This is a genomic window from Nocardioides stalactiti (assembly GCF_014180715.1).
In the GTDB taxonomy this organism is placed as follows: domain Bacteria; phylum Actinomycetota; class Actinomycetes; order Propionibacteriales; family Nocardioidaceae; genus Nocardioides; species Nocardioides stalactiti.
The window spans coordinates 1-56,386 of record NZ_JACEFC010000012.1; the positions used below are offsets into that span (position 1 = coordinate 1).

The window sequence follows — 56,386 nt, forward strand, 5'->3', positions numbered from 1 at the left end:
GCGGGGGCCACCCTCGATCCGGGTGTCGCTGCCCAGCGGGTAGCGCACCCGGTCGCTCTCGTCGGCGTAGCCGAAGCGGACCCGCACCTTGGCGTGGTCGCCGGCGACGACGGTGATCGGGATGCCGTAGGGCCCCTCGCCGTAGGACGGCCCGAAGTCGGGGTGGAGCGCGCCGGCACCGTCCATGTTGCTCAGCCAGTTCGCGCTGTAGGGGTGGAGCGGCAGCGAGGAGATGTCGGCGTTCCACCAGTTGTCCGCCGGGAACACCCGGCAGCCCGAGACGGGCGCGGCCGCCGGCGCCTCGACGGCGGTCCGCTCCTCCGGCGGTGCCGCGGACGAGCCGGCGTCCGTCGTGGCGCATGCTGCGAGGGCCAGCGCCACGGCGACAGCGCCGGCGCGGATCACCTCGGTCCGCCGGGATAGATGCCGCGGGTCTCGCCGCGCAGGTACTTCTTCGGGAACCAGTCCGCGACGTAGACGCGCGGCAGCGCCTTGGCGATCGCCAGGGTCACGTAGACGACCGTGTTGACCGCGACGAAGCCCGCCAGCACGAGGAACCAGGTCTGGTGCAGGGTCTCCTCGGGCAGCAGCAGGCCCCAGGCAGTGGCCAAGTGTGGTTCCATCTCAGCTCCCCACCGGAAGGGGCGGCTCGTGCTGGTCAGCGTAGTGCCAGGTCGCCGTCCGGGCGCCGGTGATGTCGGCGACACCCTTCACGTAGACGATCGCGAGGAACATCGCGTAGCAGAGCTCGGGCAGCACCAGTGCCGCCACCAGCCGCGCCGTCCAGCCACCCTTCCAGACGGTGATGACCCGCTCGGCGGCGAAGACCGCGCCGACCCCGAGCCAGAACGGGAAGACGACGACGTCGCGCACCGAGATCGCCGTGATGACGATGAGTGCGAGGTACGACGACAGCGCCACCACGCCGTAGCCGAGACCGAGCTGCTGGATCCAGTAGCGCCAGGTCTGCGTCCGCAGGCCGTAGGCCCCGAGGTTCTCGACCGCGCCGCGCTGCCAGCGCAACCGCTGCACCCAGAGTGCGCGCCACGTCGTCATGATCTCGGTGACCACCGTGCAGTCTGCCGGCGAGACCACGATCCCGCCGAGCGACTTCAGGGCGATGGTGATCTCGTTGTCCTCGGTCAGCGCCATCGTGTCGAAGTACTGCCCGGGGACGCCCGGGATGAGCCTGCCGCGCTCGGCCGCGACGGTGCGGAGTGCCCGTGGCCGGAACACCGACGCGGTGCCGGTGAGCACGAACACCATGCCGCGGCGGCGGCGCAGGTCACGGGCGTAGCGGGTGTACTCGTTGCGCTGGAAGATCCCGAGCAGACCGCCGCCCGGCTCCCCGTAGAACAGGCCGCCGACGGCCATCAGCGCGCGGTCGGCCGCCATCCGGCGCGCCGCGCTCTCCAGGAAGCCCGGACCGAGCGTCGTGTCGGCGTCCATGACCATCACCAGGTCGTTGTCGCCGTGGCTCGGCAGGATCACGGCCAGGGCCTGGTTGAGGCCGCCGGCCTTCTTGTCCCGGTTGCCCACGGTCTCGAACACCTCGACGCCCGCGGCGCGCGCGACGTCGACGGTCGCGTCGGTGCAGTTGTCGGCCACGACGACGATCCGGTCGGGCGGGTGGGACTGCTCACGCAGCGACGTCAGGGTCGCAGCCAGGCAGTCCTCCTCGTTGTGGGCCGGGATCAGGACCGTGATGGTGATCGGCCCGGCGAACACACCGCGCGTCTCGGCCATCACGATCTTGGGCACCAACGGGGTCCTGTTGCCGCTGTCGCTGCGGCGCGACGTCGTCGTCACCCGTCGCTCCAGCGACTGCACGGCCCAGGCGCAGAAGACCGCCAGGCCCACCGCGGAGACGACCGTGACGACCGACGGCGCGTTCACGTCGTACAGGACACGCCACGCGCCGAACGCCACGGTGGACGCCGGTTCGTCGATCACCTGGCGCGGCGACTGGGCGACCCAGACTGCGAGCAGGGTCGCCGCTGACCACGAGCCGCCCAGGATCAGCAGACCCGCGGCACGTTGAAACCTCCCCATCTGTAACTCCCTCCTCGGGCAGGGTAGGGCGCAACTCCTGAATTCGTCTTGCAAACAGAATTTCTATGTCCGAACGGTCAGTGGACGATGTGATACCCGAATCGTCAGCCACCCGGAGGACCAGGAACCTAGACTCGAACAGGGCCCCCGGGTGTTCTCTGGGGCCTGCGGCGGAACGAGGGGATATGAGCCACGAGCGCGACGACCGCCGGTCGTCGTCGGAGACGGAGCACGAGCGCCGCTTCCGGCTGGTGATCGAGGCTGCCCCGAACGCGATGGTCATGGTCGACCACTCGGGCTCGGTGGTCCTCGTCAACTCGCAGGCCGAGTCCCTGTTCGGCTACGACCGCGACGCGCTGCTCGCGATGAAGGTCGAGGACCTGCTCCCCGAGCGCTACCGCGATGTCCACCACGGCTACCGGGGCGCGTTCTTCGCTGACCCGGCACGCCGTGACATGGGCGCCGGGCGAGAGCTCTACGGACTGCGCAGCGACGGCACCGAGGTCCCCATCGAGATCGGCCTCAACCCGATCCGGATCGACGGCGACGACTTCGTCCTCGCCTCCATCATCGACGTGACCGCCCGCCTCGAGGCGCTCGCGATCGAGAAGGAGGCGCTGCGGGAGCACGAGCGCCGGCTGCGCCTGGTGATCGAGGCTGCGCCCAACGCGATGGTGATGGTCGACCACTCCGGCACGGTGGTCCTGGTGAACTCCCAGGCCGAGAACCTGTTCGGCTACGACCGCGACGCGCTGCTCGCGATGAAGGTCGAGGACCTGCTCCCCCAGCGGATCCGCGGCGGCCACGTCGGCTACCGCGACGCGTTCTTCGCCGCGCCCGCCCGCCGCGACATGGGCGTCGGCCGGGAGCTCTACGGACTGCGCAGCGACGGCACCGAGGTCCCCATCGAGATCGGCCTCAACCCGATCAACATCGACGGGGAGGACTTCGTCCTCGCCTCCATCATCGACGTCAGCGCACGTCTGGAGGCGCTGGCCGTCGAGCAGGAGGCGATGCGCGAGCACGAGCGACGGTTGACGCTGGTCATCGAGGCTGCGCCCAACGCGATGGTCATGGTCGACCGGACCGGCTCGGTCGTCCTGGTGAACTCCCAGGCCGAGAACCTCTTCGGTCACGACCGCGACACGCTGCTGGCGATGAAGGTCGAGGACCTGCTCCCCGAGCGGATCCGCGGCGGCCACGTCGGCAACCGCGACGCGTTCTTCGCCGACCCCGCCCGCCGCGACATGGGCGTCGGCCGTGACCTCTTCGGCCTGCGCAGCGACGGCACCGAGGTCCCGATCGAGATCGGCCTCAACCCGATCAAGATCGACGGGGAGCCCTACGTCCTCGCCTCCATCATCGACATCCGGGGCCGGGTGGACGCGCAGGCCGCCGAGCAGGACGAGCTGCGACGCTCGATGCTCGACAGCATCCCGTTCAGCATCCTGGCGACCGACTCGACCGGCCGCATCGTCAGTGCCAACGCCGCCGCCGAGCGGATGCTCGGCTACACCGGCGCCGAGCTGATCGGCGCGTCGCTCGGCAAGATCGACACCGAGCCGCGCGCCGACGGCGCCGACTGGGACAGCGTGCTCAGCGCGGCCGTCGGCGCGGAGCGTGAGCTCACCTACCGCCGCAAGGACGGGACCGTGGTGCCCGTCAGCGAGGCGATCACCCCGCTGCACGGCAATGAGCCCGACGCCGCACCCGCCGGCTACCTCGCGGTCGCCTACGACATCTCCGAGCGGCTCCAGGCGCAGGCGGAGGTCCAGTTCCTCGAGAACCACGACCCACTCACCAAGATCCCCACCCGGTCCCGGCTGATGCGGCACCTCGGCGACGCCATCGAGGCGGCCGAGCAGGACGGCACTGAGGTCGCCGTCCTCGTCGTGGACCTCGACCACCTCAAGCGAATCAACGACTCCCTCGGCCACCACGCCGGCGACGAGCTGCTGGTCCGCATCGCTGACCGGCTCAACACCTGGATCCGCAGCACCGACATGGTCGCCCGGCTCGGGGGCGACGAGTTCGCGATCGTCATGTCGAGCCTCCAGAACGCCGACGCGATCACCCCCCGCGTCGAGGCGCTCCTCGAGGACCTGCTCACGACCGTCGCCGTCGGCGGGCACGAGCTCGCCGTCACCGTCAGCATCGGCGGTGCGATCTACCCGCCGGGCGACCAGGATCCCGGCGAGCTGCTCAAGCGCGCCGACCTGGCGATGGAGCACGCGAAGGCAGCGGGCCGCAACAACTTCCAGTGGTTCCGCGACGACATGCTCGACCCGGCCGACGACGGCCTCACCCTCGTGTCTGCGTTGCGCCAGGCCCTGCGCGACGGGGGGCTGTCCGTCGCCTACCAGTCCCAGGTCGACCTGCGGTCCGGCCGTGTCGTCGGCATCGAAGCGCTCGCCCGGTGGCACCACCCCGATCTCGGCGAGGTCTCCCCGGGCCGTTTCATCCCCGTCGCCGAGGATGGCGGCATGATCGTCCAGCTCGGCGGATGGGTGCTGCGCAAGGCGTGTCGCGACGTCGCCCAGATCCAGAAGGTGCTCGGCCGCCCGCTGCGGGTCGCCGTCAACGTGTCCCCCCACCAGTTCCGCAGCGCGGGCTGGCTGGGCGAGATCGTGGGCGCCCTCAACGACTCCGGCCTCGACCCCGCCCAGCTCGAGCTGGAGATCACCGAGAGCCTCCTCATGGACGACCGGCTCGGTGCCATGGACATGCTGCACGCGATCCGCAGCCTCGGCGTCACCATCGCGGTCGACGACTTCGGCACCGGCTACTCGAGCCTCGCCTACCTGAGCCGGCTCCCGATCGACAAGATCAAGATCGACCGCTCCTTCGTGCAGGAGCTCGACACCGACGACCACGCCCCGGTCATCGACGCGATCATCATGATGGCCCACGCCCTCGGCATGACCGTGATCGCCGAAGGCGTCGAGACCGCCAAGCACGAGGGATACCTCCGCCAGCGCGGCTGCGACGAGGTGCAGGGCTTCTTCTACAGCCGCGGCGTGCCGCCGGAGGACGTCGTCCGGACCGTCCAGACGATCGGCGTCTTCTAGCTCCGATCGGCCGGGGTGTCTCCGGCGACGCTGCCGGCTAGGAGTAAGCGGATGCGACCCGCGACGGGCCGCTGGCGAGCGCGGCGTCGAAGATCGCGAACCGCTGCTGCGGGTCCTGGGGGTTCGCGCCCATCACGGCGCGGTCGGCACGGCTGGGACGGAGCACCCTGACCGTGACCCCGTCTCGTCTCAGCGCGCGGACCTCGCCGTCGAGCTGACGGTCGGCCACCCGGCGCAGCGCCGCGCCCACCACGGCGGCCGGGGTGCGCGGAGGTGCGTCCTCTCCCGCCATCGGGGCGAGGACGACGACCTCGGACACCCCTGCGTCGACCAGGAGGTCGGCGTTGGTCGTCGAGTGGGCGCCGCCGTCGATGTAGCTGCGGCCACCGATCGTGACCGGAGGGAACCCGCCGGGCACCGTGCACGACGCGCGCACCGCGTCGACGACCGGGGGCCGCGGCGCCCCGGGCGCCCCGAAGCAGACGCGGCGGCCGGTGTCGTAGTCGAGTGCGACCGCGCGGAAGTCGGGGTGGTCGACCCAGGAGCGCCCGCCCACCAGCGCGGCGAGCGGGGCGAGGAAGGCGTCCAGCGAACCGGTGCCGGCGGGGAGCAGCCCCGAGAGCGCGGCGAGGGGCGTGATCCGGTCCCGGCCCACGGCGCGGGTGAGCAGCCTCGGCGACGCCGGCCGCGGCAGCGATCGTCGTACGACGACCCGCTCGCGACGGGGCGTGCGGGTGCGCAGCGGATGGCTGTCGGGCAGAGCCCGCCGGTACCACGCGACGAGGTCATCGGTGCCGATCCCGCTCGCCAGCAGGCCGCCCAGGTACGAGCCCTGCGACGTGCCCAGCAGGATGTCAGCGGTGCGGGGGGTCCCACCCCGTCGCCTCCTCGACGGCGGCCAGGGTCGCTGACGACCAGGCCAGGCCGGTCACCCCGCCTGCGCCGATCACCAGGGCTCGCCCCGCTCTGCGCGTCATGCGGCGAGGATAGGGCGCGCACCCCGGCGGTCGGTGCTGTCGGTCAGCCCTCGGCCCGGATCATCTCCGCGGCCTTCTCCCCCACCAGGACCGCCGGCGCGTGGGTGTTGCCGTGCGGGATGGTCGGGAACACCGACGCGTCCGCGACCCGCAGGCCGGCGACGCCGTGCACCCGCAGCTCGGGGTCGACCACGCCGTCGGCCTCGCTGCCGATCCGGGCGGTGCACGACGGGTGGTAGGTGTGGATGACGTTGCGACGGATCTCGGCCTCGGCGTCGGCGCGCGTCCGTGCTGCGGGACCCGGGTGGAGCTCCTTGGTCGTGACCCGACCGAGCCCGCCCGAGTCGGCGATCGCTCGGACCATCTCGATCCCGTTGACCATCGCGTCCATGTCCGCCGTCTCGGCGAAGTAGTTGAACGTGGCGCGCACCTGCGCCTTCGGGTCGCTGCTGCGCAGCCGGACGCTGCCCTTGCTCTGCGAGCCGACCAGCGACAGGCCCAGCGCGTAGGCGGGCTTGTCGTGGGTCTGGAAACCGTTGTCCCAGAAGTACGCCGGTCCGGAGATGAGCTGCATGTCCGGAGCCGCGAGCCCCGGCCGGGTGTGGAAGAAGCCACCGACCTCGCCGACGTTCGACGTGAGCAGCCCGCGGCGGCCACCGAGGTACTTCACGAGCTGGACCGGGGACTCCGCCTCGGCGAGGGTGCCCGCCGCTGTCGTCTCGTAGTTGGCGACGTAGAGCGGGTGGTCCATCAGGTTCTGGCCGACGTTGGGGTTGTCGACGACCACGTCGATCCCGTGCTCGCGCAGGTGGTCGGCCGGACCGATGCCGGCCAGCATGAGCAGCTGGGGGGTGTTGAACGCGCCGGCGGAGAGGACGACCTCGCGCTCGGCCCGGTGGAACGTGCGCCGACCGCCCTGCTCGACCTCGATGCCGACCGCGCGACCGTCGCGGACCCGGACGCCGAGCACGTGGGCGCCGGCGAGGATCGTGAAGTTGGCGCGCTTGGCAGCAGGCCGGACGTAACCGTCGGCGGTCGTCCAGCGCTCGCCCTTCCGGTGGGTCACCTGGTAGTAGCCGACGCCCTCCTGGGACGCGCCGTTGAAGTCGGGGTTGCGCGCCAGCCCGGTCGCGACCATGCCCTCGAGGAGCGCCTCGTCGAGCGGGTTGGGGTTGCGCGGATCCTCGATGTGGAGCGGACCGTCGGCGCCGTGGAAGGTGCTCGCGCCGCGGGAGTTGCACTCGGAACGCTTGAACAGAGGGAGCACCTCGTCGTACGACCACCCGGTCGCACCGTCCTTGGCCCAGCCGTCGTAGTCCTCGGCGTTGCCGCGGATGTAGATCATCGCGTTCATGGCACTGCAACCGCCGACGAGCTTGGCGCGCGGGTGGTAGATGATCCGGCCGTCGAGGTGCGGCTCGGGCTCGGTATGGACGGCCCAGTCGATCTTCGTCTTGAACTGGCTGGCGAACGCGGCCGGGATGCGCACGTTGAGCGGCTTGCGCCGGGCGCCGGCCTCGACGAGGAGCACCTTCCGGTTTGGATCCTCGGACAACCGCCCGGCCAGAACTGCTCCGGCCGATCCCGCGCCCACCACGATGTAGTCGAAGTTCGCCATGCGCCGATCATGCTCCTCCTCGGTGCCCTCCGCATTGATTCGCCGGTCCAGCGTTGACCCCGGGGGTTGTGTCCCGGTACAACGGCGCTCGTGGAGGAGGTACCTGACGCCGAGCTGATCGCGTGGCTGCGGACCTACATGGAGACCCCGGACGGCCAGGTGGTGCTGCGCGACCTCCCCCCGCGCGTCGACGCGCGGATCCTCGGCCAGATCCCCGAGCTCGGCAGCGACCCGACGCTGGTCCGCGACCTGAGCCTCAGCACGATCGGTCAGTGGGAGGCGTTCCTCGACAACCTCGAGGGTCACCGGCCGTTCGCCCTGCCGCCCCGCGCCGCCGACCTGGCCCGGTCGCTGGCTCGCCGGGGCATGGACCTCGCCGTGCTCCTCAAGATCTATCGGACCGCGCACAAGACCGTCCTGGACATCTTCGGCGAGATCACCGAGACCATCGCCGCCGACGGCCCGCCGCCCGACCAGGTCCTCAAGTTCCTCTGGACCCGCGCCGTCGAGTGGCTCGACGACTCCGTCGAGCAGCTCATCATCACCTTCGCCGACGAGCACCGGCACCTGGTCGAGGGCGCGCTCCTCCAGCGGGCCGAGCGGATCCGGGAGATCCTGGCCGGGGGCGACGACGCGGACGGCGCCTCGCGCGACCTGGCGCACCCCCTGGCGCAGTGGCAGACGGCGCTGGTCCTCTGGGACCCCGTGGCCGACCGCGCGGCCGCCCAGCCCCTCAACGACCTGGCGGTCCAGGCCGCGCGCCTGCTCGGCGGCCCCCGGCCGCTCACCCTCGCGTCGTCCAGCCGCGACCTGTGGTGCTGGGTGGCGACGCCCACCCAGCCGGACGTGTCCGTCCTCGCCGGACTGGCGGCGACCCTCACCGACCACCGGGTACATCTCGCCGTCGGCGTGCCGCAGACAGGGCTCGCCGGCTTCCGCACGAGCCACGCGGAGGCGTTCGCCGCGCAGCGGCTGTGCCTCGGCGCAGCGCGCGTCCCGGCCGTCGTCGACTACCCGGATGTCGAGCTGCTCTGCCTCCTCGCCGACGACCACGACCTCCTCCACCGGATGGTTGCTCGCGAGGTCGGCGCCCTCATCGGCGCCGACAAGAACCTCGGCCTGATCCGCGACACCGCGCTGACGTTCCTCACCCAGCGTCAGAACGTCGAGGCCACCGCGGAGCTCCTCTTCGTCCACAAGAACACGGTCCGCTACCGGCTCGCCCGCGCCGAAGAGCTCCTCGGCCACCCGCTCACCGCGCACCCCACCAAGGTGGAGGTCGCGCTTCGCTACGTCGCGCTGTTCGGCCCGCCTCCGGGCTAGTCGTTACGGGTAGTAGATGAACGCCTTGCCGGCCTCGCCCATCGCCGTGGTCAGCTGCGGGCAGCCGACGATCCCGAAGTCGTTGCCGCCCGCGTTGGACGTCGGCGTGTGGCTGAGGTCCACCGACAGGCCGCACTGCGAGTCGTTGTCGAGGTCGTTGGTGAAGTTCTGGGTGAGGATCTGGTCGATGGACCAGGTCGTCCCCAGGCGGAAGTGGAACGCGCGGCCGCCCATGTTGTTGAACGTGTTGGGCCCGGTGGGGTCCCCGACCAGGATCCGCTCCTGGTCGATCGCAACGTCCCAGCCGAAGTCCCCGGTGGGGCCGGGGGTCAGGGGCTCGATCTGCACCTGCGGCCACGGCCCACTGGTGGCCCGGGTGAACACGTAGGCAGCACCGGCCAGGGGCTGCCAGTCGCTGTCGTCGGGTGCCCCGACGACCACGCGCGCCCCGCTGATGTCGACCGAGGTGCCGAACTTGTCACCCGCCGCACCGCCGGTCGGCGTCAGCATGGTCTTGAACGGCCAGTTGGTGCCGGAGCGCACCCAGACGTAGGCGGCACCGATGCCGGCGTTGTCACCGGGCGAGCCCACGACGAGGGAGGTGCCCTCCAGGGCCACCGACGTGCCGTAGCCGTCGGTGGGCACGGTCCCGGTCGGTGCCATCGTCGCCTGCTGCGCCCACGTCGTGCCGCTGCGCAGGAACGTGTAGCTCCGGCCGGCGGTCGACGCGTCGCCGGGGGCACCGACGGCGGCGTAGGCACCGTTGATCGCCACCGAGTGACCGAAGTTCTCGTGGGCCGGGCCCCCTGCCGCTGGGACGATCCGTGCCTGGCGGGTCCACTCGGTGCCCGAGCCCGCTCGGAAGAACACGTAGGCCGCCCCATTGCCCTCGTTCGGAGCGCCGACGACCACGTAGGCGCCGTTCATCGACACCGACGAGCCGAAGCCCGCACCCGGGGTGGGGGTATCAGCCTCGAAGCGGGCCTGGAAGTGCCACATGATGTCGCCGTTGCTGCGGAACAGGTACGCCGCGCCGGCGCCGTTGTTCGACCCCGGAGCCCCGACCACGGCCCAGGTTCCCGTGTTGTCGTAGGCGACGGAGTAGCCGAACTTCTCGTCCACCTGGGCGGACGGAACCTGGAGCCGGTCCTGCTGGCTCCACGTGCCGTTGCCAGCGCGGAAGAGGATGCCGGCCGCACCGATGTTCGGCTCGCCGAAGAACCCCGGAGCGGACGGCGCACCGTACACGCCGTAGTTGCCGGAGATCGCGAGCGCCGAGACGACGTCGGGGACGTCGACGGGAGCCTTCGCCGTCCACAGGCCGGTGGAGGCTCGGGTGAACGGAACGATCGTGCTGCTGTTCCTGCCGACGAGGGCATTGGTTCCCGACACGTCGACCGCGGTGGCGAAGACGTCGGTCGTCGACCCGGTGATGGTGTCCTTGCGGGGCCAGGCGGTGCCGGACCGCTGGAACGAGGAGACGCTCCCGGTCCGGCCGTCGACGTGGTCCCACGTGGGCTGCGTGACCGCCGCCCAGGTGCCGTCGAGCGCGACGTCGAAGCCGAACCGGCTCGATGCTTGCACCTCCTCCGGGAACAGTTCCGCCTGACGGTTCAGGGCGTTGCCGCTGCGCAGGTACGTGAACGCCCGACCGGCACCGCTGTTGGCCTCGGGCGCGCCGATGGCGACGTAGTTGCCGTCGACGTCGATGCTCGCGCCGAAGTCGGCACCGGCGGTGAGGTCGTTCGGGGAGACCCGCGTCTTCCACTGCCAGTCGCTGCCGCTCCGGACGAACATGTCGACGACGCCGTTGTCGACTCCCGGCGAACCGATCACCGCGACGGCGCCGTCGAGGCTCACCGTCGATCCGAAGCGGTCCCCCGCGTTGGAGTCGGGAGCAGCGAAGATGCCGATCCGCTGCCACTGGCCGCTGGCGTACTGCCATGCCTCGACCCTGCCCGAGTCGGCTCCTGCCAAGTTGGCGCCGGGCACGCCGATGAGCAGGTGGTTGCCGGCGATGGCAACCGACTCGCCGTACCGGTCGTTGGCACCCAACGAGAACAGGTTGAAGTTGCGGCGCAGCTTCCAGTCGGTGCCGGTGCGCTGGAACGCCAGCACCTCGCCGCTGTTCCCACCACCGGACACGGTCGCGTCGGGAAGGCCGACGACGGCCCAGTTGCCGCTGATGGCGACCGAGTAGCCCATCTCGTAGTGGCCGGAGTCCATGTGGCCGCCGTTGTTGAGGCGGAACTCGCGGTTGTCGGTCACGGTCGCGACCGCCGCGCGGAGCGCGGCGGGCATCGCGTCGCCGGTGGGCACCAGGCGCGGTGGCGGTGCTGCTGAGGCCGAGCCACTGGACGCCGTCGTGACCGACAACGTAGCGAGCGCGAGGACCAGCGCCACGAGTGCGCTGAGGACAAGACGGAAGGGAGCGATCCTGTTCACTTCGAAACCCCATATCGAAGGAGGAGCAGTGGGAGCAGCGCCCCGGAACGCCCTTCCACCCTGGCACGGCAAGGCGCGTCCGTCTCCAGCAATCGGGTTAAATCATCCGATCGGCTATCCGCTCCGTCCGACCCGCCGGAGACCGTCCTGACGCGGCCACCAGAAGCGGTCACCGAGCAGGACAGCCAGCGCGGGGACGAGCAGTGTCCGGACCACGAGCGTGTCCAGGAGCACCCCGACACAGACGATCGTCCCCAGCTGGGCGAGCACGACGAGCGGGAGGACGCCGAGCACGGCGAACACGGCGGCCAGGAGGATGCCGGCGCTCGTGATGACGCCTCCGGTCGACGCCAGGGCGCGCAGCATCCCCTCGCGCGTCCCGTGCTCGGTCGCCTCCTCGCGTGCCCGGGTCACCAGGAAGATGCTGTAGTCCACCCCGAGCGCCACCAGGAAGAGGAACGCCAGGAGCGGGGCGCCCACGTCCAGGCCCTCGAACCCGAGCACGCCGGTGAAGATCCACCACGAGGCACCCATCGCAGCGGCGTACGACGCGACGACGGCGAGCACCAGCACGATGGCCGCGACCGCGGCGCGGAGCAGCAGGACCAGCGCCGCCAGCACGAGGACGAGGATCAGGGGCATCACGACCCACCGGTCCCGAGCCGCGCCGGCGGCCTCGTCCACGGCCTCGGCCTCGGCCCCGCCGACGTGGGTGTCGGCGACGTCGGCCAGCGCGTCGCGCAGGTCCTCGACGGTGGCGCGGGCTGCCGCGGACCCCGAACCGCCCTCCAGCACGACCTGGAGCTCGGTGACCCCGTCGCCCTCGCTCCCCGGCCGCACCGACACGACACCGGGCACCGACCGGACGGTGTCGACCACCGTCGCGACCTCGTCGCTGCGGGTCACGACGCTCGTCGGGTCGGAGGTGCCTGCGGGGAACGACTCGGCGATCCGCTCGGCCGCAGCGATCGCCTCGGGCTTGTCGAGGAACTGGTCCGCCCGGTCGAGCCCGAGGTCGACGGCCAGGAGGCCGGACGCGCCGAGCACGAGCACCGCGAGGACGCCGGCGACCACCTGGCTGGGCCGACGGGCGACCTGGTCCCCGATCCTGCGCCAGAGCGACGCGTCCACGGTGGCCACGGGCTCGCCCGCGCGGGGCACTCGCGGCCAGAAGACCCACCGACCGAACAGGCTCAGCGCTGCGGGCAGCACGACAAGGCCGAAGAAGACGGCGGTCACGATGCCGACCGCCGCTGCGACGCCGAGCCCGCGGGTGGTCGGGACGACCGAGAGCAGCAAGGTGAGCACACCCACGACCACGGTGGCGGCGCTGAACAGCACCGGTTCCGCCGTACGACGGAGCGCGACGCCGAGGGCCTCGCGACGGTCCTCGTGCCGCGCCAGCTCGTCGCGGTAGCGCGACATCAGGAGCAGTGCGTAGTTGGTGCCGGCGCCGAAGACGAGGACCGAGAGGATCCCGACCGTCGACTCGTCCCACGCGATCTCGACGCCGGCCGCGCTCAGCGCGGCGAGCACCTGGGTCGCGAGCACCGCGGCCAGCCGGTCCGCGACTCCCACGACGACGAGCGGGATGATCCACAGCACCGGGCTCCGGTAGGTGAGGATGAGCAGGACGGCCACCACCAGCGCCGTGACGGTCAGCAGGCGCAGGTTCGCGCCGTCGAAGACGGCCGCCAGGTCGGCCTCGATGCCGGCCGGACCGGTCACCTGGGCCGTGACGCCGTCCGGCACCTCGGCGGCGAGCCGGTCCCGCAGGTCGTCGACGGCGTCCGCGTTGGCGGTGGCGGAAGCGGCCTCGATCGGGACGACCGCGAGGGCGGCGGTCCCGTCCTCGGACAGCATCGGCGGCGCGACGCCCACCCGCGGCAGTCCGTCGACGTCGAGCCGACCCGACTCCACCGCGAAGACCACGATCGCGACGTTGCCGGCGTCGTCCGGAAGGTCCTCGGCGAGCTCGGCCGCTGCCGTGCTGTCGTAGCCCCTGGGCATCGAGTCGGTCGCGAGCCGGTCGCGCTCCCCCTCCCCCACCGCGCCGATGAGGAGTGCGGCGACCAGCAGCGGCAGGAGCGCCAGGAGCAGTCCGGCACGGACGGAGGCGGTGATGACGGGCGCGGGGCGGGGCATTCTCTTCTCCTCGGACCACGGGACGGACTAGGATTGATTTAGCGTACTGATTGCTAAGTAGGTGAACAACTTTGGTCGAGGCGACCCGCCCGGGATGGCACGAGAGCCCTTCCCTCACCGCGCTCCGGGAGGCCCTCGAGGCCGCGGCCCTCATGCGCGGCACGATCGCCCGCTCCGCGGGTCTGTCCGAGTCCGAGCTGCGCACCCTCGAGCACCTGGTCCGGACGCCGCTCGGGCCGGCCGACCTGGCCCGTCGCCTCGGGGTCTCGACAGCCGCGGTCACCGGGATCCTCGACCGTCTCGAAGGACGCGACCACCTCGAGCGCGCGCCCCATCCCGACGACCGGCGCCGGACCGCGTTGACCGTCACCGACAGCGGCCGCCAGGAGATCCGCGGCCACCTGGCGCCGATGTTCCTCGCGCTCCAGCAGCTCGACGACGCGTTCGACCCCGCCGAGCGCGAGGTCGTCGCCCGCTACCTGCGCGACGTGACCGCAGCGTTCGACAGGATCGCCCAGGGAGCAACGGGCACCGACGACGCTCCTACTCCTTGACGCGCCGGGTCTCGTAGGCCCACATGGCGACCTCGACACGGTTGCGGGCGCCGAGCTTGTTCATCAGTGCGGCGACGTGGGTCTTCACCGTGCTGAGGGTGATGTGCAGCTCCGCGGCGATCTCGGCGTTGGTGCGGCCGCGGGCAACGGTGAGCAGCACCTCCTCCTCGCGCTCGGTGAGAGGCTCGATCGGCTGGGCCGGCGGGGTGGCTCGCTCCGCGCTGGCGAGCGTGGTGAGCAGCCGGCGGGTGATGCTGGGTGAGATGAGCGCGTCGCCGTTCGCGGCGGCATGGATCGCCTGGACCAGCAGCTCGGGCCCGGCGTCCTTGAGGAGGAAGCCCCGGGCGCCCGCCTTGAGGGCGCCGTGGACGTACTCGTCGAGGTCGAAGGTCGTGATGACGACCACGGCGAGGGGGGCCTCGACGCCCGGGCCCGCAAGCTGCCGGGTGGCCTCGACCCCGTCGATGCCGGGCATCCGGATGTCGAAGAGGCAGACGTCGGGCCGCAGCCGGCGGGCCACGGCCACGGCTTCATGGCCGTCGGTCGCCTCGCCGACGACCTCGATCCCGGGCTGCGCGTTGAGGATCATCGTCAGGCCGGTCCGGACCAGGAGCTGGTCGTCGGCGACCACCACCCGGATGGTCACCGCGCCATCTCCCGGGGCAGCGTCGCCTGGACGGTCCAGCCGCCGGCCGGGTCCGGGCCCGCCTGACAGGCGCCGCCGAGCAGCTTTGCACGCTCCGCCATGCCGAGGATGCCGTAGCCGCCTGCGGTCGAGAGGCGGGCGGCTTCTCCGTCGTCGTGCACACGCAACCGTACGACGCCGACGTCGCCCGTCACCTCCACGCTGACCGTCGCGGCGTTGCGCGCGTGCCGGATCGCGTTGGTGACCGACTCCTGACAGATCCGGTAGACCGCGACCTCCACGGGTTGCGGGAGGCCGGCGAGGTCACCCGCACGGCGCACCTGCACCAGCGGGCTCATCCGGGTCAGCTCCTCCAGATCGCTGATCCCCCGCTGCGGCCCGTACTCGACGGGCCCGGCGTCGAGCGCGTCAGTGTCGCCCCGCGCACCCTGACGCAGCACCCCGACCATCGCGCGCATCTCGAGCAACGTCCGAGAGGCCTCTGCCTCGATCACGGCCAGCGCCTGGACCGCCGCAGCCGGGTCGGTGGCCGCGACAGCGCGGCCCGCCTGCGCCTGGATCGCGATGGCCGACACGTGGTGCGCGACGGTGTCGTGCAGCTCGCGGGCGAGCTCGCCGCGCTCGGCCGTCCGGACCTGCTGCACCTCGCGCCGGCGGGCCACCGCGCGATACCGCATCGCCGCCCCGAGGGCGAACGACGCGACCAGCACGGTGATGCCACCGATCGCCTCCCCGAACGGGGTCTCGGTGACGGCGAGGGACAGGCTCGCCGGGACGGCGACGATCGCCGTACCGACCAGTGCCTCGCGGCCCGAAGCCCATCGGTACAGGGCGTAGGGCAGGAGCAGGACGGCGGCCATGGTGTTGAGCCCCACCTCGGCGACGTCGTCGAGGATCGTCGGCAGGTACAGGACCATCCCGCCGCCGAAGCCGACCGCGGTGGCGAGGAGCGGATGGGTACGCCGCCACAGCAGAACCGGGATCACCAGGAGGGCGACCACGGTGGCCAGGGGACGCCACGGCACGTCGGAGCGGAGGCTCGCCTCGGCCACGGCCGTGATCAGGAGGGCGCCGACGAGCACCCAGTCCCGCCACACCCGCGCCGGCGGTTCCGGGGCACGGGGCTCGGCGAGGACCGAGCGGAGGAAGGAGGCGACCATCGCTCCAGCCTAGAGAGCGGTGCGCCTCGTCGTACGGGGCACAAGGACGAGCTGCTCGTCGTACTTTCGGAGGAGGAACCGACCATTCCTTGGCCCGATGTGGATCGCTCGCTGCCCGGCCACCGTGGAGGCATGTCGAATCTCCTCTACCGGCTCGGCCGGTCTGCCGCCGCCCGGCCCTGGACCGCGATCGGCGCGTGGGTCCTGCTCGCCGTGGTCGTCATCGCCTTCTCCGCCGCCTTCGGGCGCGAGCTCGAGGAGAGCTTCGAGGCGCCCGGCCTCGACTCCTACCGCGCTGCGGAGCTGCTCGCCGAGACGAACGCCGACGAGGGCGGAGTCACCGCTCACGTGGTCCTCGAGGCCCCGGATGCCGCGGCGCAGCTCGCGCCGGTGGAGTCAGCCCTCGCGGACCTCCCCCACGTGGTGGGTACGACGAGCAGCGTCTCGCCGGAGGGCGACATCGCGCTGGTGCGGGTGCAGTACCCCGCGGTCGAGGAGCTCGAGAAGTCCGACCTGGTGAACCTCAAGGACGCTGTCGCCGACCTGCGTGACGAGTCGTCGCTGACGGTGGAGGCAGGCGGTGACCTGTTCTTCGCGTTCGAGGAGGCACCCACCGGGCTCGGCGAGGTCGCGGGCATCGTCGTCGCGATGGTCATCCTGCTGATCGCGTTCGGCTCCTTCGTCGCCATGGGCCTGCCGATCGGGATGGCGCTGCTCGGCCTGGTCGTGGGCGCCACCTCGATGAGTCTCGTGACCTACCTGATCGACATCCCGGCCTGGGCACCCCAGCTGGCGGCCATGGTCGGGCTCGGCGTCGGCATCGACTACGCGCTCTTCCTGGTCACCCGGCACCGCGAGCACCTGGCGCTGGGGATGGCGGTCGAGGAGTCGGTGGGCCGGGCGCTGGCGACGGCCGGACAGGCGGTGATCTTCGCCGGCGGCACGGTCGTCGTGGCGATCCTCGGGCTGCTCGTCGCGGGGATCCCGTTCGTCACCGGCGGCGGGGTCGCCATCTCCGCGATGGTCCTCGTCATGGTGCTCGCCTCGGTGACCCTGCTGCCGGCGCTGCTCGGGCTCGCGGGGCAGCGGATCAACGGTCGTCGCCGCTCGCCGCACGGCCCTGTCGACCTGCCGAGCACCGGCTGGCACCGATGGGGTGCCCACGTGACCCGGCACGCGACGTCGTACCTCGTCGGCGGTGGCGTCCTCATGCTGGCGCTGGCCGCCCCCGTCCTCGCGCTCAACCTGGGCTTCCCCGACGACGGGACCAAGCCCGAGTCCCGGACCGAACGGCGGGCCTACGACCTCGTCGCCGAGGGCTTCGGCCCCGGGGCCAACGGTCCGCTGGTGATCGCGGTCGACATCTCCCAGGAGCCCTCCGTCGTGGCGCCGCTGGCCGAGGCAGTGGCTGCCGACCCGGGCATCGCGTCGGGCGACGAGCCGACCGTCGACCTCCGGGCGGGTGTGGCGACCCTGGTGGCACTGCCGACCACGTCGCCGCAGGACGAGTCCACCCAGGAGACGGTCGCCCGGCTCCGCGAGGAGGTCTTCCCGACCGTGCTGGACGGCACCGGGGCAACCGCCCACGTGGGCGGACAGACGGCCACCTTCGCCGATCTCGGTGACCGGGTGCAGGAGCGGATGCCGCGCTTCGTCGCCGCGGTGCTGCTGCTGTCGTTCCTCCTGCTCACCCTGCTGTTCCGGTCGGTGCTGGTGCCCCTGAAGGCGGTCCTGCTCAACCTGCTGAGCGTCGGCGCGGCCTACGGCGTGCTCGTGATGGTCTTCCAGTGGGGCTGGGCGGCCGGCCTCATCGGCGTCGAGTCAACGGTGCCGATCGTGTCCTTCATCCCGCTGTTCATGTTCGCCATCCTGTTCGGGCTCTCCATGGACTACGAGGTCTTCCTGCTGTCCCGTGTGCGCGAGGAGTACCGCCGCCACGGTGACAACGGCCGCGCGGTCATCGAGGGGATCGCCGGCACCGGCCGCACCATCACCGCCGCCGCACTGATCATGGTCGCGGTCTTCTCGGGCTTCGTCCTGGGCAGCGACCCGGTCGTGAAGATGATGGGAGTAGGACTGGCCACGGCCATCTTCCTCGACGCCACCGTCGTCCGGCTGATCCTGGTTCCGGCCACCATGAAGCTCCTCGGCGATGCGAACTGGTGGCTCCCCGGATGGCTGGACCGGCTCCTGCCCGAGCTCGACCCGACACTCCAGGAGGCGACGATCGAAGGGCAGCCCTCCGCAGCCCACGGGACCGCCGGCTGACGTCCGGCAGAGCGCTGATTGGGGAGGATCCGGTGAACCTGGTTCATCGGATCCTCCCCAATGACCAGAGATCAGACGCGGCCGAACGCCAAGCCGCGCCCGGTGGGTTCTCCAGGAAGCAGTGGAGGCCGCTCCCGTTGTGAACGGAAACGGCCTCTGACCTGCGGTTCTTCGGTCGGGCTGACAGGATTTGAACCTGCGACCCCTTGACCCCCAGAGCGACAGGCTCGTGCTGGGGAGTGAGTGGAGGTGCTGCACCGTCCGGTGCTGAGGGCATCAGCCCGGACTCTGGTGACGATAGGTGCTGGCCCGTGCCGGGCCGTCCGTGAGAGATCTGTGAGCCCCCGGCTCCCGGATTCCCCGGCACGCCGTTTCGGCCTATTCGCTGGCCGGGCGCACATCTAGATCGGGTTCTGTGCAGCGTTCCTGTTTACGTCACCGCTGCGGTGGGCCGTCGGAACTGGGCGGCACGGAGCGCCCGCAATTGCCGAGAAGCGCGCTATTCGTCGGGCGGGGCGTCATGAACCCTGAGGTACTCCAGATGTGCACTGACCTCGTCTCGGCGCTCTTCGATCTTGCGGCGATCAAGTCGGCTCGCCTGTCGGAACTGCAGATCAAGGACTGCGGACGTCTGGACCTCGCTGAGTCCGAAGCGCTCGCGGAGCAGGGTCCTAGCGTCGTCAACGTCCTCTGAAAGAAGCACCGCATCGAGCACCCGGGCGGGCTCTCGCATCGCAATGGCTAGGCCGTCCATGATGTGAAGCTGCTCGGCGGTTTGCTGGATCTCGACGGCGAGAGGGAGTTCCTCGTTACGGGACGGCATCGTCCTAGCATGCCCGCTATTGCCGCCGTGCGCGCGCGCTCGTGCCGCGACGTTTGTGGTCAGGACAGGTCGACATCCTCATCGGCAACGACCGCGCCATTGTGCATGTACTCGACGCGGATGCCAGTGATGCCGGTGAGCTCGTACTCCATGCGGACGTCGACGATCTTGCCGTCCCCGCCGCCTCCACCGTTGACGAGGGACAGGTGCCCACCGATGCCGGTCACGCGGAATCGACCGTGCCCCCTCATGTCATCGGTGAGCCAATCGAACTCGCCGTCTGCCATGCCCTCGGGGAGGTTGGTGGTGACGAACGCGAGCCACCAGCGATCAGCGGCGAGTCCCACCGGCAACCGGGTGACGACGCTGCCGTCAGGGAAGTGCACCTCGAACTCTTCGAATCGCGATCGCGTCACCCCGGCACGATAGACGCCCGCTATTGCCGCACGGCGTGCGCGGTGCCGCACGCTAATGCCGCACGGCGTGCGCGTGACCGCGCGCACAACCAGACCCACCTCGCCTACGCTGCGATCATGAAGTTTGGCACTTGGATCATACTCGGTCTCGGAGCGGCCGCCGTGGCCGTTGGCATCGTGCTTGCCTTCAACAACCCGACCATCGACAACACGGACGAGGGCACCTACGTTTGCTTCGCGCCCTACGATACCGTTCTACTCGGGCAGCGAGACAACGTGGGCATGCACGACGACGCCGAAGACATCGAGGACCGTTGCTTCGCGGCCAGCAGGGACAGATTCGTGCTTTCCAGCGTGATCGCCAGTGGCGGAGCCGCCGCTGGCGCGTCCGGACTTCTGATCGCTCGTCGTCAACGCACACGCTAATGCCGCCCTGCGTGCTCGCGCAGCGGCACGCTAATGCCGCCCTGCGTGCGCGGTGAGGCACGCGATCAGAGGCGGTCGTCAGGTAGGTCGGGGTTCAGGATCGGGCACCAGTCGTGGGCGGGCTCGCCTGCCTGGGCCTTGTCGCTCGCCCAGATTGGAGGCGGTCCGTAGAGGACGTTCCAGCACAGGTCTGAGCACATGCAGGGCTCACAGCCTTGCTTGCGCTCGGAGAAGTGCAGCCAGCGGTGGACGAACCGCTCTACCTGCTCATCCTCGGTCACAGCCCCTCCTCCCGCATGAGTGCGTCGAGGTCGGCCAGGACGTGCATCACGCCGACGTCGATCCGCTGGGGTGCGCCGAGCCCGTCAAGGTAGGCCGCGAATCCCGCCAACTTCACGGCAGCGACCATCGCGCCCTGCTTTCCCTGGTGCACGTCCTTGAGGGCCTGCCGCCACAGCACCTCGGTGCGCTCGCGCCACAGGTGTCGCATCTCCTCGCGGTCGATCTCTGGCACCTCGCCGTAGACCGACCGGACGGCGCGCATCGCGTTCTGTCCGCTGGACAGCCCGACGACCTCGGCACACTGCCGCCAGGTCGCTCCCCCGAGTCGCATGGCCCAGATCTTTTCGGCGCGCGCTCGCGCGTCTGCACGGACCTTCCGCACCGGCTCCGGCGTCGAGACCGCGATCTCCCCACTCACGACGGCACCCCGTAGCCCCAGGCCGCTGCCTGCTCGCGTTCGGCTCGGTCCCGCTCGGCTCTCCGCTGCTCGAACGCGGTCGCCCGCTCCATCTGCTCGCTGGCGATGCGCTCGGCGTACTGAGGGGTGCCCGGACGCATGGGCGCGGCGATGTAACCGAACGGCTCGTCGGTGCCGGGGTGGTCGGCGGGTGCCACCTCGGCGTAGAGCCGGAACGACGGGTCCGGGCCGTGTCCCATCGGAAGGTCGCGCCCGATGAGGACGTTCCATCCCGCCGCGCGCTGCTCCTCGTAGAACGTCTTCGAGAGACGTCCACTCAACCCACCTCGGCTGACCCACTGCTCCGAGCACAGGCCGCAGAGTGGCGCAGCTGACCCGTCGGCCCACTTGTGGCCCTCATTCATCCAGCCGGTCGCGAGCCGGGTCGAGCACCAGGCGCACGGACCGGACTCGCACGGGTGCGGGGTCAGCCCGGCGTCGGCACGGAGGGCCGGGAGCGACTGGACCACCTTGCGCAACTTGCGCTTGTCGACGTGACCCCAGGCCCGTCGGGGCTCGGTGTGCGGCTGGGCGTCGGGGAGGTCGCGGTAGTTCGGCACCGCGACCTGGCTGGCGATCAATCCGGCGTCGGAGAACCCGATCTCGAACCCCAACAACTCCGTGACCGCAGCCCGCACACGGCTCTGGAGCGTGGTGCCTGACCGGCAGGCGCGGTGGGTCCGCCAGGGCTGGGAGTAGGGCGCGGAGGTCCCGCACGGCCCACCGCAACGCGAGCACGGCGTGAACGTCTCCACGTCGGCGGCGTCACCCGCCCAGGCGCGGCCCTCCGTCGCCGCCATGACCTCGGCACGCGACATGGGCCGGTAGGGCTTGCCGGTGCCGGGGTCGATCGGTGGCGTGGCCGGAGCGAGAGTGATCCGCGAGTCCCGGCGCTTGCGCCGGTTGGCCTCGCGGCCCTCACGGATCTCACGTGCCCGGATGGTCTCCCCCTTGGGCTTCCGGTTTGGTCGCGGCACGGTCGTCTCCTTCTGTGGGTCGGCCCGGCCCTGATGGGTGACGGGCAGGTGTTCGTGAGGGACGGGGATCGGTCCAAAGTGCTTCGGGGTATCGGGGCGGAAGTCCACTAGTCCACGTTGCTCTCGTGGCACTGCTCGTGGGCGCGGGCGACGACGGTCACGGTCTTCATTTCGTAGATGAGGGCCACCTCTTCCTCGGGGGCGACGTGGCCGTGGCAGTAGAGGCACCGCCGCTCGTCGGGGTATCGCTCAGCCAGGCACCCGCCGCAGATCACTGCCGGGTCGGGTGCGAGCACGAACCACGGCGCGGTCGGGTCCTTGCGGAGCGACTGGCAGCCGATCAGCCGTGGCCGGGACCACCAGCCCGCGAGGGTCGCCGCCAACCGAGGATTGGGAGGTGCGGGGCTGATCCCGAGCGCGTCAGCGAGCGCCCACGTCACGGAAGTCACGATGTGCTCCTCTTGGCCAGGTATGGACAGGTCGGGTCGTGCATCACGGTGAGCACCAACACGCCGGGCGCTTCCTCGTGGAGCACCTGCTCGGCGTGGCAGTCCTCGCACCCACCAGGGATGGGGTCGGCGTCGAGGCGGCGTCGGTTGCTCACTGCTCCCCCGCTCCGGACACCTCGGCGTCCGTTGCTGAGACGTGTCCGGTCTGTCCGGTCTGTCCAACCAGCTCCGGACACTTCGGACACTTCGGACAGCCACACGGGACGGACACTTGGGTGTCCGGAATGCTCTTCGAGATGTAGGCACCGCGCTCGTGTGGCTGTCCGACCTGACCGTTGTCCCGCAGGCGGCGCAGGTAGCGCCCTGCGGTGTCGGTCTCGATCTCCAGAGCCGTGGCAACCTCGGATGCCACGACCCCGTCGTGTGCGTTCACGTAGGCGAGCACGTTGGTCATGGCCGCGCCGAGCCCGGCTCGTCCTGCCTCCCTGCTCTCCGTGTGCCACGCGGCGATGTGGTCACGAACTGTTGAGCCCGTGGTGCCGACCACCTTGAGCCGGGCGGTCTTGCCGGGGTCGTTGCTGCTCGCCGTCCTGACCTGCACGACGTCCACCTCGTAGGCGACGGCGAACTTTGCCTCGGCGTGGTTGCCCTTCTCCGTGCCGACCAGCAGCGTCCCCTCCGGGGACCGGGCCGCGTAGAGGGTCTGCCGGGCCTTCTGTCGCAGCGCGCCGGTCGCGCCGTACTTGTCGCGGACGTTGCCGGTGTCCATCCGGTTCGTGTGCGCCACCAGCAGCACGCACACGTCGAATCGTTCGGCGGTGGCGGACCACGGCTTGAGTGCTCGCCGTGCGTCCTGCGGGGAGCGGACGTTGAGGTTGTCGGGCACCGTGTCGAGCCAGGCGTCCACTACGACCAGGCCCACTCTCCGCCCCTCCTCGCGCAGGGTCTCAACGGCGGCCTCGACCTCGGGGCTGTTGGAGTTGATCGTGATCGTCGCCGCCGTGGACTTGTCCTCGGAGAGGACGTGCACGCGGTCTCGGTCAGCACCGGCAAGGGTGAGGCGGTCGTTCAGTTCCCCGGCTCCGTCCTCGGTGGCGATCACCAGCACGTCGACCGGTTCGCCCCCGGCGTAACCGATGGTCGGGGAGGCCCGCCCGGTGGTGAGGTGCGACACGACCCACACCCACCACAGGCTCTTGCCGATGCCCTCGTCGCCCACAAGGACTGCGACAGCGGAGGCCGGGAGGTTGCCAACGGCGAGCCACTTGGTCGGCGTCGTCGTCATCTCCGAGAGACGGCGGAACTTCACCACCGACCGGGTCTCGGATTCGATCGCGGTCTCGTCGGTCGAGGTGACGTCCTCGACCAGTTCGTCGTCGCCCATCTTGAGTGTCACGACCCGGACCGCCCGCCGATGATCGCGATCTCTGCCGCCGCTCGACAGGCCCTCGCCCGCTCCGACAGTCGGAGGTCCTGCGCTGCGATCTCTTCGACCGACGACAGCCCCGTGAAGTCTTCCGGTCGCGACTGCGCCGCCTCCAACTGGTCGGCCCGCCGCCGCCAGTAGACCGCCGTGCCCTCGTTGATGGCGTCCTGAATGATCCGCACCACAAACCGGTCCACCTGGTCGAGGAGGCTCGCCACGGCGCTCACTGGTCGCCCTCGTCACCGAGGAGCCGCAGGAGTGCAGGAACCGGAACCAGGATCTTGCGACCGATCCGGATCGTTGGAATCTCGCCCGCCGATGCAGCGGCGTAGGTCGCTGAGCGACCAAGCCCGAGGGCACGCCCGGTGTCCGGCCAAAGCACTCGGGTGGGCGGACCGTTGCGGAAGTCGGCCCACGAGGGGCGGACGGCGCGGGACTTGGTGACGGTGGGCTTGGTCGCGCTCATCATTCGACGCCCTTCCTCCGGTTCGTCCCGGCTGGAGATGTTCTGTCCCATGCAGTGTCGCGTTCGTGGTGTGGCGTGCGCTAGGTTGGCAACGCGCCATATGAGAACGGTCGCACACACAGGAGATTGGAGAGGCGATGCCACCAAGGTTCAGGGGTTCACTCAACGAGCCCGACGACCACCCGGGTCTCGGATGGCTCGGCGTGACCGACTTGCCTGGATGGGAGGGGTTTCGCATCTCGGTCCGGGCAGCCGTAGTCGACGGGCAACCCCGAATGATCGGACTCCGCCTCGACCCCGTCGACGGACCCACACAGACCCCGATCACCAGCGCGAGACTCCGGGGGTTCCCGGCGACAGAGTTGGCGACCCTCGCGCTCGCCCGAGGACACCTGGACACACGGCCCGGAGTGCAGCAAGCGATCGCAGCAGCGGCACGCCGAACCCCATCCACAATCGACAGCCGCGCGGTGACCAGCGTCGAGCAAGTCGCCGAGATCTACCGACTCGCCCGCGAGGCCGGGCGACCGCCACGGGCTGAAGTCTGCGACCGCCTCAACATCAGCACACGCACCGCCGACCGCTACATCAAGCGGGGCCGCGAGCGCGGCCTGCTCGATTAGGAATCGACCCCACCGCCACCCGGGCGGCTGGACACACAACCGCAACATCACGCGAGAGGAGACAGAAGATGCCGAGAGTCAGTCAACCGAGAGAGGGCGAGCCGATCCGGCTCGTGAGCACCGACAGCGGCCCCCGCTACCGGGCCGTGCTCGACGTCGCACCACCCGGAGCCAAACGGCGGCAGATCACCCGAACGTTCCGGACGCTCGGAGAGGCCCGGGACTTCGTAACCCAGATCCGCGCCGGGATCTCCACCGGCACCTACGTGCCGCCGTCAGCTGAGACCGTGGCGCAGTTGTCCGCTCGGTGGGTCGAGTCCCGCCGCGATGTCCGAGAGGTCACCCGCGTGGGCTACCGGGGCCAGTTGGCACCGGCACTCCGCCACCTCGGAGACCGCCGCGTGCAGGACCTCACCGTCACCGACGTCGAGGACCTGATCGGCTGGCTCGGACAAGAGGGAGGAGCCCGTGGTCAGGGCCTCGGGCCGCGCTCCGTACGTGCCGCGCTGGTGGCGTTGGCTCAGGTGCTCGACCTGGCGATGCGGGAGGGCACGATCTCAACGAACGTCGTCCGGCTCGCCCGGAAGCCTCGGGTTCGCACGGTCGTCGGCACCGACCTGGAGCACTGGCAGCCCGCCGACTTGGTCCGGTTCGTCAGCGAGGCCGACCACGACCCGCTGGCAGCACCGTGGCGGCTCACTGCCTGCGGTCTGACCCGCGCCGACGTGCTCGGGTTGCGGTGGTCTGATGTGGACCTGGAGAACGGGATCGTCACCGTCTCCCAGGGCCGCGTGGCGGTCGACCGGACGACGGTCACCGATGACCCCAAGAGCGCCTCACGACGCCGCTCCGTGCCCGTTGAGGTGATCTGGCCGGGGACGGTCACTCTGCTCCGCTCGTTGAGCGCGCGGCAGGCTCGTGACCGTCTCGCGGCGGGCTCCGCGTGGTCGGACACCGGCCTCGTGGTCGTTGACGCTCTCGGCACCCCGCTCCGCCCCGAGGTCTACTCCGACCGGTTCCGACGGCTGTGCAAGTCCAAGGGCCTGCCGGAGATCACGCTCCACTCGGTGCGGCACTCGCTGGCGTTCTGGCTGCACTCGCTCGGGGTGACCCCAGCGGACGCTGCTGCCCTGCTCGGGCACACCGTGGACGTCCACCTCGCGACGTACCTGCCGCACTCCGGATCCTCCGGGATCCTCTCGGCGGCGACGGCTCTCGGACGGGCGGCAGCAGCGGAGTAGTGCCCGCTGCTCGTGCACGGTGTGAGAGATCTGTGAGAGGCAACGAAGTGAGGCCCCGCCGGGTAGTGCTCCGGCGGGGCCTCACAGCCGCTCTGACCTGCGGAAACTCCGCTGGTCGTTCGGTCGGGCTGACAGGATTTGAACCTGCGACCCCTTGACCCCCAGTCAAGTGCGCTACCAAGCTGCGCCACAGCCCGAAAGCTTCGTCCGGGATCGCCGTCCGAAGCGGGGGGAACACTACCGCAGGGGCCTGCGGCAGCCCGAATCCGGTCCCCTTGGCGCGGCGACTAGCCCGTTGGAACTAGCCCCGTTGGTCGATCGCTCGGACCTGCTCCGATCGGCCCACGGCGGGGGCGTCGCCGCCGTACGTTTCCCGAGGGGAGACAGGGGACGACATGCGCGCGCGAGTGGGTGGGGCGGTCGGCTGGCGGGCCGGCTTCTTCGCGGCGTACCTGCTCGCCGGTGTCATCGGCAGGGCCAGCGTCGTCGACAGCGACCGGCTGGCGCTCGTGTGGCCCGCAGCGGGCCTCGCCGTCGTCTGGCTCGTGACCCGACCCACCCGCAAGGAGTGGTGGTACGACGTCCCGCTCCTCGCGATCCTCGGCGCGGCCGTCATCGCGATCGTCGGCCTCTCCCCGATGGAGGTCGCGATCCTCGGCGGCGCCAACCTGGTCGCCGTGCTCGCCACGGTGGCGGCGCTCCACGAGTGGTGTCCCGGGACGGGGCGGACCGGCAGGCCCCCCACCTGCTCCCCCGCCGCGATGTTCGGGTTCCTCCTCGCCGCGCTCGCCGGCGCGACGGCCGGGGTCGGTGCCGGCGCGATCGGTCTCTGGGCGGCCGGTCGCGACGTCCCGCTCGACGGCCTCGCGGTCTGGTGGGGGCGCGACGTCTGCGGGATGCTCGCCGTCGGCAGCACCGCCCTGCTCATCGTCGACCGGATCCGACGTGGCCGCGCACCGGAGACCGCCACCGGCGGGCGGATCGAGCTGGCGCTCCTCTTCACGGCGACCGCGCTCCTGGTCCTCTGTGACTACCTCACCCTGCTGCCCGTCACGTTCCTGATGCCCGCCGTCGCGGTCTGGGCCGGAAGCCGCTTCACGCCGCTGGCCGTGGCCGCCCACGCCCTCGCCGGAGGCATGGGCGTGCTCTGGCTGACGTCGCAGCAGCACGGCCCGTTCAGCGACATCGGCGGCACTCGGACCGGCATCCTGCTCGCCCAGCTCTTCATCGCGATGACCCTCGTCATCGGCCTCTTCCTCGCCGCCGCCAAGGAGGCGCGGACCGAGCTCCAGGCACACCTGCTCGCCCAGGAACGGGAGCAGAGCCAGGAGCTGCTCACGTTCGCCCGGCGGGCCGCCCACGACCTTCGCAACCCGCTCTCGGTCGTGGAGTCCTGGACCACCGAGCTGTCCGAGACCCTCGCCGCCGGACCGATCCCAGCCCCGACCGGCGCCAGCACCATGCTCGCCGGCATCGAGCGGGCCACCGCCCGGATGCGGGCCCTCGTCGACGACCTCCTCGCCGACGCCGCCGCGCGCGACCGCGCCCCCACCCATGCGGTCGTGGACCTGCCGGCGCTGGTCGCCGACGTGGCCATGGAGTACGACGCGGTCGGGCTCATCCGCACCTTCGGCGTGCGCTCCGTCACCGGCGACCCGGTCCTGCTCCGACAGCTGTTCGACAACCTGGTCGCCAACGCGCTCAAGTACATCCGCCCGGGCCAGCTCCCGGAGATCACCGTGTCGTCCCACCACGACGGCGACCGGGTGGTGATCCGGGTGACCGACAACGGCATCGGCATCCCGGACGGTGCCCACGAGTGGATCTTCGAGCCGTTCCGCCGCGCGCACGACGAGGGCTATCCGGGCACCGGGCTCGGCCTGAGCACCTGCCGTCGGATCGTCGAGCGCCACGGTGGCAGCATGCGCGCCCTCACCCGGTCCGACGGACCCGGTTCGGTCTTCGAGCTCGACCTCCCGCCGGCACGCGCCCCCCTTCCCGCCGCAGCCGTCCCCCTGGCCGCCGCGGACCCCGCCGACCCCCCGGCGGCCGACCGCCTGACCACCGCCTGACCAGCTGCTGACCCCCTGCCTGACCCGCCCGACCACCCCTGGAGCACACGATGACCGATCACAGCGAGACCGAGACTGCACGGCTCCGCGCCGAGCTGGAGTCCACGCGACAGGAGCTCGAGGACCTCCGAGCCCGGGTCGCCAACGCCCAGCAGCTGGCCAACATGGGCGACTACGACTGGCACATCAAGAGCGACACCAACTCGTGGTCCGACCAGCTCTACCGGATCTACGGCTTCGAGCCGCAGGCCTTCAACGCCTCCTACGAGCGGTTCCTGTCGATGGTGCACCCCGACGACCGCGACGCGGTGGTGGCGATGCACAAGCAGGTCTACGAGACCGGCGGCAGCTGGAACATCATCGAGCGCATCGTGCGCCCCGACGGAGACGTCCGCCACCTCGCGACCAATGGTGCCGTGGTCACCGACGAGGACGGTACGCCGATCCGGATGCGCGGCACCTGCGTCGACATCACCGACCGGGTCCGGGCCGAGGCGGCCAGCGAGGAGCTCGCCGCCAGCCTCCGCGAGTGGCAGGTCCGCCGCCGGCACGCCTTCGAGATCAACGACAACGTCGTGCAGGGCATCGGCGCAGCCGTGCTCTCGCTCCAGCTCGGCGACCTGGAGGCCGTGGCGTCGTACCTGGACCGGACGATGCGCGCGGCCCGCGGGATGATGGGCGACCTGCTGCTCGACCGGGCCGACGACTCCCCCGAGGCGGGCAGCATGGTCCGGTCGACGCCGGCGACGGTGCCGGCCAGCGGGACGAACGCGGAGCACGAGAAGATCAAGGTGCTGCTCGCCGACGACTACCACGACCTCCGGGAGCTGATGCGTTTCCAGCTCGAGCGGGCGGGCTTCAACGTCGTCGGCGAGGCGACCGACGGCCAGGAGGCGGTCACCATGGCCGGTGAGCTGAACCCTGACGTCATCGTCCTCGACCTGGCGATGCCCAAGCTCGACGGCCTCCAGGCACTGCCGACCCTGCGGGAGCGTTCCCCCGAGGCCCAGGTCATCGTCGTGTCCGGCTTCGCCACGGGCCTGATGGCCGACCGGGTGCTCGCCGCCGGCGCGGCCCGCTTCGTCGAGAAGGGTGTCGGCATGGACGTGGTCGGCCTCGTCGAAGCGGTCATGTCGGAGCGCGCCAGCTGACCGCGATCGCCCGGTTCGGTCGTCCTGAGGGATGAAATCACCGCGGTTGGACGTGCATCGCTGACGAGGGCGCGCTTCACTTCCTGCCATGACGCGCGTCCTCGCCCTGGTCCTGCTGTCCTTCCTCCTCGCTGCGTGCGGTGACGACGGGGGCGACCAGGGGGACGGCGGCGCGGACAAGGACGACGACGCGTCGGCCGAGTCGACCCTGACGCCGGACCAGACGGCCGTGCAGGACGCGCTGGTCGCGAGCTTCTTCGACCCCAGCTGCGCGCTGCTCACCGACGACTACCTCCTGGAGAAGGCGTTCGCCGCCGACACCGTCGAGGAGGCGTGCGAGGAGCACATGTCGTTCTGGTCCCAGCCCCAGTACGACGAGGACGACGTGCTCGTCTCCGACATCGTGGTCGAAGGTGACGTCGCCACCGCCGTGGTCGGTTCTGCCTACGTCAACATCGAGACGACCTACGAGCTCCAACGGGTCGACGGCGCCTGGCTGGTGAGCTGCGAGGACTTCTCCTGCGACCGGCTCGACGCGCCGGACGACGACACGCCCTCAGCGGAAGTCTCGTGACGACTGCCGGGCCTGGAGCGCCGCTCCCGAGCCCGGCACCAGCACGTCGAGCGGCTGGACGCGGTCGGCCACCAGGTTGACCACGCCCTCGCTGCGCTCCAGCTTGCCGCGGATGATGACCGCGACCCGGTTGCGGGCCGCCTGGCGGTGGGCGCGCATCACCCCGACCGAGCAGATAACGTTGAGCATCCCGGTCTCGTCCTCCAGGTTGAGGAAGGTGATGCCCATCGCCGTCCCCGGTCGCTGACGGTGGGTGATGAGCCCGGCCACGGTGACCCGCCGGTCCGCCTCGGTCCGCCACAGCTCCTCGATCGGCAGGATCCCCGCAGCGTCGAGGTCGGCGCGCAGGTGCTCGACCGGGTGCCGCTCCGGCGAGATCTTGGTCGCCCACAGGTCGGCGAGGGTGAGCTCCTCCTCGCTCATCCCCGGCAGCGTCGGCGGGGGTGGCGCGGGCGTCGTGCCCGGCAGCTGGGCGTCGGACTCGGCGTAGCCCGACATCCACAGTGCCTGCCGACGGTCGAGGCCGAACCCGTCGAACGCGCCGGCCGTGGCGAGCGCCTCGAGCTGCCCGGAGGTCAGGCCGGCGCGGCGGGACAGGTCGGTGATGTCGGCGTACGGCGCCTGCTCGCGCTCGGCCACGATCCGCGCGGCGACCTCGGAACCGATGCTCCGGACGGAGTCGAGCCCGAGCCGGACCGCCAGCCCGGCGTCGTACCGCAGGGTGGTGGGGGCGCCAGCGCTGCCCACACTGCCGGTGCCGTCGGGCTCACGGGGCTCCATCCCTGCCTGGGCCCCGGAGAGCGCGATGTCGGGCCGGAGCACGGTGACCCCGTGCCTGCGGGCATCGGCCACCAGCGACTGCGGGGAGTAGAAGCCCATCGGCTGGTTGCGCAGCAGCCCGGCGAGGAACACGGCGGGGTAGTGCAGCTTGAACCACGACGACGCATAGACGAGCAGCGCGAAGCTGAGCGCGTGGGACTCGGCGAAGCCGAAGTTGGCGAAGGACAGGATCTTCACGTAGATCCCGTCGGCCTGGTCACCCGTGATGCCCTTGCGCGCCATCCCGGCATAGAGCTTGGCCTTGACCTTCTCGATCCGCTCGACGCCGCGCTTGGAGCCCATCGCCCGGCGCAGCAGGTCGGCGTCGTCGCGGGTGCAGTCGCCGAGTGCGACCGCCATCGCCATCAGCTGCTCCTGGAAGAGCGGGACGCCGAGGGTGCGCCCGAGGACCGGCTCGAGGGACGGGTGGTCGAACACGACCGGCTCCTTGCCGGTCGCTCGCCGGATGTAGGGATGGACCGCACCGCCCTGGATCGGTCCGGGACGGATGAGCGCGATCTCGATCGCCAGGTCGTAGAAGCTGCGGGGCTTGAGGCGCGGCAGGGTGCCGATCTGGGCGCGGCTCTCGACCTGGAAGACCCCGATCGAGTCGGCCCGGCCGAGCATGTCGTAGACCTCGGGCTCCTCCTTGGGGATGGTCTCGAGGGCCCACTGCGTGTCGAGGTGCTCGGCGATGAGCCGGATCATGTGGTCGAGGGCGCCGAGCATGCCGAGCCCGAGCAGGTCGAACTTCACCAGGCCCATCGACTCGCAGCCGTCCTTGTCCCACTGCAGGACGGTGCGGCCGGGCATCCGCGCCCGCTCGATCGGGCAGACCTCGCCGATGGGACGCTCGGTGAGGACCATGCCGCCGGAGTGGATGCCGAGGTGGCGCGGCGCAGAGAGCAGCTCCTCGGCGAGGCCGACCACCGGCGCCGGGATCGTCGACCCACCCTCGGTCGCTGCCTCCACCGCGCTCGACCAGCCGTCGACCGACTTCGACCAGGCGTCCTGCTGCCCGGAGGAGTAGCCGAGCGCCTTGGCGGCATCACGCACCGCCATCCGCGGGCGATAGCTGACGATGTTGCACACCTGCGCGGCGTTGCGCCGGCCGTAGGTGTCGTAGACCCACTGGATGACCTCCTCACGGCGGTCGGAGTCGAAGTCGACGTCGATGTCCGGCTCCTCCTCGCGGTGCTCGGAGATGAACCGCTCGAACGGGAGCCGGTAGAAGACCGAGTCGATCGCGGTGATCCCGAGCGCGAAGCAGACCGCCGAGCTCGCCGCCGACCCCCGCCCCTGGCAGAGGATCCCCTGACGGCGGGCGAACGCCACGATGTCGTGGACGATCACGAAGTAGCCGGCGAAGTCCTTGCGCAGGATGACCTCGAGCTCGGCCTCGACGCGGTCGCGCGCCTCGCGAGCGTGCGGGAGCCGGGCATAGCGCTGCTCGAAGCCGCGCTCCACGAGCGTGCGCAGCCACGACCCGGGCGTCTCCCCCTCGGGGATGCCCTGCTTGGGCAGCCGCGGGGAGGCCTTGTGCAGGTCGAAGGCGAGCTCCTGGGCGAGGACGACGCTCCGGCTCACCGCACTGTCGTAGCGGCCGTAGATCCGCTCCATCTCCGCCCCGCTGCGCAGGTGGGCCGACCCGGACAGGTCGAGCCAGCCGTCGAGCTCGGCGATGCTGCGCCGGGCCCGGATGGCTGCCATCGCCGCGCCCAGACGCTGCTTCGCCGGTACGGCGTAGTGGACGTTGCCGGTGGCGACGACCGGCAGCGTCTTGGCCCGGGCGAGGGCCGCGAGCCGGTCGTTGACCTCGTCGTCGCCTGGCTTGCCGTGCCCCGACAGCTCGACGACGACGTTGTCGCGGCCGAAGCGGGCGACCAGCTCGTCGACCGCCTCCGGGGTGCGCCAGCCCTTGCGGCAGCCGGTGAGGACCAGCCAGTGGTCGCGTCCGAGCTCGCTCAGCTCGTCGAGGTCGTAGGCCGGCCGCCCCTTCTCGTCCCCGCGCAGGTGCGCCTCGGTCATCGCGGCCGCCAGCCGGTGATAGCCCTCGACTCCGCGGGCCAGCACCAACAGGTGGCGGCCCTCGGGGTCGGGGACGCCGTTCTGCGGTCCGCGCAGACCGAGGGAGAGCTCGGCGCCGTAGATGCTCGGGACGCCGTAGGCGGAGCTGGCCTCGGCGAAGAGCGGTGCCCCCGCGAAGTTGTCGTGGTCGGTGATCGCGAGACCGGTGAGCCCGAGCCTGGCCGCCTCGGTGACCAGGTCGACCGGTGAGCTGGCGCCGTCGAGGAAGCTGAAGTGGCTGTGGCAGTGGAGCTCGGCATAGGGCGTCACCGTCTCCGGTCGGACGACCTCCGCGAGGTCGTGCACGTCGATCGTGGGCCGCTTGCGGCGCGACACGGGAGCGTCCTCGACGCCCGGCGTACGTCCCGACAGCCGCCGCTCGATCTCCCGCCACGGGACCGGCGGGTTGTTCCAGCCCATGCCTGAGTCTATCGAACACTTGTTCGAGCAGGAAGTGGACTCGATGAATGAACTGCGCCGGACGGGATACCTCGTGGGGGCCGCAGGGGCCCACCCGAGGAGGAACCGTGACCGAGCAGGACCAGCCGCACCGGCCCGAGCCCACCGCTGAGCCGCCGGCGCCTCCGCCCGGCGGCGCCCACGCCGTCCCCGGAGTCGGCGGGGAGGGTCCCTACACCCGGGTTCCCCACGACCTCGACCCCTCGAAGAACCCGGCCACCGACGACGCGCTCCCCGCGGGGACCGTCGAGGGCGAGGACACCGGGACAGAGGCGACGAAGGGCGAGGGCGAGGCCTCGGAGGCTGAGAGCGAGCCGGCCTGAGCGCTCAGGCGCGCGAGGCGATCTCCTCGAAGACCGACGGATCGGCGTCCCACTCGGTGCCGGGCCGCGGCCAGTGGATCGCGATGTCGGTGATGCCGAGCTCGCCGTAGCGTCCGGCCAGGTCGTCGAAGGCGTCGACCGAGGCGAGCCACGGCTCAGCGGTGAAGCCCGTGAGCAGCAGCTTGGGCATCGTCGCGGCGTCACGCCCGACAGCCGCACAGGCCTCCGCGAGGCCGTCGAGCCGCCGTCGGGTGTCGTCGTACGGCGCCTCCTCGCCGGGGTTGGCGATCCAGCCCTGTCCGAACCGCGCGGCCAGCCGCAGGCCGCGGGGGCCGTTGCCCGCGATCCAGAACGGCGGGGGCTGCTGCACCAGGCCGGGCGCGATCGAGACGGCCCGCGCCGACCAGTGCTCCCCCGCCATCGACGCCGGCGCGCGGGTCAGCAGGGCGTCGAGCTGGGTCACCCACTCCTCGAAACGATCGGCACGCTCGCGCGGCGTCCAGTCACGGTCGAGGACGTCGCCGTCGGAGGTGGGCGAGTCGCCACCGGCGCCGATCCCGAGGGTCAGCCGGCCGGCCGAGATCCGGTCGATCGTGCGCGCCGCCGACGCGGTCGGGACCGGCGTCCGGAAGTTGGCGGTGGTGACCAAGGTGCCCAGCCGGATCCGCTGGGTGACGGTCGCGGCGGCGGCGAGGCTCGCGTAGGCGTCGTCCCACGGCGTGTGTCCGCGCCAGGCGAGGTGGTCGTAGAGCCAGCCCCCGACGAAGCCGAGCTCCTCCGCCCGCTTCCAGGTCTCGGCCATGACCGGCCAGTCGTGGATCGGCCAGAGGACGACGTGGAGGTTCACGCCGCCATTGTGCAGGCCGCTCCGTGCTGACCGCTCCCCCGACGCCCCGGGCTAGTGCGGCGGCTCGGCCTTGGGCGCCTGCGGCTTGCGCGGCACGCCGGGGACCTGGCGCACGGTGTCGACGATCCGACCGGCGGCCTTGCTGGCCGTGGCCATGACCGGAGCGACACCCCCGCCGATCCGCGCACGCGCCTCGGTGCTCACCGAGTCGAGGACCTGGAGGAGGGCCTGGGAGTAGTCCTTGCTGCTCGACATCAGCTGGGAGAGCAGGCCGTCGGCCTCGGCGCGACTGAGGGTGCCGCGGGAGACGAGGTCGTCGACGATCTCCTGGACCCGGGTCCGCTGGATCGTCAGGCTGTGCTCGAGCGCGCCCTGGAGCGCCCGGAGGTTCTTGGTGAGCGGGTCCATGGTTCGCACGCTAGACCCGGAACACCCGTCCGTCGAGAGCCCCCGACAGGTGCCGAGGTGGCGCCGGGGACTCAGTCGTAGGCGGCCTCGACGGCCCAGCCAGTGGCCCGCCAGACGAGGAGCCAGGCCCGGCCGTCGACGCCCACGACCTGGAACCGGGCGGACCTGCCGGGCAGAGGATCCGAACCCGCCCCGGGGTCTGTCAGCCACCAGGCGTCGTCGACGGGCCACGGGCCGGCCCAGGACGACACCGGAGTCCATCGGCGCACGGCTCCGCCCAGCGGGTCGGGGGCGGCGGCGACGAGGAACCGCCACGGCTCGCCGGTCACCACGCCACGCTCGGTCACCGCGACCGTCCGCCCGCCCTCGTCGACGACGTCGGCGGGGAGCGGCGTGGCGAAGACCCGCGCCGGTGCCGGACCGGGGATCCGGCCGGGCCACGGCCGGTCGAGCGGCCGCAGACCCACCGGCCGCTCTCCCCACGGGATGCTCGCCTGCCGGTCGGCGATGCCGCGCCCCCCTTGGAGGACCGGAGTTCGGACCGCGTCGAAACCGATCATCGCCTGGACCCGCGCCACCCCGCGGGTCACCTGCTCGTCGGCTCCGCCGCCCCACAGCCCGTCCGCGTGGTCGGCGGCCGACTCGACGGTGTCGGGCAGGAACCGGACCCGTTCGATCGGCGCGGACACCTCGCCGGAGTCGCGGCGGCTGCGCAGCCCCGACCCGGCCGTCCCCGCCTGGAGCTGCCAGTGGACCCGGTCGACGAGGTCGCGCGAGGTGAAGCACCGCGGGTGCAGCCAGGTCCGCGCCGAGGTGACGACACCGTCGGACTCCGCCTCGATCCGTACGCCGACGGCGACCAGCTGACGGTCGGCCAGGCTGCGGACGAACCGCTCCGCGGTGGTGCGGACGCTGAAGCAGACCGCCTCGGCGTTCTCCAGTGGCGGCTCGAAGGCGACCTCGCACGCCAGCTCGGGCGGAGGTGTCCGCGACCCCAGTGCCGTGGGCGCCGCACCCTGGGTCCGCGACCACACGCTCCGCCCGAAGGCCCCGAACCGGTTGGTGACCTCCGCCGCCGAGAGCCCGGCGAAGTCGCCGAGGGTCCGCAGTCCCAGTCGGCGCAGCAGGTCCGCCAGCTCACGGCCCTCCTCCCCCGCGTCGACGAGGTCGGCCAGCACCCGCACCGGCAGGTCGCGCAGGAAGGTCGCGGACGTGCCGCTCGGCACCACCACGCAGTCCTGGACGAGCGCCTGGCGCGCGGCCTGCTCGGCGGTGAAGAGGTCGTCGGCGACCCCCATCCGGCAGTCCCACACCCCGGCCTCGACGAGGTGCTGGGCGACCAGCGCCGCGGCATGAGCCTCGCCGCCGAAGTAGCGACCGGGCGCCGGGACGGCCATCAGGCCGGGACGGATCGGCGCGACGCCGGGGCGTAGCTCCTCGACCGTGGCCAGCACCGGCTCGAAGTAGCGCGCGTCCCGGTCCGGGTTGGCGGGCAGCAGCACGAGCTCGGGACAGCGTGACTGCGCGTCGCGCCGACGCTGGCCACGACGGACGCCCTCGGCACGGGCGGCCTCGTTGCAGACCTCCACCACGTTGTTGCTGAGGACCGCTGCCGGCTGGTCGTGGGTGGGCACCTGCGCGGCGCCCGTCTCTGCCTGCTCGAACAACCCGGCGACGACCGACCAGTCGGGGCACCAGGCGACGAGCACCCTCATGGGAACGCGACGTCGTGCGCAGACAGGCGGCCGCCGCGTCGTACGGCGACCCGCACCTCACGTCGGTCGAGCCGGCCGCGGCCACGGTCCGGGCCGGTCCAGGCCGTCTGCTCGGCGCTGAGGCTCGCCTCCACCCGCGGCCAGTCCCCCCACACGACGAGGACGGAGGAGCGGGCACGGAGCCGTGCGTCGAGGACCGAGGCTGACTTCGGGTCGACCTGAGTGGTCGGCTTGAGGACCACGACCTTGAGCACGTCGACGAGCGCAGCCGCGACCTCGAGCCAGAGGTCACCCGGCTCAGGCACCAGGACGGTCCGGCGCAGGTCGATGCCCCACTGGCTGGCAGCCTCGGCGCCGAAGTCCCCCCAGCCGGCGAACCCGACCCACTCACCCGCCCGCGACGCCCCTGCGGCCAGGGCGAGGGCGAGGCTCGCGGAGTCGACGGCATAGCTGGTGCCGGTGCGCAGCTGCACCAGCCCGTCGATCGCGGGGTGCACCGGCACCGTCAGCCGGGTCGGGCCGCCCTGGAGCGACTCGATGCGCCGCTGCAACTGCTCGACGACCTGGGCACTCATCCCTCCATGTTCGAACATTTGTTCGAACAATGCAAGGTCGGTTCCCTCCCGGCAGCACCGGACCGTCAGGAACGGACGGTCAGCGCTTGCGCTTCTCGCGTGGCCGCACCTGGAGCTCGATCGGCGTACCGACGAAGCCGAACTCCTCGCGCAGACGGCGCTCGATGTAGCGCTCGTAGCCCGCGTCCAGCTTGCCGGACGTGAAGAGGACGAACGTCGGCGGAGCGGAGCTCGCCTGGGTGCCGAAGAGCACCTTCGGCTGCTTGCCGCTGCGGACCGGGTGCGGGTGCTCGGCCACCAGGCGTCCCAGGAACGCGTTGAGCGCACCCGTGCCGACGCGCGTCTCCCACCCCTCGATCGCCTTGTCGAGCGCCGGGACCAGCCGGTCGATGTGCCACCCGGTCCGAGCGGTGATGTTGATCCGCGGCGCCCACTGCACCTGGACCAGGTCGCGCTCGATCTCGCGGTCGAGGTAGTAGCGGCGCTCGTCGTCGACGAGGTCCCACTTGTTGAACGCGATGACCAGCGCACGACCGGACTCGCGCACCGCCTGGAGGATCCGCATGTCCTGCTCGGCGATCGACTCCTGGCCGTCCAGGACCAGGACACAGACCTCCGCACGCTCGATGGCGGTGGAGGTACGCAGCCAGGCGTAGTACTCGTGCCCCGATGCCTCCTTGACCCGCTTGCGGATGCCCGCGGTGTCCACGAACCGCCACTGCCGGCCACCGAGCTCGACCAGCTCGTCGACGGGGTCCACGGTGGTGCCGGCGACGTTGTCGACGACGACCCGCTCCTCCCCCGCGAGCTTGTTGAGCAGCGAGGACTTGCCGACGTTGGGCCGGCCGACGATCGCGATCCGGCGCGGACCGCCGTACGCCCTCTCCGTCACCGGCGGCGGCTCCGGGAGGATCGCGAGGATCCGGTCGAGCAGGTCACCGGAGCCGCGGCCGTGCAGCGCGGAGACGGCGAACGGCTCGCCGAGCCCGAGGTTCCACAGCCCGTAGGCCTCGGCCTCGGCGCGCTCGTCGTCGACCTTGTTGGCCGCGAGCACGACCGGCTTGCCGGACCGCCGCAGGATCTTCACGACCTCCTCGTCGGCGTCGGTGATACCGACCGTCGCGTCGACGACGAAGAGGGTCGCGTCGGCCAGCGTCACCGCGATCTCGGCCTGCGCCGCGATCCGCTCGGCCAGTCCTCGGGCGTCGGGGTCCCAGCCACCGGTGTCGACCACCGTGAAGGCCCGGCCGTTCCACTCCGCGTCGTAGGAGACGCGGTCGCGGGTCACGCCGGGGATGTCCTCGACGACGGCCTCGCGGCGGCCGAGGATCCGGTTGACGAGGGTGGACTTGCCCACGTTGGGGCGACCGACGACGGCGAGCACCGGCACCGGACCGACAGCGACGTCGACCTCGCCCGGTGCGCCGGCCTCGTCCGTGGGGTCGTGCTCAGTCATGGGTCTCTCCTGGAGGTAGGGGTCCGGGCAGGGCGCGGCCGGTCTCGGCCAGCGCCTCCTTCAGCCCGGTCAGCATGTGCTGGTGGAGATCGTCGGAGATCGCCGCCAGGCTGCTCCGGTCGCGTGGCCAGGGCGTCGGGGCGATCGTCACCGGTGATCCGACAACGATGTCGATGCGGGCCTTCCGCGGTGGCAGCGAATTCGTGTGGCCACCGGGCTCGCGGCTCCCGATGAAGGTCATCGGTACGACGGTCGCCCCGGCCACCGTGGCGAGGTAGGCGGCGCCACGCTGGAACCGGTCGAGCTCACCGTCGCCGCGAGTGCCCTCGGGGAAGACGCCCACCGCGCCGCCCTCGCGCAGCACGTGGAGGCTGAGCCGGACCGCGTGGGTATCGGCGACGCCACGGTCGAGCGGGATCTGCCCCGCCGTCCGCAGGAACGACCCGAACGCCCCCTTGAACATCTCGATCTTGGTGAGGGCGTGGACGGGTCGCGGCGCGAAGATCGCCATCAGCGGGCCGTCGATGAGGCCGACGTGGTTGCCGGCGACGACGACCGCGCCCTGCGCGGGGAAGCGCTCAGCGTGGTGCACGACCACGTCGTACCGTCGCCGGATGATCCACCGGGCGAGCGGACGCGCTGAGCGGAGCAGCCAGCGGCGCGGGTGCGGGACGACGTCACTGCGCGGCCGCTCGAGGTGAGCGGACGCACGCGTCATGGCGCGACGTCCGCCGGCGCGGTCGCGAGGCCGACGACGACGTCGACGACCTCGTCGAGGCTCAGGTGGGTCGAGTCGACGTGGACCGCGCCGTCGGGCATCACCAGCGGTGCGACCGTGCGCGCGGAGTCGATCCGGTCGCGGTTGAGCAGCGACTCCTGGGTAGCGGCGACGTCGTGGGTGCCTGCCTCGGCGGCACGGCGCCGCGCCCGCGCTGCGGGGTCAGCGGTCAGGTAGATCTTGAGTCCCGCGTCGGGCCACACGACCGAGCCGATGTCACGGCCCTCGACGACGATGCCGCCCTCGCCGATGGTGGCGCGCTGGAGGTCGACGAGGCGGGCCCGGACCGCGGGCACCGTGCTCACCGGCGACACCGCGGCGTTGACCGCCTCGGAGCGGATCTCGACGGAGACGTCGACGCCGTCGAGCGTGATCGTCGGGCGGAGCGGGTCGGTCCCTGACTCGAGCAGCGGCTCGTGGGCCCGCGCGGCGACCTCGTCGACGTCATAGATGTTGACGTCGTGCTGCAACATCCACCAGGCGACGGCGCGGTACATCGCGCCGGTGTCGAGATAACGCAGCCCGAGCCGCTCGGCGACCAGCCGGCAGGTGCTCGACTTGCCGGAGCCGGACGTCCCGTCGACGGCTACGACCAAGGAGCCCAGGGTGGAGCTCAGTTCACCTGCATTCACAGGCCACCATCCTACCGGTGAGTCACCCATCCCTTGGATTCCAGAGCGGACATCAGGCCCTCCGCCTTGGCCTCGGCGACGTCGAGCTCGACCAGCCCCACCGCGCGACCGGGATCGTGGTCGATCCGGACGTCCTCGATGTTGACGCCGCTCTCGCCGACGTCGGCGAACAGCCGGGCCAGCTCCCCCGGGTGGTCGGGGACGGCCACGTTGACGGCGGCGACGACCTGGACCGGCCCGCCGTGCTTGCCCGGGATCGCCCGGGTCCCGGCCAAGCCGTGGGCGAGCAGGGACTCCAACCCGCCACGGTCGCCGGCACTGACGGCCTCGAGGGCCAGGTCGAGCCGGTCGCGCACCTCGCGCAGCAGGCCGGCGACCGCCTGGCTGTTGCCGCTGATGATCTGGCTGTAGAGCGCCGGGTCTCCCCCGGCGACCCGGGTGACGTCGCGAACGCCCTGCCCGGTGAGCGCGAGGTGCTCCGGCGCGGCACCGGCGAGGGTGCCGGCCACCAGCGAGGACATCAGGTGCGGGACGTGGGACGTGCGCGCGACGGCCCGGTCGTGCTCGTCGGGCGTCAGCATCACCGCGACGGCGCCGCACGCCTCGACGAGCGCAGCCACCCGTCGTACGGCGTTCGCGGCCGCACGGTCGTGCCGGCAGATCGCCCAGGGCCGGCCGCTGAACAGGTCGGCGGACGCGGCCAGCGGACCGGACCGCTCGCTGCCCGCCATCGGGTGGCTCCCGACGTACCGCGCGACGGCCGGGTGGCCGGACAACGCCGCCAGCGGCGCTGCCTTCACACTGCCGACGTCGGTCACGACGGTGTCCTCACCCCCTGCCTCCAGCGAGGCGTCGAGGGCTGCGGCGATCGCCGCACCGAGGTGGTCGGGCGGGACCGCGACGACGACCAGCGACGGCACGTCCGCCGGGACCTTGGCCCGACCCGCTCCGAGCGCCGTCGCCGTCAGCACGTGCTCGGCCGAGGTGTCGGTGAGCACCACGTCGACGCCCGCGCGACGGCAGGCCAGCGCGATCGACGTGCCGATCAGGCCGGCACCGACGACCTCGACCGGACCGGAGAGGAGATCAGACACGCCGGGCAGGCTACCGGTCGCGGTCCCCTCGGTCAGAGCGGACCGTAGGCGCGCACACCTGTGGTTGTCGGGACGAGGATCCGGTTCCCCCCGATGGCGAGCGTCTCCCGAGTGATGTCGCCGATCCCCGAGCTGACGGTGCCGCCCGCCCAGACGGTCTCGCCGGTCAGCCGGTCGATGCCGAGCAACGTGGTGCTGTTCGACGCGATGAGGAGGTCCCCGGTGGCCGCGAAGGAAATCCCTGAGGAGAACTCGCTCGGGATGTCGCGGCGCCACACGACGGCACCGCTGACGGCGTCGACCGCGACGATCTTCCCGTCGAAGTCACCGTAGATCCACAGGCCACCGACGACGACCCCGGCCATGCCTCCGAAGTCGCTCGAGCGGAACCGGACCTGGGCCGCGCCCGTGGCGGCGTCGGCGATCAGCTTGCTGCCGCCCTCGCTGGCATAGATCCGGCCACCGTCGACGATGGGTGCGGTCGACGGGAAGTTGGCGCAGTCAGCCGCGGACGTGAGCATCTCGGTGTCCCAGAGGACAGCGCCGGTCGACGGCGACAGGGCATAGACCACGCAGTCCGCGATCCCGTAGATCCGGCCGCCGGCGGCGGAGAGCTCGTTCCAGCCGGTCAGGTCGGTGCCGGTACCGACCCAGCGCGGTGCGCCGTCGGCGACGGCGAACGCGTGCAGCCGCCCGTCGGACTGGTCCCGGACGACCACCGTCCCGCCGGTCACGAACGGCGTCGTGTACGCCGGGTCGCTGGGCGGGCTCGACCACAGCAGCAGTCCGTCACTGATCCGGACGGCGTGCAGTCGCCCGAACTGGTCGACGCCCACGATGGCCGTGGTCCCCATCGCGATGGAGCCCTTGAAGTAGTTGTTCGGGTCCGGAAGGTCGTCGATGCCCGGCGCTGCCGTCGACCAGAGCGGCGCCCGGTTGGCCGTCGTGCCGGTGATGTCGTAGGCGCGCATCACCCCTGATCCGGCGACCGTGTAGAACCGGGTGCCCTTGACCACCACGTTGGTCTGGTAGGCGGCCGATCCGTCCCCGACCGCGGCGGTGCTCCACCGCGACGAGAAACCGGGGCTCAGCGTGATGTCGAGCGCGCCGGTGCCAGGCACGAAGGGGTTGCGGGCCTCCGCCGAACCGCCGGTCGTCCAGTCGTGGGCCGACGTCGCCGGAACCACGTGCAGGGGATAGGTCCGCTGGCGGGTCCGCCCGTTGCTGCTCGTCGCGCGGATCGTGACCTCCGCCCTGACCGCAGAGCTCGGCGTTCCGCTCAGGGTCCCGTCCGGGGCGAGCGACATCCCGGCCGGGAGCGCTCCGCCGACGACCGACCACGTCACCGGGTCGGTCGTGTCCGCGGTCACCGCCAGCGAGGCGGAGTACGGCGTCCCGGCCCGCCCCAGGGGCAGCACGCGGGTGGCGATCTCCGGGATCGATCCCTGGAGCCCGTAGACCCGCATCCGCGCCGTGTCCGGATTCTCGGGCGAGGACCCGTGCACGGCGACGACCTTGCCGGCACCGAAGGCGATGTCGTCGGCCACGAGCGACATGTTGGCGTCGAAGTGGATGCTGCGCATCTGCCCACCGTCATTGCGGTTGAGCGCGATCAGGTCGGTAGCGCGCCCGTCGGCGAACGTTCTGGTCGACTTCACCCACACCAGCGCTCCGGTCACGGCCACCCCGCCGACCCGGGCCGGCACGCCGACCGACCACTTCTCACCACCGTCCGTCGTGCGCATCGCGCGCAGGTAGGACTGCTCGAGCCCCAGCTCGGTGAACTCCGCGCTCCAGACGTAGACGGTGTTGGCATCGACCGCCTGGACGCTCCTGATCCCGAGCTCCGGGGTGACGGTCCAACCGGGAGCCCCGGTGTCGAGGGCGAAACGTCGCAGCGAACCGTCGTTGTTGACGTAGATCCAGCCATCGGCGATCGCCAGCGAGTACGCCGACCCGGGCTGGGTCCACAGCTGCGCGCCGGTGGTCGACGACAGGGCACGGAGCCGGGTGTCGTAGCCGACCACGACCCGGGTGCCCGACACCGCGACGTCGGTGATCGAGGTGGTGCCGGACGGCAGCAGCTGCTGCCAGAGCTGCTCGCCGTCGCTGAGCCGGAACGCCGCCACGCGGTCGGCGGTCCACACGACGACGGTCTCGCCCGCGACGAGGCCTGACTGGAAGAACTGGTTCGCCTCGGCCACGCCGGTGTCCCACACGAGCTGATGGCTTCCACCACGTGCGTAGGCCTTGACCGACCCGCACACCAGGATCACCAGCGTCGCAGTGACCATCGGGGCCACCCCGCAGTCCGGCGTGGGGACGCTCCACAGCTTCGAGGAGTCACGGATGTCGTAGGCCGCCAGCTCGGAGCCACGCGAGGTGTAGGCACTGACGTAGAGCGTGGTCCCGGCGATGGCCGGCAAGCCTGCACCGTCCGTCGTGCTCCACTCCTGCTGGAGCGAGGCGATCGTGGAGGGACGGATCGTCGTCTCCTGCGCCGACCAGCTGCGGTGCTCTGGCCCGAACCGCGGCTGCACCCAGTCGGCCGTCGTCGACGCACCTGCGGAGTCCGTCACCGCGCTGACCATGTCGGGGTAGAAGGCGTAGTTCCCGAGGTCGTCGAACGGGAAGAAGGCGTAGGAGTACGTCGACGCCGACGCCAGGCCGGAGTCGCTGAAGGTCGTGGCGCTCGGTCCGGTGGTCGTGACGAGGGTGCCCTCGGTCCGGTCGATCGGCGCGACCGCACCCTTCAGGCGCCGAACCTCGATGCCGGCGAAGTCGGTGTCGGTGGGGTTGGTCCAAGCCAGGCTGATCCCGGTTGCCGTGGCCGAGGTGGACCGGAGGTCCGTCACGGGACCGGGGGGCTCGGTGTCGTCGCGGGGGGTGGTGACCGTCGTCGCGACGCCCGCCGAGTAGTTGGGCACCTCGTCCATGGTGAACAGCGCATAGGTATAGGTCTTGCTGGGGGCCAGCCCGTAGTCCTCCATCGACGTCTCCGCACCGACGGACGTGCCGACGAGGACTCCCCCTCCCTTGGTCGGCGGTGTCGTGCCGGCCGCACGTCGCACCATGACGCCCTCGAAGTCGGCGTCGCCGGGGTTGGTCCAGCTCAAGGTCACGTGGTCGTGGGCCAGGTCCGACGTCGTGACACCGGTGACCAGGCCCGGCGGCGTGGTGTCGGGCGGGTCCTCCGTCGTCCCCTGCACCGTCGCCGCGGCGGCGTAGTTCGGCACCTCGTCGTGAGCGAAGAGCGCGTAGCTGTAGGTGGTGCCGGCGACCAGCCCGTCGTCGACGACGAACTCGGTGAACGCGGGGACGTCGGCCACCAGGACGCCGGAGGTCAGCGTCGGCGGGGTCGTGCCCTGGATCCGGCGGACCATCACGCCGTCGAGGTCCGTGTCGGTCGGGTCGATCCAGCTCAGGTCGATCGAGGTCCGAGTGGTGAAGGTGACGCTCACGGAGCGCACGGCGCCCGGCGGCGTGGTGTCCGGCGGCGCGCTGACGACGACCGAGCGGGTCGCGCTCGTCGTCGCCGCGGCTCCGTTGGCGGCCTCGGTGCGTGCCCGGAAGACCTTCGTCCCTGCCGTGGCGCCGACCGGGACGTTGGCGGTGAGCTTGCCCGTGGCGTCCTGGACGCCGGTCGCGACCGCGGTCCAGGTGGTGCCGTCACGACGCTCGATCGTCACCGGTCGGGCTGCGCGGACGGGCGAGAACGTCGCCGTCGCCGCGACCTGGCTCCCGGTCACCGCCGACGCGGGCATGGTCAGCGTGGCCGACTGCGCGGCGACGGTCAGCGTCTTCACCGGCGTCACGACGTCGGCGAGCACTCGTCCGTTGACGGTCGTCCTCGGCGCGTGGACGCGGTACTTCGTGGTCGTCGCCGGCGCAGCGAAGGTGAAGGAGAACGCGCCCTTCACGCTCTTGCTCCTGGTCACCACGGTCCACGTGTCGCCGCTCTTGCGCTCAAGACGCACCGGGCGCGCGAGCTTCGGCGGCACAGCGCCAGTCGCCTTCACCGACTCCCCCGCAATCACCGTCGCGGGCGTCAGCGTCAACGAGCCGGCTGTCCCTGCCCGGAGGTCGCGGTGGACCGGGGCTGCGGAAGCGAGCTGAGGGACGAGGGCGCAGAGGAGGATCAGGGCCAGAACCCCCGATCGTCGGCACGCGCCCCCCGACGTGTACCGATCAGTCATGCGGGGAAAGTTAAAGCCCGATCAGAGCCGCCGTTCGCCGAGTTGCCCAATCTTTACCTGCACGTCTCAGAGCCCGACGCCGTCGAGGAGCGCGCCCAGCTCGTCGTTGGTGAGCTCGCGGGTGGTCCCGGCCTTGAGCGTCCCGAGGTCGACCGGTCCGAACCGGGTGCGGGTGAGCTTGCGGACCGGGTGACCGACGTGCTCGAGCAGCCGTCGCACGATCCGGTTGCGGCCCTCGTGGATGACCAGCTCGATGATCGACTTCTCCGCGGCAGCGTCGATCACCCGGGCCCGTCGTACCTCCACGGGGCCGTCGTCGAGGGTGACGCCCTCGAGCAGGTCGGCGAGGGTGCCCTTGGCCAGGCGGCCGGTGACCTCGGCGACGTAGGTCTTCTCGACCTCGAACGACGGGTGCGCCATCCGGTGCGCGAACTCACCGTCGTTGGTGAGCAGCAGCAGGCCCGAGGTGTCGGTGTCGAGCCGCCCGACGTGGAAGAGCCGGAGCGCCGGGTCGGCCGCGAGCCGGTCGGCGACCACGTCGGTGATCGTGCGGCGCCCCTCCGGGTCCGACATCGTCGACACCACGCCCGTCGGCTTGTTGAGGACCAGGTAGACGTGGTCGCTCAGCGGCGGCAACCGCTGTCCCGACACCTTGATGACCGCGACCCGCGGGTCGACCTTGGTGCCGAGCCGGGTGACGACCTCCCCGTCGACCTCGACCTCGCCGTCGAGCATGAGCTCCTCGCACTTGCGCCGCGACGCGACTCCGGACTGCGCGAGCAGCTTCTGCAGACGGACGAGTCCCTCCGCGTCGGTCTCGATCTCGCGGGTCACTCGGTGCCTTCGACGGGATCGGTGTCCGTGTCCGGGGCGGCAGCGGCCTCGGGCTCCCCCGCGACGTCGTCAGGGGCAGGTGCCTCGGGCACATGTGCGGCAGCAGCCAGCTCCTCCTCCATGTCCTCGATCCCCGGGAGGTACGGCGCCAGCTCGGGCAGGTCCTCGAGGGAGACCACACCGATCCGCTCGAGGAAGTACGACGTGGTGCGATAGAGCGTCGCGCCGTGCTCACCGTCGTGGCCGGCCTCCTCCACGAGGCCGCGGTTGACGAGGGTGCGCATGACGCCGTCGACGTTGACGCCGCGGATCGCCGAGACCCGGGCGCGGGAGACGGGCTGCTGGTAGGCGACGACCGCGAGCGTCTCGAGGGCGGCCTGGGTGAGCCGCGCCTGCTGGCCGTCGAGCACGAACGCCTCGACCACTCCTGCGTACTCGTCACGCGTGTAGAAGCGCCAGCCCCCGGCCACGTTGCGCAGCTCGAAGCCGCGACCCTGCTCGTCGTACTCGGCCGCGAGGCCGGTCAGGGCCGCGGTGACCTCACCCTCGGGGTAGCCGACGGCGGACGCGAGCGCGAGGGTGTCGAGCGGCTGGTCGGCGACCATGAGCACCGCCTCGAGAGCGGGTCGCAGCTCGGCCAGGGGGACGGCGAGGACCTCCTCAGTCGTCATCAGTGGTCTCCTCTGGATCGGTGGGGGTCTCGGACTCGCCCTCGGGCAGCACCGGCTGACCGTCGAACTCGTCGGTGATGAGCTCCTCGACGTCGACGTCCTCGCTGCCGGTCCACCGGACCGTGAGCTCGCCGAGGGCGGTGACCTGCTCGAAGGCGACGGCCCCCTCGCGGAAGAGCTCGAGCAGCGACAGGAACCGGGCGACGGTCGTGAGGGTGTCCGGTGAGTCGCCGCACAGCGCGCGGAAGGTCATCGTGCCCGACCGCTGGAGCCGCTCCATGACGATCGCTGCCTGCTCGCGCACGCTGACCGCCGGGGCGTGGATGTGGTGGAGGGTGAGCTCGGCCTCGACCTTCGGCTCGAGCGCCTTCGCGGCCAGGCCGGCGAACTGCTCGAGCCCGATGCCGATGAGGACCTCGGGCAGCAGGTTGGCGAACCGCTCCTCCAGGCCGACGGCACGCGGGTGACGACGCGCCTCGGCGGAGAGCCGGGCGTCGAGCACGCCGGCGATCTGCTTGTAGGCCTTGTACTGCAGCAGTCGCGCGAAGAGCAGGTCGCGCGCCTCGAGCAGCGCGAGGTCCTCCTCGTCCTCGACATCACCCTGGGGCAGCAGCCGGGCCGCCTTGAGGTCGAGCAGGGTCGCCGCGACGAGCAGGAACGACGTGGTCTCCTCCAGGTCGATGGAGTCGTCGTTCGTCAGCTGCTTGGCGTGGGCGATGAACTCGTCGGTGACCTGCGACAGCGCGATCTCGGTGACGTCCAGCTTGTGCTTAGAGATCAGGCTCAGGAGCAGGTCGAAAGGGCCCTCGAAGTTGTCGAGGCGGACCTCGAACGCACTTCGTTCCTCACTTCGACCGGCGACCGTCACCGGTGAATCATTGCTCACGCAGTCGCCTGACCAGCGCGGAGTCCTCCCCGTGAGCCTCGAAGTCGGCCAGCACGAGGCCGAGCGCCTCGCGCACGAGTCGGCCGCGGTCGACCCCGAGGCCGTGCCGACCGCGCAGGTGCAGGCGCACCTGCTCGATCTCCATCAGCTCCTCGGAGGTGACGTAGACCGTCATCTTCTCGTCGTGGCGGATCCGTCCGGAGGGCCGCTTCTCTCCCTGCGTCGCGTCGGACGCATCGGCTGCGTCGGCCGGCGCGTCCGGGACGGCGCGCACCGAAGCCCGCTTCGGCGCCTGCGGTTCGGGCGCCTCGGGGTCGGCGGTGGGGCGGAAGAGGTCGTCGGCGGTCGGCAGGCTCACGCGTCGAGGCACCGGAGCGCCACCTCCTTCGCCAGCTGCCGATAGGCCTCTGCGCCGCTCGACTCCGAGGCGTACGACGTGATCGGCTCGCCCGCCACCGTGGAGTCGCTGAACTTCACCGTGCGGCGGATGACGGTGTGGAAGACCTTGTCCTCCCACGCCTGGACGAGCCGCTCGAGGACCTCGCGCCCGTGCAGCGTGCGGCCGTCGAACATGGTGCCGAGCACGCCGTCGATCTCGAGCTGGGGGTTGAGCCGCTCCTGCACCTTGTCGATGGTGTTCTTGAGCAGCGCGACGCCGCGGAGGGCGAAGTACTCGCACTCGAGCGGCACGATGACGCCGTGCGAGGCCGTCAGCGCGTTGACGGTCAGCAGACCCAGGGACGGCTGACAGTCGATGAGGATGACGTCGTAGTGGGCGATCGCCGGGCCGAGCACCCGCTGGAGGGTCTGCTCGCGGGCGACCTCGTGGACCAGCTGCACCTCGGCGGCGGACAGGTCGATGTTGGAGGGCAGCAGGTCCATGCCGGGCACGCCGGAGGGCACGACGACGTCCTCGATCCGCGTCTCGCGGTCCATGAGGAGGTTGTAGACCGTCATGTCCATCTCGTGCGGGTTGAGCCCGAGACCGACGGAGAGCGAGCCCTGCGGGTCGAAGTCGACGAGCAGGACGCGGCGCCCGAACTCGGCCAGGGCAGCACCGAGGTTGATGGTCGTCGTGGTCTTGCCGACGCCACCCTTCTGGTTGCACATCGAGATGACCCGGGCCGGACCGTGCTCGGTGATCGGCTTCGGGTCGGGCAGGACCGGCATCGGCCGACCCGTGGGGCCGAGCGGGCGGCCGGCGGCGGACGCCTCGATCAGGACCTCGGGATCCGCGGCGGTGCCAGCAGCAGCGGCCGCCCCGGGATCGACCGCAGGCATCTCCGGCCGGGCAAAGGGAAGCAGGTCGGACACCTGGTCCACGTCGTGGGTCCTCTCGGGGATTCTCGCCCGAGGTGGCATGTCAGGAGCGCTGGAACCGGACGGGAATCCACCAAGCATGAAACGTCACCTCGAAGCCGTCACGGGCGGCTTCCCCACCGCCCTGAACTGATCGTGGCTTCCAGTCAACATTGTCGACACGGCGACATTGCGCAGACACGCGGGACCGTCGGCCAGGGCTTACAACCGGCGCATCGACACCGTTCGTACGACGGCCTCGCCCGCCTCGTCCGAGGCGGCCAGGTCGACCTCGGCCTCGATCACCCAGTCGTGGTGCCCCTCGGGGTCGTGGAGGGTCTGGGTGACCGCCCAGGTGCTCGGCCGGCGCTCGACCGCGAGCAGGTCGGGGCCACGTGCGTCGCCGTCGGTCAGGACCCGGTCGTGCTCGTCGTAGTAGTCCCCGATCGCCTGGTCCCACTCGGCGCGACCGAACGTCGGCTCGCTCTCGAGGGCCTCGAGCCCGTCGAGGTCGTCGCGGGCGACCAGGTCGACGCGACGCCACAGCGCGTTGCGGACCATCACGTCGAAGACCCGTCCCTGCTGGCTCAGCGGCCGTGGGGGCGGCGGCGGGGCGTGCTCACGAACCGCTCGCGACGCGTGGTCAGGATCGGTGAGCGCCTCCCACTCGTCCAGCAGCGAGGAGTCGACCTGTCGGATCGTCTCCCCCAGCCACTCGACGAGCAGGTCGAGCTCCTCGGTCCGCAGCGACGCCGGCACGGTCTGGCGCAGCGCGCGGTAGGCATCGGTGAGGTAGCGCAGGACCAGCCCCTCCGACCGGGCGACCTGGTAGCGGCTCACCAGGTCGGTGAACCCCATGCCCTGCTCCCACATCTCCCGGACCACCGACTTCGGCGCGAGCGCGTCCGGCGAGAGCCACGGGTGCCGTTCGCGGTAGGTCTCGTAGAGCGGCTCCAGCAGGTCGGCGAGCGGCTGCGGCCACGTGACGTCCTCGATGAGGGTCATCCGCTCCTCGTACTCGACTCCCTCCGCCTTGAGCGCGGCGATCGCCTCGCCACGCGCGGCGTGCTGCTGGGCGAAGAGCAGCGGCCGCGGCGCCTCGAGCACCGCCTCGACCACGGACACCACGTCGAGGGTGAAGGTCTCGCCGGCCGGGTCGAGCACGTCCAGCACCGCCAGCGCGAAGTGCGACAGCGGCTGGTTGAGCGCGAAGTCCGCGGGCAGCGCCTCGGTGAGAACGTAACGGCGGCCGAACGCGTCGACCTCGTCGAGCCGGGTGAGCACCTCCGACGCGACCAGGCTCCGGGTGAGCCGCAGGGCGCGTTTCGCGAGCCGGAGCTGGCTGCGCCGGTCCTCGTGGTTGTCGGTCAGCAGACGTCGCATGACCGGGAACGCGTCCTCCTCGCGGGAGAGCACGTTGACCAGCATCGCGTTGTCAACCTTCATCTGCGACTTGAGGGGCTCGGGCCGACCCTCGACCAGCTTGTCGAAGGTCTGCTCGGTCCACACGACCGTCCCGGGCGGCGGCTTCTTCAGGGTCGGCTTGCTCGACCGCTTGGCGCGCTGCGCCTCGCTCATGGCGGCATTCTTGGCCTCGGACTTCGCCTTGGCCTTCTCGTTCTCGATGACGTGCTCGGGTGCCTGCACGACGACGTAGCCGGCGGTGTCGAAGCCGGCCCGGCCCGCCCGTCCCGCGATCTGGAGGAACTCGCGGGACTTCAGCACCCGCTGGCGCTGGCCGTCGTACTTGGCGAGCGCGGTGAACAGCACGGTGCGGATCGGCACGTTGATGCCGACACCGAGCGTGTCGGTCCCGCAGATGACCGTCAGCAGACCCGCCTGGGCGAGCTGCTCGACGAGCCGGCGGTAGCGCGGCAGCATCCCGGCGTGGTGGACGCCGATGCCGCGCCGGAGAAGCTGCGAGAGCGTCTTGCCGAAGCCGGCCGCGAACCGCACGTCGGCGAGCCGCTCCGCGATCGCGGCCCGCGCCTCCGCGGAGGCCTCGTGGGTCTTCCGGGCGAGCAGGCCGGTGGCGTGCTCGACGGCGGCAGCCTGGGTGAAGTGCACGACGTAGACGGGCCCCTGGCCGGTCGTCACCAGCTCCTCGAGCGTCTCCTCGGTCGGTGTCAGCGACCACGAAAACGTCAGCGGCACCGGCCGTACGGCGTCGTCGACCACCGCGGTGTCGCGACCGTTGCGCCGGGTGATGTCGGCCGCGAGCTCGGTGACGTCACCGAGCGTGGCCGACATCAACAGGTGCTGGGCCTGGGGCAGCTCGATGAGCGGCACCTGCCAGGCCCAGCCGCGGCCGGGTTCGCCGTAGAAGTGGAACTCATCCATCACCACCAGTCCGACGTCGGCGGCGGACCCTTCGCGCAGCGCGATGTTGGCCAGCACCTCCGCCGTGCAGCAGATGATCGGGGCATCCGCGTTGACGGCGACGTCGCCGGTGAGCATCCCGACGTCGTCGGCGCCGAACACGGCGCAGAGCTCGAAGAACTTCTCGCTCACCAGGGCCTTGATCGGCGCCGTGTAGAAGCTGACCCGGTCGTCGGCCAGCGCTGCCATGTGGGCCGCCAGCGCGACCAGCGACTTCCCCGACCCGGTCGGCGTCGCGAGGACGACGTTGTTGCCGGCGAGGAGCTCGAGCACCGCCTCCTCCTGGTGGGGGTAGAGCTCCAGCCCACGGTCCGCGACGAGCGCCATCAGACGGTCGTAGGCAACCTCGGAGGGGTCACCCATGGCGGGCTCGCGGGTGGGCGGTCGCAAAGACCTCGCGCAGGTTGTCGACCGTGACGAGCGTGTAGACCTGGGTGGTCGTCACCGACGCGTGCCCGAGGAGCTCCTGCACGACGCGCACGTCGGCGCCGCCGTCGAGCAGGTGGGTCGCGAACGAGTGGCGGAGGGTGTGGGGCGACACGTCCTTGGTGACTCCGGCCCGGTCGGCGGCCTTGACCAGGACCGCCCACGCCGACTGCCGCGAGAGCCGACCGCCCCGGGCGTTGAGGAACAGCGCGGGCGTGCCCTTGCCCTCGGCGGAGAGTGCCGGTCGTCCCCTCACGAGGTACGCCGAGACGGCGTCGCGCGCGTAGGAACCGATCGGGACGATGCGCTCCTTGCCGCCCTTGCCGGCCAGCAGGACGGTGTCGTCCTCACCCGCGACGTCCACGTCGTCGACGTCGAGCCCGACCGCCTCGCTGATCCGTGCACCGGTGCCGTAGAGGACCTCCAGCAGCGCGCGGTCGCGCAACGCGAGCGGCGTACCCGGAGCCCCGGCGGCCTCGAGGATCGCCTCGACGTCGCCGAGCGGGAGGGCCTTCGGAAGCCGCTTGGCGGGACTCGGCGGCTTCACGGCGGCCGCCGGGTCGAGCGCCGCGAGGCCGTCGGCGACCGCGAACTTGTGGAAGCCGCGGACCGCGACGACCGTCCGCGCCGCCGACGCGGCACCGAGCGGCGGGTGCACCGCGTCACCCTCCCGGAGCCGCACCAGGAAGTCGGTGACCGTCGTCTCGGTGATCGCGTCGAGGGTGCTCACGGCCAGCTGGTCGAGGAACTCGCGGTAGCGCCGCAGGTCGCGCCGGTACGACGACAAGGTGTTGGCGGCGAGCCCCTTCTCGATGCTCAGGTGGTCGAGGTAGGTCCGGACCGCCCGGTCGATCGGCCCCGGCGGGGTACTCAGGCGAGCGCCTCGTCGAGGGAGACGGCCGCGATCCCGGTCGCCTGGCCGACCGGACCGTTGGTGAGCCGGCCGGCATGGGTGTTGAGGCCGAGCGCCAGGCTGGCGTCGTCGCGGCACGCACGCTGCCAGCCCTTGTCGGCCAGCGCGACGGCGTAGGGCATGGTCGCGTTGGTCAGTGCGTAGGTCGACGTGTTCGGCACCGCGCCGGGCATGTTCGCGACGCAGTAGAAGATCGAGTTGTGGACCGGGAACGTCGGGTCGGCATGGGTGGTCGGCCGGGTGTCCTCGAAGCAGCCGCCCTGGTCGACCGCGATGTCGACGAGCACCGAGCCCGGCTTCATCTGTGCCACCAGGTCGTTGGAGACCAGCTTGGGCGCGGCGGCACCCGGGATGAGGACCGAGCCGATCACGAGGTCGGCCTGCTTGACCTGCTCCTCGATCGCGAGCTTGGACGACGCCAGGCCGTGGACGCGGTTGTTGTAGCGCCAGAAGGACATCCGGAGCTTGTCGAGGTCGGTGTCGAGCAGCGTCACGTCGGCGCCCATGCCGAGCGCGATGTTGGCGGCGTTCTGGCCGGCCACGCCGGCGCCGATGACGACGACCTTGGCGTTGGCGACACCGCCGATGCCGCCGAGCAGGACACCGCTGCCGCCGTTGGCCTTGAGCAGCGAGTGGGCGCCGACCTGCGGGGCCAGGCAGCCCGCGACCTCGGACATCGGGTAGAGCAGCGGCAGGCCCCCGGACGGGAGCTGGACCGTCTCGTAGGCGATCGCGGTCACCTCACGCTGCATCAGCTCCTCGGTCAGCGGCTTGTCCGCGGCGAGGTGCAGGTAGGTGAAGAGCAGCAGGCCGGGACGGAGCCGGTGGTACTCCTCCGCGACCGGCTCCTTGACCTTGAGCACCATCTCCGCGGTGCCCCAGGTGTCGTCCGCCGTCGGGAGGATGGTCGCCCCGGCGGCCACGTACTGGTCGTCGGTGATTCCGGATCCGGCACCGGCGCCGGTCTCGATGACGACCTCGTGCCCGTGGGCGACCAGCTCGTTCACGCCGATGGGCGTGATCGCGACCCGGTACTCGTGGTTCTTGACTTCCTTCGGGATGCCGACTCTCACGTCAGCGACCCTATGTGATTACCCACGCGTAGCGGCATAGGCGAGGGCTGCGATCACCATCGGGCCCTCCTGGACCCGTCCGTCGAGGACCGCGGCGACGAGGTCGTCGACCGGCGCCCAGAACACCTCGAGGTGCGCCTCCTCGTGGTGGGCCACGTAGTCGGTCTCGACGGCGGTGATGCCGCGGGCGACGTAGAGGTGGTGGACCTCGCTGGTGATCCCGACCGAGGGGTACGTCGTGACGAGGTGCTCCCAGTGCGCAGCCTCGAGGGACACCTCCTCGCGCAGCTCGCGACGGGCGGTCTCGACCGGGTCCTCCCCCGGGACGTCGCAGATCCCGGCGGGCAGCTCGACGAACGTGCCACCGCCGGGGTGTCGGTACTGGCGGATGAGGCAGACGTGCTCGACCCCGTCGCGCTCGTCGATGGCGAGCACCATCGCCGCCCCCGGGTGCTCGACGACGAGCCGGCCGAAGGGGGCAGCCTCCTCGTCACCCGGCGGGCGGATGAGGTCGCGCCGCAGGGCGACCACCCAGCCGTCGCGGTGGAGGTCGGTCGAACCGACCACCGGCCACGAGCCGGGGCTGTCCGCGATCGGGTCGGTCACGCCTCGTCGGCGCCGTCGATGGGGATGACCAGCTCCCGCTGGCGCTCGAGCGCCGCACCGATGAGGCCGGCGAAGAGCGGGTGCGGGCGGGTCGGTCGCGAGCGCAGCTCGGGGTGGGCCTGGGTCGCCACGTAGTAGGGGTGGACGTCGCGGGGCAGCTCGACGAACTCCACCAGGTCCAGGTCGGGGTTGAGGCCTGAGAACACCAGGCCGCCCTCCTCGAGCCGGTCGCGGTAGGCGTTGTTGACCTCGTAACGGTGCCGGTGCCGCTCCTCGATCTCCACCGAGCCGTAGACGTCGGCGACGATCGACCCCTCGGCGAGCTTGGCCGGGTAGAGCCCGAGCCGCATCGTGCCGCCGAGATCACCCGACCCGTCGACGATCGTCTTCTGCTCCTCCATCGTGGCGATGACCGGCTCCGGGGTCTCCGGGTCGAACTCTGTCGATCCGGCCTTCTCCAGGCCGAGGACGGTGCGGCTGTACTCGATGACCATGCACTGCAGGCCGAGGCACAGGCCCAGCGTCGGGATCTTGTGGGTGCGCGCGTAGGTGAGCGCGCCGAGCTTGCCCTCCAGGCCGCGGATGCCGAAGCCGCCGGGCACGCAGATCGCGTCGACGTCGTGGAGGTGCTTGGCCGCGCCGGCCGGCGTCTCGCACTCGTCGGAGGGGATCCAGCGCAGGTCGATCCTGGTCTCGTGGGCGAACCCGCCGGCCCGCAGCGCCTCGGCGACCGAGAGATAGGCGTCGTGGAGGTCGACGTACTTGCCGACCAGCGCCACGGTCACCTCCTCCTTCGGGTGGTGCACCCGGCGGAGCAGGTCGTCCCAGTCGGTCCAGTCGACGTCGCGGAACGGCAGGTTGAGCCGTCGTACGACGTAGGCGTCGAGGCCCTCACGGTGCAGCACCTTCGGGATGTCGTAGATCGACGGCGCATCGGCCGCGGTGACCACGGCCTCCTCGTCGACGTCGCACATCAGCGAGATCTTGCGCTTGATGGAGTCCGGCAGCTCGCGGTCGGCTCGGCAGACGACGGCGTCGGGCTGGATGCCGACCTGGCGCAGCGCGGCGACCGAGTGCTGGGTCGGCTTGGTCTTCAGCTCACCGGAGGGCCCGATGTAGGGCACCAGCGACACGTGGAGGAAGAAGCAGTTGTCGCGGCCGATGTCGTGGCGGACCTGGCGCGCAGCCTCGAGGAACGGCAGCGACTCGATGTCGCCGACGGTGCCGCCGACCTCGGTGATGACGATGTCGACCGGGTTCGGGCCGCGGCCCATGGCGAGGATCCGGTCCTTGATCTCGTTGGTGATGTGCGGGATCACCTGGACCGTGTCACCGAGGTACTCGCCCTTGCGCTCCTTGGCGATGACCCGCGAGTAGACCTGCCCCGTCGTCACGTTGGCGATCTGGTCGAGGTCGGTGTCGAGGAAGCGCTCGTAGTGCCCGATGTCGAGGTCGGTCTCGGCGCCGTCGTTGGTGACGAACACCTCGCCGTGCTGGAACGGGTTCATCGTGCCCGGGTCGACGTTGAGGTACGGGTCGAGCTTCTGCATCGTGACGCGCAGACCTCGGCTGCGGAGCAACCGACCGAGGCTCGAGGCCGTGAGTCCCTTCCCGAGCGAGGAGGCGACGCCTCCGGTCACGAACAGGTGCTTCGTCGTTCCACTCGGTGGCGCCATCTTCACGGGATTCGAGCCTATCAGTCAGATCAGTCAGTCCGTGCCATCTGGAGCAACTCGCGGGCATGGGCAAGTGCAGAGTCGGAGCCGGCGAGCCCCGCGAGCATCCGCGACAGCTCCTGCTCGCGGCCCGCGTCGTCGAGCGAGGTGAGGCCGGAGCTGGTGACGGTGCCGTCGGAGGACTTCCGGACGACGACGTGCCGGTCGGCGAACGCGGCGACCTGCGGCAGGTGGGTCACCACGACGACCTGGGCGTGCTGGGCGAGCGCGGCGAGGCGACGGCCGATCTCCACCGCGGCCGCTCCCCCGACGCCGGCGTCGACCTCGTCGAAGACGAACGTGGGGACCGGGTTGGTGTCGGCGAGGCACACCTCGACCGCCAGCATCACCCGCGACAGCTCACCGCCGGACGCGCCCTTGTGGAGCGGGCGCGGCTCGGAGCCGGTGTTGGCGGCCAGCAGCATCTCGACCTCGTCGAGGCCGTGGCTCGTGAACCGCAGCCAGCGGTCGCCGACGAGGAGCGCGTCGGGCTCGGGGTGGGCGGCGTCACTCGGCGCCTCGGTCTCGCGGGCGCGGACCTCGACCGCGATCCGGGCGTGCGGCATCGCGAGCAGG

At 71.3% G+C, this 56,386-nt stretch carries 51 protein-coding genes, 1 tRNA gene and 1 pseudogene; 11 read left to right on the forward strand and 42 right to left on the reverse strand.

Going from position 1 to position 56,386, the window contains the following annotated elements; all coding sequences use genetic code 11:
- The 3 genes from H0487_RS04005 to H0487_RS04015 form a co-directional block, all read right to left on the reverse strand.
- A partial coding sequence (locus H0487_RS04005) for a hypothetical protein (protein ID WP_220793061.1) occupies positions 1–405 on the reverse strand: 405 nt, incomplete at its 3' end.
- Positions 402–623: a hypothetical protein gene (locus H0487_RS04010; RefSeq protein ID WP_220793062.1), complete on the reverse strand. Its 222-nt coding sequence runs from the start codon at positions 621–623 to the stop codon at positions 402–404. The genes H0487_RS04010 and H0487_RS04005, both read right to left, overlap by 4 nt.
- Before the next feature lies 1 nt (position 624).
- Positions 625–2,052 (reverse strand): glycosyltransferase family 2 protein, encoded by a 1,428-nt coding sequence (locus H0487_RS04015; protein ID WP_183092943.1) that lies wholly within the window; start codon positions 2,050–2,052, stop codon positions 625–627.
- Between the two features lie 185 nt (positions 2,053–2,237).
- On the opposite strand from H0487_RS04015, the gene H0487_RS04020 reads away from it, so the two are divergent.
- Positions 2,238–5,120: a sensor domain-containing protein gene (locus H0487_RS04020; RefSeq protein ID WP_183092944.1), complete on the forward strand. Its 2,883-nt coding sequence runs from the start codon at positions 2,238–2,240 to the stop codon at positions 5,118–5,120.
- 37 nt (positions 5,121–5,157) lie between these two features.
- On the opposite strand, the gene H0487_RS04025 is transcribed toward H0487_RS04020, so the two are convergent.
- From H0487_RS04025 to H0487_RS04030, 3 genes are read right to left on the reverse strand one after another with little or no spacing between them, the layout of a single operon-like run.
- A complete protein-coding gene (locus H0487_RS04025; protein ID WP_183092983.1) occupies positions 5,158–5,973 on the reverse strand; it encodes a patatin-like phospholipase family protein in 816 nt (271 codons plus the stop codon).
- A 1-nt stretch (position 5,974) separates the two neighbouring features.
- Positions 5,975–6,097, reverse strand: a complete 123-nt coding sequence (locus H0487_RS23795) for a hypothetical protein (protein WP_281370600.1) — start codon at positions 6,095–6,097, stop codon at positions 5,975–5,977.
- A 43-nt stretch (positions 6,098–6,140) separates the two neighbouring features.
- Positions 6,141–7,715, reverse strand: coding sequence for a GMC family oxidoreductase (locus tag H0487_RS04030; protein WP_183092945.1), 1,575 nt, complete (start codon positions 7,713–7,715; stop codon positions 6,141–6,143).
- A gap of 90 nt (positions 7,716–7,805) precedes the next feature.
- Between H0487_RS04030 and H0487_RS04035 the strand changes: the two genes are divergently transcribed.
- Entirely contained in the window at positions 7,806–9,038 is a 1,233-nt protein-coding gene (locus H0487_RS04035) for a PucR family transcriptional regulator (protein ID WP_183092946.1), read from the forward strand.
- 3 nt (positions 9,039–9,041) lie between these two features.
- Here H0487_RS04035 and H0487_RS04040 read toward each other — a convergent pair whose 3' ends face one another.
- Positions 9,042–11,483: an FG-GAP repeat protein gene (locus H0487_RS04040; protein WP_183092947.1), complete on the reverse strand. Its 2,442-nt coding sequence runs from the start codon at positions 11,481–11,483 to the stop codon at positions 9,042–9,044.
- Between the two features lie 114 nt (positions 11,484–11,597).
- Entirely contained in the window at positions 11,598–13,628 is a 2,031-nt protein-coding gene (locus H0487_RS04045) for an MMPL family transporter (protein WP_183092948.1), read from the reverse strand.
- A 71-nt stretch (positions 13,629–13,699) separates the two neighbouring features.
- On the opposite strand from H0487_RS04045, the gene H0487_RS04050 reads away from it, so the two are divergent.
- Complete coding sequence (locus H0487_RS04050) at positions 13,700–14,182, forward strand: MarR family winged helix-turn-helix transcriptional regulator (RefSeq protein WP_246382950.1); 483 nt, start codon at positions 13,700–13,702, stop codon at positions 14,180–14,182.
- Here H0487_RS04050 and H0487_RS04055 read toward each other — a convergent pair.
- Both H0487_RS04055 and H0487_RS04060 read right to left on the reverse strand, forming a co-directional pair.
- On the reverse strand, positions 14,172–14,828 hold the full coding sequence (locus tag H0487_RS04055; RefSeq protein ID WP_183092949.1) for a response regulator: 657 nt from the start codon (positions 14,826–14,828) through the stop codon (positions 14,172–14,174). The genes H0487_RS04050 and H0487_RS04055 overlap by 11 nt on opposite strands.
- Complete coding sequence (locus tag H0487_RS04060; RefSeq protein WP_183092950.1) at positions 14,825–15,988, reverse strand: sensor histidine kinase; 1,164 nt, start codon at positions 15,986–15,988, stop codon at positions 14,825–14,827. Before H0487_RS04060 ends, H0487_RS04055 begins: the two co-directional genes overlap by 4 nt.
- 132 nt (positions 15,989–16,120) lie before the next feature.
- Between H0487_RS04060 and H0487_RS04065 the strand changes: the two genes are divergently transcribed.
- A complete protein-coding gene (locus H0487_RS04065; protein WP_183092951.1) occupies positions 16,121–18,256 on the forward strand; it encodes an MMPL family transporter in 2,136 nt (711 codons plus the stop codon).
- A gap of 499 nt (positions 18,257–18,755) precedes the next feature.
- Here the strand turns inward: H0487_RS04065 and H0487_RS04070 are convergent, their stop codons facing one another.
- Positions 18,756–19,079 (reverse strand): DNA gyrase subunit A, encoded by a 324-nt coding sequence (locus H0487_RS04070; protein ID WP_183092952.1) that lies wholly within the window; start codon positions 19,077–19,079, stop codon positions 18,756–18,758.
- 59 nt (positions 19,080–19,138) lie between these two features.
- Entirely contained in the window at positions 19,139–19,594 is a 456-nt protein-coding gene (locus tag H0487_RS04075) for a hypothetical protein (RefSeq protein WP_183092953.1), read from the reverse strand.
- Between the two features lie 18 nt (positions 19,595–19,612).
- Between H0487_RS04075 and H0487_RS04080 the strand changes: the two genes are divergently transcribed.
- A complete protein-coding gene (locus H0487_RS04080) occupies positions 19,613–19,921 on the forward strand; it encodes a hypothetical protein (RefSeq protein ID WP_183092954.1) in 309 nt (102 codons plus the stop codon).
- A 65-nt stretch (positions 19,922–19,986) separates the two neighbouring features.
- Here H0487_RS04080 and H0487_RS04085 read toward each other — a convergent pair whose 3' ends face one another.
- From H0487_RS04085 to H0487_RS04120, 8 genes are all read right to left on the reverse strand, one after another.
- A complete protein-coding gene (locus tag H0487_RS04085; protein ID WP_183092955.1) occupies positions 19,987–20,202 on the reverse strand; it encodes a hypothetical protein in 216 nt (71 codons plus the stop codon).
- The gene (locus tag H0487_RS04090; protein WP_183092956.1) at positions 20,199–20,534 is read right to left on the reverse strand and encodes a hypothetical protein; all 336 of its coding nucleotides are present in this window, start codon (positions 20,532–20,534) and stop codon (positions 20,199–20,201) included. The genes H0487_RS04085 and H0487_RS04090 overlap by 4 nt, the downstream gene beginning before the upstream one ends.
- Before the next feature lie 83 nt (positions 20,535–20,617).
- Positions 20,618–21,637, reverse strand: a complete 1,020-nt coding sequence (locus tag H0487_RS04095; protein ID WP_183092957.1) for a hypothetical protein — start codon at positions 21,635–21,637, stop codon at positions 20,618–20,620.
- A 107-nt stretch (positions 21,638–21,744) separates the two neighbouring features.
- Positions 21,745–22,086: a hypothetical protein gene (locus H0487_RS04100; protein ID WP_183092958.1), complete on the reverse strand. Its 342-nt coding sequence runs from the start codon at positions 22,084–22,086 to the stop codon at positions 21,745–21,747.
- On the reverse strand, positions 22,083–22,241 hold the full coding sequence (locus H0487_RS04105) for a hypothetical protein (RefSeq protein WP_183092959.1): 159 nt from the start codon (positions 22,239–22,241) through the stop codon (positions 22,083–22,085). Before H0487_RS04105 ends, H0487_RS04100 begins: the two co-directional genes overlap by 4 nt.
- Positions 22,238–23,470, reverse strand: a complete 1,233-nt coding sequence (locus H0487_RS04110) for an AAA family ATPase (protein WP_183092960.1) — start codon at positions 23,468–23,470, stop codon at positions 22,238–22,240. The genes H0487_RS04105 and H0487_RS04110 overlap by 4 nt, the downstream gene beginning before the upstream one ends.
- An 8-nt stretch (positions 23,471–23,478) precedes the next feature.
- Positions 23,479–23,739, reverse strand: a complete 261-nt coding sequence (locus tag H0487_RS04115) for a hypothetical protein (protein ID WP_183092961.1) — start codon at positions 23,737–23,739, stop codon at positions 23,479–23,481.
- On the reverse strand, positions 23,736–23,978 hold the full coding sequence (locus H0487_RS04120) for a helix-turn-helix domain-containing protein (RefSeq protein WP_220793063.1): 243 nt from the start codon (positions 23,976–23,978) through the stop codon (positions 23,736–23,738). The genes H0487_RS04115 and H0487_RS04120 overlap by 4 nt, the downstream gene beginning before the upstream one ends.
- A gap of 470 nt (positions 23,979–24,448) precedes the next feature.
- Between H0487_RS04120 and H0487_RS04125 the strand changes: the two genes are divergently transcribed.
- Positions 24,449–24,601 carry a hypothetical protein gene (locus H0487_RS04125; protein ID WP_183092962.1) on the forward strand — a complete coding sequence of 51 codons (153 nt, stop codon included), beginning with the start codon at positions 24,449–24,451 and terminating at the stop codon, positions 24,599–24,601.
- Positions 24,602–24,714: 113 nt separating this feature from the next.
- Positions 24,715–25,842 carry a site-specific integrase gene (locus H0487_RS24175; RefSeq protein ID WP_183092963.1) on the forward strand — a complete coding sequence of 376 codons (1,128 nt, stop codon included), beginning with the start codon at positions 24,715–24,717 and terminating at the stop codon, positions 25,840–25,842.
- Positions 25,843–25,965: 123 nt separating this feature from the next.
- On the opposite strand, the gene H0487_RS04135 is transcribed toward H0487_RS24175, so the two are convergent.
- Positions 25,966–26,039 (reverse strand) — tRNA-Pro (locus tag H0487_RS04135).
- A gap of 198 nt (positions 26,040–26,237) precedes the next feature.
- Between H0487_RS04135 and H0487_RS04140 the strand changes: the two genes are divergently transcribed.
- The 3 genes from H0487_RS04140 to H0487_RS04150 all read left to right on the forward strand — a co-directional run bounded on the left by H0487_RS04140 (position 26,238) and on the right by H0487_RS04150 (position 29,639).
- On the forward strand, positions 26,238–27,914 hold the full coding sequence (locus H0487_RS04140; protein ID WP_183092964.1) for a sensor histidine kinase: 1,677 nt from the start codon (positions 26,238–26,240) through the stop codon (positions 27,912–27,914).
- A 50-nt stretch (positions 27,915–27,964) separates the two neighbouring features.
- A complete protein-coding gene (locus H0487_RS04145) occupies positions 27,965–29,065 on the forward strand; it encodes a response regulator (RefSeq protein ID WP_183092965.1) in 1,101 nt (366 codons plus the stop codon).
- A gap of 88 nt (positions 29,066–29,153) precedes the next feature.
- On the forward strand, positions 29,154–29,639 hold the full coding sequence (locus H0487_RS04150; protein ID WP_183092966.1) for a hypothetical protein: 486 nt from the start codon (positions 29,154–29,156) through the stop codon (positions 29,637–29,639).
- Here H0487_RS04150 and H0487_RS04155 read toward each other — a convergent pair.
- A complete protein-coding gene (locus H0487_RS04155; protein ID WP_183092967.1) occupies positions 29,622–32,945 on the reverse strand; it encodes an error-prone DNA polymerase in 3,324 nt (1,107 codons plus the stop codon). The two genes, H0487_RS04150 and H0487_RS04155, sit on opposite strands and share 18 nt — an antisense overlap.
- Before the next feature lie 107 nt (positions 32,946–33,052).
- Here H0487_RS04155 and H0487_RS04160 point away from each other — a divergent pair, with 107 nt between their 5' ends.
- Complete coding sequence (locus tag H0487_RS04160) at positions 33,053–33,307, forward strand: hypothetical protein (protein ID WP_183092968.1); 255 nt, start codon at positions 33,053–33,055, stop codon at positions 33,305–33,307.
- Between the two features lie 4 nt (positions 33,308–33,311).
- Here the strand turns inward: H0487_RS04160 and H0487_RS04165 are convergent, their stop codons facing one another.
- The 20 genes and pseudogenes from H0487_RS04165 to H0487_RS04260 form a co-directional block, all read right to left on the reverse strand.
- A complete protein-coding gene (locus H0487_RS04165) occupies positions 33,312–34,154 on the reverse strand; it encodes an LLM class flavin-dependent oxidoreductase (protein WP_312855812.1) in 843 nt (280 codons plus the stop codon).
- A gap of 51 nt (positions 34,155–34,205) precedes the next feature.
- Positions 34,206–34,562, reverse strand: a complete 357-nt coding sequence (locus H0487_RS04170) for a hypothetical protein (RefSeq protein WP_183092969.1) — start codon at positions 34,560–34,562, stop codon at positions 34,206–34,208.
- Positions 34,563–34,633: 71 nt separating this feature from the next.
- Positions 34,634–36,277 (reverse strand): DNA polymerase Y family protein, encoded by a 1,644-nt coding sequence (locus H0487_RS04175; RefSeq protein ID WP_183092970.1) that lies wholly within the window; start codon positions 36,275–36,277, stop codon positions 34,634–34,636.
- Positions 36,274–36,852, reverse strand: a complete 579-nt coding sequence (gene imuA', locus H0487_RS04180) for a DnaE2-dependent mutagenesis accessory factor ImuA' (RefSeq protein ID WP_183092971.1) — start codon at positions 36,850–36,852, stop codon at positions 36,274–36,276. Before imuA' ends, H0487_RS04175 begins: the two co-directional genes overlap by 4 nt.
- 79 nt (positions 36,853–36,931) lie before the next feature.
- Positions 36,932–38,308 (reverse strand): ribosome biogenesis GTPase Der, encoded by a 1,377-nt coding sequence (der, locus tag H0487_RS04185; protein WP_183092972.1) that lies wholly within the window; start codon positions 38,306–38,308, stop codon positions 36,932–36,934.
- A complete protein-coding gene (locus H0487_RS04190; protein WP_183092973.1) occupies positions 38,301–39,026 on the reverse strand; it encodes a lysophospholipid acyltransferase family protein in 726 nt (241 codons plus the stop codon). The genes der and H0487_RS04190 overlap by 8 nt, the downstream gene beginning before the upstream one ends.
- Positions 39,023–39,682 carry a (d)CMP kinase gene (gene cmk / locus H0487_RS04195; RefSeq protein WP_246382951.1) on the reverse strand — a complete coding sequence of 220 codons (660 nt, stop codon included), beginning with the start codon at positions 39,680–39,682 and terminating at the stop codon, positions 39,023–39,025. The genes H0487_RS04190 and cmk overlap by 4 nt, the downstream gene beginning before the upstream one ends.
- Before the next feature lie 47 nt (positions 39,683–39,729).
- Positions 39,730–40,812, reverse strand: coding sequence for a prephenate dehydrogenase (locus H0487_RS04200; RefSeq protein ID WP_183092975.1), 1,083 nt, complete (start codon positions 40,810–40,812; stop codon positions 39,730–39,732).
- A gap of 32 nt (positions 40,813–40,844) precedes the next feature.
- Entirely contained in the window at positions 40,845–45,008 is a 4,164-nt protein-coding gene (locus tag H0487_RS04205) for an outer membrane protein assembly factor BamB family protein (protein WP_183092976.1), read from the reverse strand.
- 66 nt (positions 45,009–45,074) lie between these two features.
- Positions 45,075–45,842 (reverse strand): pseudouridine synthase, encoded by a 768-nt coding sequence (locus H0487_RS04210; protein ID WP_312855813.1) that lies wholly within the window; start codon positions 45,840–45,842, stop codon positions 45,075–45,077.
- Positions 45,839–46,513, reverse strand: coding sequence for an SMC-Scp complex subunit ScpB (gene scpB / locus H0487_RS04215; RefSeq protein ID WP_183092977.1), 675 nt, complete (start codon positions 46,511–46,513; stop codon positions 45,839–45,841). Before scpB ends, H0487_RS04210 begins: the two co-directional genes overlap by 4 nt.
- Positions 46,503–47,381, reverse strand: a complete 879-nt coding sequence (locus tag H0487_RS04220) for a segregation and condensation protein A (RefSeq protein WP_312855814.1) — start codon at positions 47,379–47,381, stop codon at positions 46,503–46,505. Before H0487_RS04220 ends, scpB begins: the two co-directional genes overlap by 11 nt.
- Before the next feature lie 7 nt (positions 47,382–47,388).
- The gene (locus tag H0487_RS04225) at positions 47,389–47,757 is read right to left on the reverse strand and encodes a hypothetical protein (RefSeq protein ID WP_376766663.1); all 369 of its coding nucleotides are present in this window, start codon (positions 47,755–47,757) and stop codon (positions 47,389–47,391) included.
- Positions 47,754–48,680 (reverse strand): ParA family protein, encoded by a 927-nt coding sequence (locus tag H0487_RS04230; RefSeq protein ID WP_183092988.1) that lies wholly within the window; start codon positions 48,678–48,680, stop codon positions 47,754–47,756. Before H0487_RS04230 ends, H0487_RS04225 begins: the two co-directional genes overlap by 4 nt.
- A 240-nt stretch (positions 48,681–48,920) precedes the next feature.
- The gene (locus H0487_RS04235) at positions 48,921–51,440 is read right to left on the reverse strand and encodes a DEAD/DEAH box helicase (protein WP_183092980.1); all 2,520 of its coding nucleotides are present in this window, start codon (positions 51,438–51,440) and stop codon (positions 48,921–48,923) included.
- Positions 51,433–52,356 (reverse strand): site-specific tyrosine recombinase XerD, encoded by a 924-nt coding sequence (xerD, locus tag H0487_RS04240; RefSeq protein ID WP_312855816.1) that lies wholly within the window; start codon positions 52,354–52,356, stop codon positions 51,433–51,435. The genes H0487_RS04235 and xerD overlap by 8 nt, the downstream gene beginning before the upstream one ends.
- Before the next feature lie 17 nt (positions 52,357–52,373).
- Positions 52,374–53,489 carry an alanine dehydrogenase gene (ald, locus tag H0487_RS04245; protein WP_183092981.1) on the reverse strand — a complete coding sequence of 372 codons (1,116 nt, stop codon included), beginning with the start codon at positions 53,487–53,489 and terminating at the stop codon, positions 52,374–52,376.
- Positions 53,490–53,507: 18 nt separating this feature from the next.
- A complete protein-coding gene (locus H0487_RS04250; RefSeq protein ID WP_312855815.1) occupies positions 53,508–54,095 on the reverse strand; it encodes an NUDIX domain-containing protein in 588 nt (195 codons plus the stop codon).
- Positions 54,092–55,771 carry a CTP synthase gene (gene pyrG / locus H0487_RS04255; protein ID WP_183092990.1) on the reverse strand — a complete coding sequence of 560 codons (1,680 nt, stop codon included), beginning with the start codon at positions 55,769–55,771 and terminating at the stop codon, positions 54,092–54,094. Before pyrG ends, H0487_RS04250 begins: the two co-directional genes overlap by 4 nt.
- 29 nt (positions 55,772–55,800) lie before the next feature.
- Positions 55,801–56,386: pseudogene (locus H0487_RS04260) on the reverse strand (DNA repair protein RecN); the annotation flags it as partial.

What these genes read in the sequence shown, in the direction of transcription:
- H0487_RS04010 (WP_220793062.1), bottom strand. Translation starts at nt 623, where the DNA reads ATGGAACCACACTTGGCCACTGCCTGGGGCCTGCTGCTGCCCGAGGAG.
- H0487_RS04015 (WP_183092943.1), bottom strand. Translation starts at nt 2,052, where the DNA reads ATGGGGAGGTTTCAACGTGCCGCGGGTCTGCTGATCCTGGGCGGCTCG.
- H0487_RS04020 (WP_183092944.1), top strand. Translation starts at nt 2,238, where the DNA reads ATGAGCCACGAGCGCGACGACCGCCGGTCGTCGTCGGAGACGGAGCAC.
- H0487_RS23795 (WP_281370600.1), bottom strand. Translation starts at nt 6,097, where the DNA reads ATGACGCGCAGAGCGGGGCGAGCCCTGGTGATCGGCGCAGGCGGGGTG.
- H0487_RS04030 (WP_183092945.1), bottom strand. Translation starts at nt 7,715, where the DNA reads ATGGCGAACTTCGACTACATCGTGGTGGGCGCGGGATCGGCCGGAGCA.
- H0487_RS04045 (WP_183092948.1), bottom strand. Translation starts at nt 13,628, where the DNA reads ATGCCCCGCCCCGCGCCCGTCATCACCGCCTCCGTCCGTGCCGGACTG.
- H0487_RS04060 (WP_183092950.1), bottom strand. Translation starts at nt 15,988, where the DNA reads ATGGTCGCCTCCTTCCTCCGCTCGGTCCTCGCCGAGCCCCGTGCCCCG.
- H0487_RS04065 (WP_183092951.1), top strand. Translation starts at nt 16,121, where the DNA reads ATGTCGAATCTCCTCTACCGGCTCGGCCGGTCTGCCGCCGCCCGGCCC.
- H0487_RS04070 (WP_183092952.1), bottom strand. Translation starts at nt 19,079, where the DNA reads ATGCCGTCCCGTAACGAGGAACTCCCTCTCGCCGTCGAGATCCAGCAA.
- H0487_RS04080 (WP_183092954.1), top strand. Translation starts at nt 19,613, where the DNA reads ATGAAGTTTGGCACTTGGATCATACTCGGTCTCGGAGCGGCCGCCGTG.
- H0487_RS04090 (WP_183092956.1), bottom strand. Translation starts at nt 20,534, where the DNA reads ATGCGACTCGGGGGAGCGACCTGGCGGCAGTGTGCCGAGGTCGTCGGG.
- H0487_RS04110 (WP_183092960.1), bottom strand. Translation starts at nt 23,470, where the DNA reads ATGGGCGACGACGAACTGGTCGAGGACGTCACCTCGACCGACGAGACC.
- H0487_RS04120 (WP_220793063.1), bottom strand. Translation starts at nt 23,978, where the DNA reads ATGAGCGCGACCAAGCCCACCGTCACCAAGTCCCGCGCCGTCCGCCCC.
- H0487_RS04140 (WP_183092964.1), top strand. Translation starts at nt 26,238, where the DNA reads ATGCGCGCGCGAGTGGGTGGGGCGGTCGGCTGGCGGGCCGGCTTCTTC.
- H0487_RS04145 (WP_183092965.1), top strand. Translation starts at nt 27,965, where the DNA reads ATGACCGATCACAGCGAGACCGAGACTGCACGGCTCCGCGCCGAGCTG.
- H0487_RS04150 (WP_183092966.1), top strand. Translation starts at nt 29,154, where the DNA reads ATGACGCGCGTCCTCGCCCTGGTCCTGCTGTCCTTCCTCCTCGCTGCG.
- H0487_RS04155 (WP_183092967.1), bottom strand. Translation starts at nt 32,945, where the DNA reads ATGGGCTGGAACAACCCGCCGGTCCCGTGGCGGGAGATCGAGCGGCGG.
- H0487_RS04170 (WP_183092969.1), bottom strand. Translation starts at nt 34,562, where the DNA reads ATGGACCCGCTCACCAAGAACCTCCGGGCGCTCCAGGGCGCGCTCGAG.
- H0487_RS04175 (WP_183092970.1), bottom strand. Translation starts at nt 36,277, where the DNA reads ATGAGGGTGCTCGTCGCCTGGTGCCCCGACTGGTCGGTCGTCGCCGGG.
- imuA' (WP_183092971.1), bottom strand. Translation starts at nt 36,852, where the DNA reads ATGAGTGCCCAGGTCGTCGAGCAGTTGCAGCGGCGCATCGAGTCGCTC.
- der (WP_183092972.1), bottom strand. Translation starts at nt 38,308, where the DNA reads ATGACTGAGCACGACCCCACGGACGAGGCCGGCGCACCGGGCGAGGTC.
- H0487_RS04190 (WP_183092973.1), bottom strand. Translation starts at nt 39,026, where the DNA reads ATGACGCGTGCGTCCGCTCACCTCGAGCGGCCGCGCAGTGACGTCGTC.
- H0487_RS04205 (WP_183092976.1), bottom strand. Translation starts at nt 45,008, where the DNA reads ATGACTGATCGGTACACGTCGGGGGGCGCGTGCCGACGATCGGGGGTT.
- scpB (WP_183092977.1), bottom strand. Translation starts at nt 46,513, where the DNA reads ATGACGACTGAGGAGGTCCTCGCCGTCCCCCTGGCCGAGCTGCGACCC.
- H0487_RS04230 (WP_183092988.1), bottom strand. Translation starts at nt 48,680, where the DNA reads ATGCCTGCGGTCGATCCCGGGGCGGCCGCTGCTGCTGGCACCGCCGCG.
- H0487_RS04235 (WP_183092980.1), bottom strand. Translation starts at nt 51,440, where the DNA reads ATGGGTGACCCCTCCGAGGTTGCCTACGACCGTCTGATGGCGCTCGTC.
- pyrG (WP_183092990.1), bottom strand. Translation starts at nt 55,771, where the DNA reads ATGGCGCCACCGAGTGGAACGACGAAGCACCTGTTCGTGACCGGAGGC.